The sequence below is a fragment of the Herbaspirillum sp. AP02 genome, from assembly GCF_015767275.1.
In the GTDB taxonomy this organism is placed as follows: domain Bacteria; phylum Pseudomonadota; class Gammaproteobacteria; order Burkholderiales; family Burkholderiaceae_D; genus Herbaspirillum.
The window spans coordinates 228,989-285,471 of the sequence record NZ_JADWMY010000002.1 but is presented as its reverse complement, the minus strand read 5'-3'; the positions used below and the strand labels follow the sequence as shown (position 1 = coordinate 285,471).

Annotated in this window: 56 protein-coding genes (1 of these 56 cut by a window edge); 33 read left to right on the top strand and 23 right to left on the bottom strand. The window is 63.0% G+C overall.

Annotated elements, in window-relative coordinates:
* Positions 1 to 54 carry the 5' end (the start) of a cysteine hydrolase family protein gene (locus I5R65_RS07240; RefSeq protein WP_180665828.1) on the bottom strand. It extends 555 nt beyond the left edge of the window, so 54 of the gene's 609 nt are visible here — the first part of the coding sequence; its start codon is at positions 52 to 54; its stop codon lies off the left edge, out of view.
* A 121-nt stretch (positions 55 to 175) separates the two neighbouring features.
* Between I5R65_RS07240 and I5R65_RS07235 the strand changes: the two genes are divergently transcribed.
* The 12 genes from I5R65_RS07235 (at position 176) to I5R65_RS07180 (ending at position 14,707) form a co-directional block, all read left to right on the top strand.
* Positions 176 to 1,078 carry a LysR family transcriptional regulator gene (locus tag I5R65_RS07235; RefSeq protein WP_370460907.1) on the top strand — a complete coding sequence of 301 codons (903 nt, stop codon included), beginning with the start codon at positions 176 to 178 and terminating at the stop codon, positions 1,076 to 1,078.
* Between the two features lie 195 nt (positions 1,079 to 1,273).
* Complete coding sequence (miaB, locus tag I5R65_RS07230; protein ID WP_180665826.1) at positions 1,274 to 2,614, top strand: tRNA (N6-isopentenyl adenosine(37)-C2)-methylthiotransferase MiaB; 1,341 nt, start codon at positions 1,274 to 1,276, stop codon at positions 2,612 to 2,614.
* Positions 2,615 to 2,644: 30 nt separating this feature from the next.
* Positions 2,645 to 3,781, top strand: a complete 1,137-nt coding sequence (locus tag I5R65_RS07225) for a PhoH family protein (protein WP_180665824.1) — start codon at positions 2,645 to 2,647, stop codon at positions 3,779 to 3,781.
* The gene (ybeY, locus tag I5R65_RS07220; RefSeq protein WP_180665822.1) at positions 3,768 to 4,223 is read left to right on the top strand and encodes an rRNA maturation RNase YbeY; all 456 of its coding nucleotides are present in this window, start codon (positions 3,768 to 3,770) and stop codon (positions 4,221 to 4,223) included. Before I5R65_RS07225 ends, ybeY begins: the two co-directional genes overlap by 14 nt.
* Before the next feature lie 224 nt (positions 4,224 to 4,447).
* On the top strand, positions 4,448 to 6,172 hold the full coding sequence (locus tag I5R65_RS07215) for a methyl-accepting chemotaxis protein (RefSeq protein ID WP_180665820.1): 1,725 nt from the start codon (positions 4,448 to 4,450) through the stop codon (positions 6,170 to 6,172).
* A 237-nt stretch (positions 6,173 to 6,409) separates the two neighbouring features.
* Entirely contained in the window at positions 6,410 to 7,288 is an 879-nt protein-coding gene (locus tag I5R65_RS07210) for an HlyC/CorC family transporter (protein WP_180665818.1), read from the top strand.
* 95 nt (positions 7,289 to 7,383) lie between these two features.
* Positions 7,384 to 8,940, top strand: coding sequence for an apolipoprotein N-acyltransferase (gene lnt / locus I5R65_RS07205; RefSeq protein WP_370546259.1), 1,557 nt, complete (start codon positions 7,384 to 7,386; stop codon positions 8,938 to 8,940).
* A 121-nt stretch (positions 8,941 to 9,061) separates the two neighbouring features.
* Positions 9,062 to 9,973: a glycine--tRNA ligase subunit alpha gene (gene glyQ, locus I5R65_RS07200; RefSeq protein WP_180665814.1), complete on the top strand. Its 912-nt coding sequence runs from the start codon at positions 9,062 to 9,064 to the stop codon at positions 9,971 to 9,973.
* Positions 9,974 to 10,055: 82 nt separating this feature from the next.
* Positions 10,056 to 12,176, top strand: a complete 2,121-nt coding sequence (gene glyS / locus I5R65_RS07195) for a glycine--tRNA ligase subunit beta (protein ID WP_180665812.1) — start codon at positions 10,056 to 10,058, stop codon at positions 12,174 to 12,176.
* A gap of 87 nt (positions 12,177 to 12,263) precedes the next feature.
* Complete coding sequence (gmhB, locus tag I5R65_RS07190; protein ID WP_180665810.1) at positions 12,264 to 12,821, top strand: D-glycero-beta-D-manno-heptose 1,7-bisphosphate 7-phosphatase; 558 nt, start codon at positions 12,264 to 12,266, stop codon at positions 12,819 to 12,821.
* Positions 12,822 to 12,879: 58 nt separating this feature from the next.
* Entirely contained in the window at positions 12,880 to 13,665 is a 786-nt protein-coding gene (locus tag I5R65_RS07185; protein ID WP_180665808.1) for a 1-acyl-sn-glycerol-3-phosphate acyltransferase, read from the top strand.
* A gap of 52 nt (positions 13,666 to 13,717) precedes the next feature.
* Entirely contained in the window at positions 13,718 to 14,707 is a 990-nt protein-coding gene (locus tag I5R65_RS07180) for a M48 family metallopeptidase (RefSeq protein WP_180665806.1), read from the top strand.
* 19 nt (positions 14,708 to 14,726) lie between these two features.
* On the opposite strand, the gene I5R65_RS07175 is transcribed toward I5R65_RS07180, so the two are convergent.
* From I5R65_RS07175 to I5R65_RS07140, 8 genes are all read right to left on the bottom strand, one after another.
* A complete protein-coding gene (locus I5R65_RS07175) occupies positions 14,727 to 16,859 on the bottom strand; it encodes a TonB-dependent receptor (protein ID WP_180665804.1) in 2,133 nt (710 codons plus the stop codon).
* A 182-nt stretch (positions 16,860 to 17,041) separates the two neighbouring features.
* Entirely contained in the window at positions 17,042 to 18,295 is a 1,254-nt protein-coding gene (locus I5R65_RS07170; protein WP_231395113.1) for a chloride channel protein, read from the bottom strand.
* Between the two features lie 159 nt (positions 18,296 to 18,454).
* On the bottom strand, positions 18,455 to 18,859 hold the full coding sequence (gene gloA, locus I5R65_RS07165) for a lactoylglutathione lyase (protein WP_196872159.1): 405 nt from the start codon (positions 18,857 to 18,859) through the stop codon (positions 18,455 to 18,457).
* A 214-nt stretch (positions 18,860 to 19,073) separates the two neighbouring features.
* Positions 19,074 to 19,460: a hypothetical protein gene (locus I5R65_RS07160; RefSeq protein ID WP_180665798.1), complete on the bottom strand. Its 387-nt coding sequence runs from the start codon at positions 19,458 to 19,460 to the stop codon at positions 19,074 to 19,076.
* Positions 19,461 to 19,637: 177 nt separating this feature from the next.
* A complete protein-coding gene (rsmA, locus tag I5R65_RS07155; RefSeq protein WP_180665796.1) occupies positions 19,638 to 20,420 on the bottom strand; it encodes a 16S rRNA (adenine(1518)-N(6)/adenine(1519)-N(6))-dimethyltransferase RsmA in 783 nt (260 codons plus the stop codon).
* 31 nt (positions 20,421 to 20,451) lie between these two features.
* The gene (gene pdxA / locus I5R65_RS07150) at positions 20,452 to 21,480 is read right to left on the bottom strand and encodes a 4-hydroxythreonine-4-phosphate dehydrogenase PdxA (RefSeq protein ID WP_180665794.1); all 1,029 of its coding nucleotides are present in this window, start codon (positions 21,478 to 21,480) and stop codon (positions 20,452 to 20,454) included.
* Between the two features lie 107 nt (positions 21,481 to 21,587).
* Positions 21,588 to 23,096: a peptidylprolyl isomerase gene (locus tag I5R65_RS07145; protein WP_180665792.1), complete on the bottom strand. Its 1,509-nt coding sequence runs from the start codon at positions 23,094 to 23,096 to the stop codon at positions 21,588 to 21,590.
* 25 nt (positions 23,097 to 23,121) lie between these two features.
* On the bottom strand, positions 23,122 to 25,401 hold the full coding sequence (locus I5R65_RS07140; RefSeq protein WP_180665790.1) for an LPS-assembly protein LptD: 2,280 nt from the start codon (positions 25,399 to 25,401) through the stop codon (positions 23,122 to 23,124).
* 97 nt (positions 25,402 to 25,498) lie between these two features.
* Here I5R65_RS07140 and I5R65_RS07135 point away from each other — a divergent pair, with 97 nt between their 5' ends.
* The 5 genes from I5R65_RS07135 (at position 25,499) to upp (ending at position 30,636) form a co-directional block, all read left to right on the top strand.
* Positions 25,499 to 26,530, top strand: coding sequence for an aminoglycoside phosphotransferase family protein (locus tag I5R65_RS07135; protein ID WP_180665788.1), 1,032 nt, complete (start codon positions 25,499 to 25,501; stop codon positions 26,528 to 26,530).
* A 10-nt stretch (positions 26,531 to 26,540) separates the two neighbouring features.
* On the top strand, positions 26,541 to 27,257 hold the full coding sequence (murU, locus tag I5R65_RS07130; protein WP_180665786.1) for an N-acetylmuramate alpha-1-phosphate uridylyltransferase MurU: 717 nt from the start codon (positions 26,541 to 26,543) through the stop codon (positions 27,255 to 27,257).
* On the top strand, positions 27,254 to 28,600 hold the full coding sequence (locus I5R65_RS07125; RefSeq protein ID WP_180665784.1) for an aminopeptidase P N-terminal domain-containing protein: 1,347 nt from the start codon (positions 27,254 to 27,256) through the stop codon (positions 28,598 to 28,600). The genes murU and I5R65_RS07125 overlap by 4 nt, the downstream gene beginning before the upstream one ends.
* Positions 28,601 to 28,728: 128 nt before the next feature.
* Positions 28,729 to 29,877: an FAD-dependent monooxygenase gene (locus I5R65_RS07120; RefSeq protein ID WP_180665782.1), complete on the top strand. Its 1,149-nt coding sequence runs from the start codon at positions 28,729 to 28,731 to the stop codon at positions 29,875 to 29,877.
* 111 nt (positions 29,878 to 29,988) lie between these two features.
* Positions 29,989 to 30,636 carry a uracil phosphoribosyltransferase gene (gene upp / locus I5R65_RS07115; RefSeq protein ID WP_180665780.1) on the top strand — a complete coding sequence of 216 codons (648 nt, stop codon included), beginning with the start codon at positions 29,989 to 29,991 and terminating at the stop codon, positions 30,634 to 30,636.
* Positions 30,637 to 30,715: 79 nt separating this feature from the next.
* On the opposite strand, the gene I5R65_RS07110 is transcribed toward upp, so the two are convergent.
* The 4 genes from I5R65_RS07110 to I5R65_RS07095 form a co-directional block, all read right to left on the bottom strand.
* Positions 30,716 to 32,155 (bottom strand): NAD(P)(+) transhydrogenase (Re/Si-specific) subunit beta, encoded by a 1,440-nt coding sequence (locus I5R65_RS07110; RefSeq protein ID WP_180665778.1) that lies wholly within the window; start codon positions 32,153 to 32,155, stop codon positions 30,716 to 30,718.
* The gene (locus I5R65_RS07105; protein WP_006461707.1) at positions 32,152 to 32,466 is read right to left on the bottom strand and encodes an NAD(P) transhydrogenase subunit alpha; all 315 of its coding nucleotides are present in this window, start codon (positions 32,464 to 32,466) and stop codon (positions 32,152 to 32,154) included. The genes I5R65_RS07110 and I5R65_RS07105 overlap by 4 nt, the downstream gene beginning before the upstream one ends.
* Before the next feature lie 62 nt (positions 32,467 to 32,528).
* On the bottom strand, positions 32,529 to 32,891 hold the full coding sequence (gene panD, locus I5R65_RS07100; RefSeq protein ID WP_006461708.1) for an aspartate 1-decarboxylase: 363 nt from the start codon (positions 32,889 to 32,891) through the stop codon (positions 32,529 to 32,531).
* Positions 32,892 to 32,981: 90 nt separating this feature from the next.
* Positions 32,982 to 34,097, bottom strand: a complete 1,116-nt coding sequence (locus tag I5R65_RS07095; protein ID WP_180665776.1) for a Re/Si-specific NAD(P)(+) transhydrogenase subunit alpha — start codon at positions 34,095 to 34,097, stop codon at positions 32,982 to 32,984.
* Positions 34,098 to 34,263: 166 nt separating this feature from the next.
* Here I5R65_RS07095 and I5R65_RS07090 point away from each other — a divergent pair, with 166 nt between their 5' ends.
* The 9 genes from I5R65_RS07090 (at position 34,264) to bfr (ending at position 39,693) form a co-directional block, all read left to right on the top strand.
* A complete protein-coding gene (locus I5R65_RS07090; protein ID WP_180665774.1) occupies positions 34,264 to 34,755 on the top strand; it encodes an NUDIX hydrolase in 492 nt (163 codons plus the stop codon).
* Between the two features lie 39 nt (positions 34,756 to 34,794).
* Complete coding sequence (mnmA, locus tag I5R65_RS07085; protein WP_180665772.1) at positions 34,795 to 35,901, top strand: tRNA 2-thiouridine(34) synthase MnmA; 1,107 nt, start codon at positions 34,795 to 34,797, stop codon at positions 35,899 to 35,901.
* Between the two features lie 220 nt (positions 35,902 to 36,121).
* Complete coding sequence (gene hemP, locus I5R65_RS07080; RefSeq protein WP_006461712.1) at positions 36,122 to 36,310, top strand: hemin uptake protein HemP; 189 nt, start codon at positions 36,122 to 36,124, stop codon at positions 36,308 to 36,310.
* Between the two features lie 95 nt (positions 36,311 to 36,405).
* Positions 36,406 to 36,729, top strand: coding sequence for a hypothetical protein (locus I5R65_RS07075; protein ID WP_180665770.1), 324 nt, complete (start codon positions 36,406 to 36,408; stop codon positions 36,727 to 36,729).
* A 30-nt stretch (positions 36,730 to 36,759) separates the two neighbouring features.
* Positions 36,760 to 36,987, top strand: a complete 228-nt coding sequence (locus I5R65_RS07070; protein WP_180666285.1) for a bacterioferritin-associated ferredoxin — start codon at positions 36,760 to 36,762, stop codon at positions 36,985 to 36,987.
* A 9-nt stretch (positions 36,988 to 36,996) separates the two neighbouring features.
* The gene (locus tag I5R65_RS07065) at positions 36,997 to 37,695 is read left to right on the top strand and encodes an energy transducer TonB (RefSeq protein ID WP_180665768.1); all 699 of its coding nucleotides are present in this window, start codon (positions 36,997 to 36,999) and stop codon (positions 37,693 to 37,695) included.
* 112 nt (positions 37,696 to 37,807) lie between these two features.
* Positions 37,808 to 38,539 carry a MotA/TolQ/ExbB proton channel family protein gene (locus I5R65_RS07060; RefSeq protein WP_180665766.1) on the top strand — a complete coding sequence of 244 codons (732 nt, stop codon included), beginning with the start codon at positions 37,808 to 37,810 and terminating at the stop codon, positions 38,537 to 38,539.
* A complete protein-coding gene (locus I5R65_RS07055; protein WP_180665764.1) occupies positions 38,539 to 38,955 on the top strand; it encodes a biopolymer transporter ExbD in 417 nt (138 codons plus the stop codon). Before I5R65_RS07060 ends, I5R65_RS07055 begins: the two co-directional genes overlap by 1 nt.
* A 258-nt stretch (positions 38,956 to 39,213) precedes the next feature.
* Entirely contained in the window at positions 39,214 to 39,693 is a 480-nt protein-coding gene (bfr, locus tag I5R65_RS07050) for a bacterioferritin (protein ID WP_180665762.1), read from the top strand.
* Positions 39,694 to 39,780: 87 nt separating this feature from the next.
* Here bfr and I5R65_RS07045 read toward each other — a convergent pair whose 3' ends face one another.
* The gene (locus I5R65_RS07045; RefSeq protein ID WP_180665760.1) at positions 39,781 to 40,395 is read right to left on the bottom strand and encodes a glutathione S-transferase family protein; all 615 of its coding nucleotides are present in this window, start codon (positions 40,393 to 40,395) and stop codon (positions 39,781 to 39,783) included.
* A 233-nt stretch (positions 40,396 to 40,628) separates the two neighbouring features.
* On the opposite strand from I5R65_RS07045, the gene purB reads away from it, so the two are divergent.
* From purB to I5R65_RS07015, 6 genes are all read left to right on the top strand, one after another.
* The gene (gene purB / locus I5R65_RS07040) at positions 40,629 to 41,996 is read left to right on the top strand and encodes an adenylosuccinate lyase (protein ID WP_180665758.1); all 1,368 of its coding nucleotides are present in this window, start codon (positions 40,629 to 40,631) and stop codon (positions 41,994 to 41,996) included.
* Positions 41,997 to 42,313: 317 nt separating this feature from the next.
* Positions 42,314 to 42,838 (top strand): cytochrome b, encoded by a 525-nt coding sequence (locus tag I5R65_RS07035; protein ID WP_180665756.1) that lies wholly within the window; start codon positions 42,314 to 42,316, stop codon positions 42,836 to 42,838.
* Between the two features lie 59 nt (positions 42,839 to 42,897).
* Positions 42,898 to 43,461, top strand: coding sequence for a YceI family protein (locus I5R65_RS07030; RefSeq protein ID WP_180665754.1), 564 nt, complete (start codon positions 42,898 to 42,900; stop codon positions 43,459 to 43,461).
* A 94-nt stretch (positions 43,462 to 43,555) separates the two neighbouring features.
* Positions 43,556 to 44,128, top strand: a complete 573-nt coding sequence (locus I5R65_RS07025; protein ID WP_180665752.1) for a YceI family protein — start codon at positions 43,556 to 43,558, stop codon at positions 44,126 to 44,128.
* 213 nt (positions 44,129 to 44,341) lie between these two features.
* Positions 44,342 to 44,977: a pyridoxamine 5'-phosphate oxidase gene (gene pdxH / locus I5R65_RS07020; protein ID WP_180665750.1), complete on the top strand. Its 636-nt coding sequence runs from the start codon at positions 44,342 to 44,344 to the stop codon at positions 44,975 to 44,977.
* A 57-nt stretch (positions 44,978 to 45,034) separates the two neighbouring features.
* On the top strand, positions 45,035 to 46,240 hold the full coding sequence (locus tag I5R65_RS07015; RefSeq protein WP_180665748.1) for a cyclopropane-fatty-acyl-phospholipid synthase family protein: 1,206 nt from the start codon (positions 45,035 to 45,037) through the stop codon (positions 46,238 to 46,240).
* 94 nt (positions 46,241 to 46,334) lie between these two features.
* On the opposite strand, the gene msrA is transcribed toward I5R65_RS07015, so the two are convergent.
* Positions 46,335 to 46,868 carry a peptide-methionine (S)-S-oxide reductase MsrA gene (gene msrA / locus I5R65_RS07010; RefSeq protein ID WP_180665746.1) on the bottom strand — a complete coding sequence of 178 codons (534 nt, stop codon included), beginning with the start codon at positions 46,866 to 46,868 and terminating at the stop codon, positions 46,335 to 46,337.
* Positions 46,869 to 47,071: 203 nt separating this feature from the next.
* On the opposite strand from msrA, the gene I5R65_RS07005 reads away from it, so the two are divergent.
* Positions 47,072 to 47,581 (top strand): flavin reductase family protein, encoded by a 510-nt coding sequence (locus I5R65_RS07005; RefSeq protein ID WP_180665744.1) that lies wholly within the window; start codon positions 47,072 to 47,074, stop codon positions 47,579 to 47,581.
* 61 nt (positions 47,582 to 47,642) lie between these two features.
* On the opposite strand, the gene I5R65_RS07000 is transcribed toward I5R65_RS07005, so the two are convergent.
* From I5R65_RS07000 to I5R65_RS06965, 8 genes are all read right to left on the bottom strand, one after another.
* Positions 47,643 to 48,380 (bottom strand): OmpW family protein, encoded by a 738-nt coding sequence (locus I5R65_RS07000; RefSeq protein WP_180665742.1) that lies wholly within the window; start codon positions 48,378 to 48,380, stop codon positions 47,643 to 47,645.
* A 349-nt stretch (positions 48,381 to 48,729) separates the two neighbouring features.
* The gene (locus I5R65_RS06995; RefSeq protein WP_180665740.1) at positions 48,730 to 49,782 is read right to left on the bottom strand and encodes an L-threonylcarbamoyladenylate synthase; all 1,053 of its coding nucleotides are present in this window, start codon (positions 49,780 to 49,782) and stop codon (positions 48,730 to 48,732) included.
* A 16-nt stretch (positions 49,783 to 49,798) separates the two neighbouring features.
* Entirely contained in the window at positions 49,799 to 51,016 is a 1,218-nt protein-coding gene (locus I5R65_RS06990; RefSeq protein WP_180665738.1) for a 5-(carboxyamino)imidazole ribonucleotide synthase, read from the bottom strand.
* Complete coding sequence (gene purE, locus I5R65_RS06985) at positions 51,013 to 51,510, bottom strand: 5-(carboxyamino)imidazole ribonucleotide mutase (protein ID WP_180665736.1); 498 nt, start codon at positions 51,508 to 51,510, stop codon at positions 51,013 to 51,015. The genes I5R65_RS06990 and purE overlap by 4 nt, the downstream gene beginning before the upstream one ends.
* Positions 51,511 to 51,514: 4 nt before the next feature.
* Entirely contained in the window at positions 51,515 to 52,411 is an 897-nt protein-coding gene (locus tag I5R65_RS06980) for a phosphoribosylaminoimidazolesuccinocarboxamide synthase (protein ID WP_180665734.1), read from the bottom strand.
* Between the two features lie 97 nt (positions 52,412 to 52,508).
* Positions 52,509 to 53,573, bottom strand: a complete 1,065-nt coding sequence (gene fba / locus I5R65_RS06975; protein WP_180665732.1) for a class II fructose-bisphosphate aldolase — start codon at positions 53,571 to 53,573, stop codon at positions 52,509 to 52,511.
* A 26-nt stretch (positions 53,574 to 53,599) separates the two neighbouring features.
* Positions 53,600 to 55,033, bottom strand: coding sequence for a pyruvate kinase (gene pyk / locus I5R65_RS06970; RefSeq protein ID WP_180665730.1), 1,434 nt, complete (start codon positions 55,031 to 55,033; stop codon positions 53,600 to 53,602).
* A gap of 198 nt (positions 55,034 to 55,231) precedes the next feature.
* Entirely contained in the window at positions 55,232 to 56,422 is a 1,191-nt protein-coding gene (locus tag I5R65_RS06965) for a phosphoglycerate kinase (protein WP_180665728.1), read from the bottom strand.
* Between the last annotated feature and the right edge of the window lie 61 nt (positions 56,423 to 56,483).

Here is a 56,483-nt window from a genome sequence, read left to right as displayed (position 1 = left end):
GGCGGCGCGGGAGGTACCGCCGGCGATCTGGATCAGGGTCTGTGGCTGGGACATGCGTGACTCCTTGTCTGAAAAAGGGAAGAGGAAATTTGAGAAGGCAATGCAGGAAGATGACGACGAGCCATCTTAGTCCGATAAAATTCGCACCACCATTCCCCGTCACCGATAGCCACCTGTGAAAAAATTGACAGCCATGCCGACCACCCCGCAATCGGCCCATGCAGCCTTGCAGGCCGACTGGGAAAGCCTGCGCAGCTTTGCCGCCTTCATCGATGCGGGCAGCTTTTCCGGCGCGGCACGCACGCTGGGTGTGACGCACGCCACCATCAGCCGCCGCCTGCAGCAACTGGAAGCGGCGATGCAGGCGCCGCTGTTCATCCGGCGCGCCGACGATGTCGAACTCACCCGCTTCGGCGAAAGTGTGCTGACGGCCGCCCGCGCCATGCAGGAACAGACCCGGCAACTGGCCCGCACCCTGGCCGGTGAAGACCTGCGACTGGAAGGCAAGCTGCGCCTGGCCTGCACCGATGCCATCGGCACCCTGTTCCTGGCGCCGCGCCTGCCGGCGCTGTTGCAGCAATGGCCGGCGCTGGACGTGGAGCTGGCACTGGGCCACCAGACGCTCAGCCTGGCCCGGCGCGAGGCCGACCTGGCGCTGCGCTTCGCCCGGCCGCAGGATGGCGAACTGATCGCGCGCCGGCTGGGGGCGGTGCGCTTCTACCTGTGCGGCACGCCGCCCAATGTCGCCCTGTGGCGTCGCGCCCGCAAGACGGCGCCCTTCGTCGGCTATGACGATGGCGTGCCTGACATTCCCGAGACGCACTGGATTGCCACCCATGCCGCCGGCAATCCGGTGCGCTTTCGCAGCACCAGCCTGGTGGCGCAGTGCATGGCGGCCCGCGCCGGGGTCGGACTGGCGCTGCTGCCCAGCTACCTACTGGCGCCGGAATTGCAGACTGTGGACGCCGCGCCACAGCTGGAGCGCGAGCTGTGGGCGGTCTTCCACCGCGACCTCAAGGCCCTGCCGCGCCTGCGTGCGGTACTGGACTGGCTTCTGGACTGCTGCGGCGAACTCTGAGCCGATTCCCGGCAATGCGCCGCCCGCAGGCCACGCCCGGCCTGGCGCGGCCTGCGGTGATATAATCGCGAACCTTCGAGGACGGGCTCCTCCACCGCTGCAGCAGCAGATTCCAGCGGCCCGCCGCCCTCCTCCTTGCCGGCGCCCGCATGGGTCCATGCGGCCTCTCCAGCGCTCTACGCCTGAAACAGATTTATGCAGAAAAAAGTATTCATCAAAACCTTCGGCTGCCAGATGAACGAGTACGACTCGGACAAGATGGCCGACGTGCTCAATGCCTCCGACGGTCTCATCAAGACCGACCGTCCGGAAGAGGCGGACGTGATCTTGCTCAACACCTGTTCCATCCGCGAAAAGGCGCAGGAAAAGGTGTTTTCCGACCTGGGCCGGCTGCGCGCGCTGAAGAAGGACAACCCCGACCTGCTCATCGGTGTGGGCGGCTGCGTGGCCTCGCAGGAGGGCGACGCCATCATCAAGCGCGCCCCCTTCGTGGACATGGTGTTCGGCCCGCAGACCCTGCACCGCTTGCCACAGATGATCAGCGAGCGACGCTACAGCGGTCGCCCGCAGGTGGACATCAGCTTCCCAGAGATCGAGAAGTTCGACCACCTGCCACCGGCGCGGGTAGAGGGCGCCAGCGCCTATGTCTCCATCATGGAAGGCTGCAGCAAGTATTGCAGCTATTGCGTGGTGCCCTATACCCGTGGCGAAGAAGTCTCGCGCCGCTTCGAGGATGTGCTCACCGAGGTGGCCGGGCTGGCGGACCAGGGCGTCAGGGAAATCATGCTGCTGGGCCAGAACGTGAATGCCTATCGCGGCGTGATGGAAGATGGCGAGATCGCCGACTTCGCACTGTTGATCGAGTACATCGCCGAGCTGCCCGGCATCGAGCGCATCCGCTTCGTGACCAGCCATCCCAAGGAATTCTCACAGCGCCTGATCGATACCTATGCCAAGGTACCCAAGCTGTGCAACCACCTCTACCTGCCGGCACAGCATGGCTCGGACCGCATCCTGGCGGCCATGAAGCGCGGCTACACGGCGCTGGAATACAAGTCGGTGATCCGCCGCATGCGCAAGGTGCGCCCGGACATCACGGTGCAGTCGGACTTCATCGTCGGCTTCCCCGGCGAGACCGAAGAAGATTTCGAAGCGCTGATGAAGCTGGTGGCCGACGTCGGCTTCGACAACAGTTTCTCCTTCATCTTCAGCGCCCGCCCCGGCACGCCGGCGGCCAACCTGCCCGACGATACGCCGGCCGAAGTCAAGCTGGCGCGCCTGCAACGCCTGCAGGCCGCATTGAATGACAACGCGGCCAAGATCAGCGCGGCCCAGGTCGGCACGGTGCAGCGCATCCTGGTGGAGGGTGTTTCCAAGCGTCGCGAGCATGAATTGCAGGGCCGCACCGAGAGCAACCGCGTGGTCAACTTTGATGGCGGGCCGAACGGTCAGCGCCTGATCGGGCAGATTCTCGAGGTCAGCATCACCGAGGCCTTCCCGTTCTCGCTGCGTGGCGCGCTCCTTACCCAGCATTGATGATTCAATCCCCCTAACCGGAATCGAGCATTGAAAAAAATCCCCAACCAGCCTCACCACTTCACCCCCCAGCCGCTGGACAACAAGCGCCTGGCGAACCTGTGCGGCGCCCTCGATGAAAACCTGCGCCAGATTTCGGCCGCGCTGGATGTGACCATCTTCCGTCGCGGCGACCGCTTCGTGGTGACCGGCACCAATGCCGAGCATGCCGTGGAAGTGCTGGAACGCTTCTATGAAAAGGCGGATCGTCCGGTCGCCGTGGACGATATCCAGCTGGCCCTGGTCGAACAACGCGCCAATGCCGCTGCCGATGAAGAGGCCGGCCTGCCGCCCTTGTCGGCGCGCCGCAGGAAGGCCACCGCAGCAGCAGCAGTGGCTGCCGCTGCTGCCGCCGCCGAGCAGGAAAGCCAGGACCCGCTGCCCGACAGCCCGGCATTGAAGACCCGCAAGCACGACCTGCGCGGCCGCACGCCCCACCAGAGCCAATACCTCAACGCCATCCTGGAGCACGACATCACCTTCGGCGTCGGTCCGGCCGGCACCGGCAAGACCTACCTGGCGGTGGCCTGCGCGGTCGATGCGCTCGAACGCGATGCCGTGCAGCGCATCGTGCTTACACGTCCGGCGGTGGAAGCTGGCGAGCGCCTGGGTTTCCTGCCGGGCGACCTGGCGCAGAAGGTCGACCCCTACCTGCGGCCACTGTATGACGCGCTGTATGACCTGCTGGGTTTCGACCGTACCCAGAAGCTGTTCGAGAAGCAGGCCATCGAAATCGCCCCGCTGGCCTACATGCGCGGCCGCACGCTGAACCATGCCTTCATCATCCTCGACGAGGCCCAGAACACCACGCCGGAACAGATGAAGATGTTTCTCACCCGCATCGGCTTCGGCAGCAAGGCCGTCATCACCGGCGACGTCACCCAGGTCGACCTGCACCACGGCCAGAAGAGCGGCCTGGTCGATGCCATCTCGGTACTGCACGATGTGCGCGGCATCGCCTTCTCGCGCTTCACCAGCGCCGACGTGGTACGCCACCCGCTGGTGGCACGCATCGTCGACGCTTACGATGCTGCCGGCAACAGCCGACCCGATACCGCGCGTGCCACCGCCCGCACCGCCACCAATCTCTTGACCAAGTCCGCCAGGCCCCGCAATGCCAAAACCTAAACTCACGCTGTCGGTGCAATACGCCGACGACCGCCTCAAAGAGGCCATCACCCGTCCCCTGCTGCGCCGCTGGGTGCAGGCCGCGCTGTTCGCCCCGGCCGAGCTGACACTGCGCTTCGTGGGCAGCGAGGAAGGCCGCGACCTGAACCGCGACTATCGCGGCAAGGACTACGCCACCAACGTGCTCACCTTCGCCTATACCGAAGACGAGGACAGCGAAGTGACCGAGGCTGACATCATCTTCTGCACTGACGTGCTGGAGAAGGAAGCGGCCGAGCAGAAGAAGAGCGTGGAAGAACACACCGCCCACCTGGTCGTGCATGGTGTATTGCATGCGCAGGGTTACGACCACGAGGACGATGAAGAGGCCAACGAGATGGAAACGCTGGAAACCGAGATCCTGGCCGGGTTGGGCTATGGCAATCCTTATGCCGCGCGTTGACGCGATGCGCTGAGGGCGACGTCCTTGCCTCGATTCATGAACGGTCTGCCGCGGCAGGCCGTTTTTTTCGTGTGCTTGCCGGACATCAAGCAGTTGCCAACCTGGCTACGACAAATCTGATCGATGGGAGCACATCGATATTCAAACCCGCGATGGTGATGACGGTAGAGCAACGAAGCCCGTCTTTTACATCGGTTTTTCTGCAAACTTTAAGGAAAAACCTGATGGGAATTTGGCTCCTGCTGGACAAGAATGAAAGCACACAATTATTCATCGGGGAGAATGTCATGAAGAACTGGAAGATCGGCCATCGTCTCGGCCTGGGTTTCGCCGCAGTCCTGGTATTGCTGGTGGCAGTGGCCGCATTCGGCCTGCAGCAGGTGTCGCGCCTGAACGATCGCATCGTCTTCCTGACTTCCATTGACGAGGGCAAGCTGGAAGCCTTGTCCAAGGTGCAATTCGCCATCGGACTGCGTGCCATCGCAGCCCGCAACCTGACCCTGGTGGCCGATGCCGCCGAGCAAAAGAACGATCTGGCTCTGGTCGGCTCCTCGCAACAGGATATCGATGCCGGCATGGCCGCTCTGACCAAGCTGATGCAAGACCCCGCCACCACCCAGCAAGAGCGCGACATGCTGGAACAGTTGCGCAAGCTGGAAGCGCAGTATCTGCCGGTGGCCGTCAACATCGTCAAGCTGGCCACCTCACAGCAGACCGACGCCGCGCGGGCTTCGCTGGTCAAGGATTGCATGCCTATCCTGAACGGCGTCATCGCCCATGTCGCGCAATTCAACAAAATGCTGCGCAGCAATTCGGAAGCCAACGTGGAACAGGCCGAAGCCGCCTATGACCTCGCAAAATGGACCATGCTGGGCGCCAGCCTGGCCGCCCTGATGCTGGGAGGCCTGATCGCCTGGCTGCTGACCCGTTCGATCTCCCGTCCGCTGGCCCAGGCCGTGAGCGTGGCGCAGAGCGTGCAGGCCGGTGACCTGGGCAGCCACATCGAGGTGACCAGCAAGGATGAACTCGGCCAGTTGATGACTGCGCTCAAGGGCATGAATGACAGCCTGGTGTCCATCGTCGGCGAAGTGCGCCATGGCACCGACACCATCGCCGTGGCTTCCGACGAAATCAAGCGCGGCAACATGGACCTGTCCAATCGCACCGAACAGCAGGCCAGCTCGCTGCAGGAAACTGCCTCGGCCATGGAGCAGCTGACCGCCACCGTCAAGCAGACCAGCGACAATGCCCGTGAAGCCCGCCGCCTGGCCGACAACGCCTCGCAAGTCGCGGCCAAGGGCGGCGCTGCAGTGGGTCGGGTGGTCGAGACCATGCATTCCATCAGCGCGTCGTCGCACAAGATCGTGGACATCATCAGCGTCATCGATGGCATCGCCTTCCAGACCAATATCCTGGCGCTGAACGCCGCCGTGGAAGCGGCCCGTGCCGGCGAGCAAGGTCGTGGCTTCGCCGTGGTGGCCTCCGAAGTGCGCACCCTGGCGCAACGCTCGGCCGTCGCTGCCAAGGAAATCGAGGCACTCATCAACGAGTCGGTGTCCAAGGTGGCGGCCGGTGAGCAGCAGGTCGGCGAAGCCGGTACGACCATGCAGGAAGTGGTCAAGAGCATCGGCAGCGTGACCCAGATCGTGCAGGACATCAGTGCCGCCAGCAGCGAGCAGACCACCGGTCTGGAACAGATCAACAGCGCCGTCGCCCTGATCGACGAAGCCACCCAGCAGAACGCCGCACTGGTAGAGGAAGCCGCCGCCGCCGCTGCGTCCATGCAACAGCAGACCGAAGTCCTGATCGACGTGGTGAGCGTGTTCAAGCTCTCCCCCACCCAAGCTCAGGCAACATCGGTTGCGGTCTTTGCCAACCCGCAGCGCAGCCCGCAGTTGCGCGCCGAGGTCCACGGCGGGGTGCAGATGGACGCGCTCAGCTACGCATAAGCACGCAAAAGCGGGCGCCACCGATACGATTTCCCTGAAGTAGTTCTTGCCGGCATCGCTGATGCCGGCTTTTTTTCGTCCGCGCGCGACACCAGTGCCGGCCTGCATTTCCGGCCGGCAAGCGCAGACGCAAGGATGAGCTGCAGACCCTCTTGGACAGGTCCCTTTAGTGGACTTGTCACATAATTGTTGTATCCTATGGCTCTTCGAAACTACGTCGGGCTCGCGCCTAACGCCATGCAAGATCACCCTAGTAGCGTCAAATCTGACGCTAAACCCCATCGTTCCCTGTTTGAACGACTCACCGCACTGATTTCCCCCGAGCCCGAGAACCGGGCAGAACTGCTCGAAGTGTTGCATGACGCCCACGAGCGCAACCTGATCGATGCCGACGCGCTGTCGATGATCGAAGGCGTGTTCCAGGTCTCCGACCTGGCCGTGCGCGACATCATGGTCCCGCGCTCGCAGATGGACACCATCGATATCTCCAAACCCATCGAAACCTGGATGCCGGAAGTGCTGGCGACCTCGCATTCCCGTTTCCCCGCCGTCGATGGCGAACGCGACAAGGTCATCGGCGTCCTGTTGGCCAAGGACCTGCTGCGCTACTACGCGGAGGAATCCTTCGACGTGCGCGACATGCTGCGCCCGGCCATCTTCATCCCCGAATCCAAACGCCTCAATGTGCTGCTGCGCGACTTCCGCGCCAATCGCAACCACATGGCCGTGGTGGTCGACGAATACGGCGGCGTGGCCGGCCTGATCACCATCGAGGACGTGCTGGAACAGATCGTCGGCGACATCGAGGACGAATACGATTTCGACGAAGCCGAGGACAATGTGCTGGCCCTGAAAGACGGCCCGCACGGTCCGCGCTGGCGCGTCAAGGCGCTCACCGAGATCGACCAGTTCAACGAGGAGGTGGGCAGCCGCTTCTCCGAGGACGAGGCCGATACCATCGGCGGACTGGTTGCCAACCATGTGGGCCGCGTGCCACGCAAGGGCGATGAGTTCGATATCGATGGCCTGCATTTCGAAGTACTGCGCGCCGATGCACGCCAGGTACATGTACTGCTGGTGTCCAAACTACCGCCGGCACCGGTGGACGACGAGTGATTGACTGATCTGCAAGCCTTTCCAGCGTGACTTCCCCAGCCTCCCCTGAATTGAACTCCCCACGCGGGGAGGCCGCCGTACGCGGCGGCTTTGCTGTGGTCGTCAGCCTGCTGCTGCCGGTGGCCGCGGGGGCATTGAATGTCTTCGCCTTCGCCCCATTCAAGTGGTGGCCACTGCAGATCCTGGCGCTGGCCTGGCTGTTCCATGGTGTGCTGGCGCGGCCGCAGACCGGTGTGCGCAGTCACTTCCTGCGTGGCTGGCTGTATGGCTTCGGCTGGTCGGCAGCGGGCGTGCACTGGCTCTACATCAGCATGCACGACTACGGTGGCATGCCAGGCTGGATGGCGGCGCTGGCGGTCGGCCTGCTGGCGCTGTACCTGGGCCTCTATGCCGGCGCGGCCACAGCCCTGGCGGGCTGGCTGCGCAATCGCTGGTCGTCGTCCCCCCTGCTGCTGGCGCTGTTCATGCTGCCGGCCCTGTGGGCCTTGTCGGAATGGCTGCGGGGCTGGGTGTTCACCGGTTTTCCCTGGCTGACCTCGGGCTATGCCCATACGGTGGGTCCGCTGGCCGGCTTCGCTGCGGTCGGCGGGGTGTATCTGGTGGGCTGGGTCGCGGCGCTGATCGCCGGCAGTCTTGCCCTGCTGTGGATGGGGCTGCGCCGCAAGGGCGTGGCCGGTACCGGCCAGCGCATCGTGCTGCCACTGTGCGCGGCGGCCCTGCTCTGTGCGGGTGGCGTGGCGCTACGTCTGGTGCAATGGACTGCGCCGCAGGGCCAGCCGATCACGGTGCGGCTCCTGCAGGGCAATATTCCGCAGGAAATGAAGTTCTCCAACGATGCCCTGGTGGCCACGCTGGGCATGTATGAGCAGATGATCAGCGCGGCCCCGGCCGACCTGATCGCCACGCCGGAAACCGCCATCCCGCTGCTGCCCCAGCAGTTGCCGCCGGATTACCTGGAGCGCATCGCCCGCTTTGCACAGCTCAGCGGCAGTCATCTGGCGCTGGGCATTCCACTTTCCGATGGTCCGCAGCAGTATGCCAATTCGGTGCTCGGCTTCGGCCCTGGCGTCGGGTCGGTACTGATGCCTTACCGTTATGACAAGCACCACCTGGTCCCCTTCGGCGAGTTCATCCCGCCCGGTTTCCGCTGGTTCGTCGACCTGATGCATATCCCGCTGGGCGACATGACCCGCGGTACGCCGGTGCAATCGCCCTTTGGCGTGAAGGACCAGTGGGTCCTGCCCAACATCTGCTACGAAGACCTGTTCGGCGAGGAAATCGCCGGCCAGTTGCGCGATGCCTACCGCGCTGGCCAGCCCCAAGCCAGCGTGCTGCTGAACCTGTCCAACATCGCCTGGTTCGGCAACTCCATCGCCCTGCCCCAGCACTTGCAGATTTCGCAGATGCGTACCCTGGAAACTGGCCGTCCGATGCTGCGTGCCACCAACACCGGGGCGACCGCCGTGATCCTGCCGGGCGGCGCCACCAGTGAACTGCCGCCCTTCACCCGCGGCGTACTGGCCGGCCAGGTACAGGGCTATGGCGGCCAGACGCCCTACATACTGCTGGGCAACAAGCTCATCGTCGGCATAGCGCTGCTGATGCTGCTGCTGGCCTGGGGACGCAACAAGGCCGCCCGTATCCGCCACTGAATTCCCGCGCCGGCCGCGACGCGCCGGCGGTCCCCGCCAAAACCGGGTCAAACGCCCCAAAAGACGCTAAAATCCAAGGTTTTCGCAATTCCTCCGCCGGTTCGCCAGGCAACCACACACGATGCTGACATTTCAACAAATCATCCTCAAGTTGCAAGAATATTGGGACGCCCAGGGCTGCGCGCTACTGCAACCCTATGACATGGAAGTCGGCGCAGGTACCTCGCATACCGCGACCTTCCTGCGCGCGATCGGCCCCGAGCCGTGGCGCGCCGCCTATGTCCAGCCTTCGCGCCGCCCCAAGGATGGCCGCTACGGCGAAAACCCCAACCGCATGCAGCATTACTACCAGTACCAGGTGGTCTTGAAGCCGGCCCCGGAAAACATCCTCGACCTCTACCTAGGTTCGCTGGAAGCGCTGGGCCTGGACCTGCAGCAGAATGATGTGCGCTTCGTCGAGGATGACTGGGAAAACCCGACCCTGGGCGCCTGGGGCCTGGGCTGGGAAGTCTGGCTCAACGGCATGGAAGTGACCCAGTTCACCTACTTCCAGCAGGTCGGCGGCCTGGACTGCAAGCCGGTGCTGGGCGAGATCACCTATGGCATCGAACGCCTGGCGATGTACCTGCAGGGCGTGGAAAACGTCTATGACCTGGTCTGGACGGAGTGGATCGAGAACGGCGTCAAGAAACATCTGACCTATGGCGACGTGTTCCACCAGAACGAGGTGGAGCAATCGACCTTCAACTTCGAGTATTCCAACACCGAGTTCCTGTTCTCGCTGTTCTCCAACTATGAAGCCGAAGCCAAGCGCCTGATGGAAGTCCCGCTGGCCCTGCCGGCCTACGAGCAGGTCCTGAAGGCGGCGCACACCTTCAACATGCTCGATGCCCGTGGCGCCATCTCGGTGACCGAGCGCGCCGCCTATATCGGCCGCATCCGCAACCTCTCGCGTTCGGTGGCGCAGGCCTACTTCGAATCGCGCGAACGCCTGGGCTTCCCGATGCTGGGTGACACCCGGGTTGCAGCCTGAAGAGCGGGCTGAATACGGCCAATGACATCATGCGGCGTCGGCCAAGAGCCGGCGTCCCGAGCAAGACAGCAAGACAGACAACATGAACCAGACACTCCTCGTAGAACTCGTCACCGAAGAATTGCCGCCCAAGGCCCTGGCCAAGCTGGGCGATGCCTTTGCCGCCGGCATATTCAACGGTCTGCAAAGCCGCGGCTATCTCGAATCCGACGCTGCTGCCACCGCCTATGCGACCCCACGCCGGCTGGCCGTGTCCATCACCGGCGTACGTGCCGCCTCGCCGGACAAGTCCATCCGTGAAAAGGTCTTGCCGGTGACCGTGGCGCTGGATGCCGAAGGCCGTCCGGCCGCACCGCTGGTGAAAAAACTGGCTGCGCTGGCCGCCGCCACCGGGGCCACCGTGATCACTCCGGACCAGCTCGAACGCGCCCAGGACGGCAAGGCCGAAAGCTTCTTCTACACCTATACCGCCAAGGGCTCGGCCCTGGCCGTGGGCCTGCAGACGGCGCTGGAAGAGAGCCTGACCAAGCTGCCCATCCCCAAGCTGATGAGCTATCAGCGCCAGTTCGGCCGCGCTGCCGGCGAGACGGTGCACTTCGTGCGCCCGGCGCACTATCTGGTGGCATTGCTGGGCAATGATGTGGTGCCGATCAACATCCTGGGCCTGGATGCCGGCCGCACCACGCTGGGCCATCGCTTCCTGTCCTCCGGCGCACTGCAGATCGCCTCGCCGCAGACCTACGTGGAAACGCTGGCCGCGCAAGGCAAGGTCATCGCCAGCTTTACGGAGCGCCGCGAAAAGATTCGCGCCGCGCTGCTGGCCAAGGCTGGCGCCGACCAGGTGCTGATGCCCGATTCACTGCTGGACGAAGTGACGGCCCTGGTCGAATGGCCGGTGGTCTATGAATGCAGGTTCGAGGACGAATTCCTGGCCGTGCCACAGGAATGCCTGATCCTGACCATGCAGACCAACCAGAAGTATTTCGCGCTGACCGACAACGCCGGCAAGCTGCGTTCGCGCTTCCTGATCGTCTCCAACCTGGAGACCGCCCGTCCGGAACACATCATCGGCGGCAACGAGCGCGTGGTGCGTCCGCGCCTGTCGGATGCCAAGTTCTTCTTCGAGCAGGACAAGAAGAAGACCCTGGCCGAGCGTGTCCCGCAACTGGCCAACGTGGTCTACCACAACAAGCTGGGCAATCAGCTGCAGCGCACCGAACGCGTGCAGACGCTGGCCGGCAAGATCGCCGCGCTGATGGGGGGCGATGTGGCGCTGGCCGAACGCGGCGCGCTGCTGGCCAAGGCCGACCTGTTGACCGACATGGTGGGTGAATTCCCCGAGCTGCAAGGCATCATGGGCACTTACTATGCGCGCCATGACGGCGAACCGGATGAAGTCGCCCTGGCCGCTTCCGAACACTACCAGCCGCGCTTTGCCGGCGACGCACTGCCCGCCAGCGCGACCGGCACCGCCGTGGCGCTGGCCGACAAGCTGGAAACCCTGGTCGGCATCTGGGGCATCGGTCTGCAACCGACCGGCGACAAGGACCCGTTCGCATTACGTCGTCATGCGCTGGGCGTGCTGCGCATGCTGGTGGAAAAGCGCCTGCCGCTGTCGTTGACCGCGCTGCTGGACGCCGCTGCGGCACTGTTCGCCGGCAATGCCAATTTCAAGGACCCGCGCGCCGACGTGCGTGCCTTCATCTACGACCGCCTGCGCGGCCTGCTGCGCGAGCGCGGCTTTGCGCAGAATGAAGTGGAAGCGGTAGTGGCGCAGCAGCCAGAGGTGCTGGACAACGTGGTGGAACGCCTGCAGGCCGTGCAGGCCTTCGCCGCCCTGCCCGAAGCCGAGGCCCTGGCTGCAGCCAACAAGCGCATCACCAACATCCTGAAGAAGATCGAAGGCGTGGCCATCGATGCCCACGGCGCGGTGCAGGAAAGCCTGCTGCAGGAAGCCGCCGAGCAAGGTCTGTTCGCGGCCATGCAGACCACCCGTCCGCAGGTGGAGGCGGCCTACGCCAAGGGCGACTTCGCCGGCGCCCTGAAGGCGCTGGCGCAACTGCGCCAGAACGTCGATGCCTTCTTCAACGATGTCATGGTCAACGCCGAGGACGAGCAACTGCGCAAGAATCGCCAGGCCCTCCTGGCGGCGCTGCACGCCATGCTCAACCAGGTGGCCGATATTTCCAAGCTGGCAGCCTAAGCAGCACGCCACGCCCGACCGTCGTACCGATCCGCCGCGCATGGGCCTGTTCCTGCGCGGCGGTGTTCATGAAGGGAAGCAGCAGGCATGAAACTGATCATCCTCGATCGCGATGGCGTCATCAATCACGACTCCGACGCCTACATCAAGTCCCCGGACGAGTGGATCCCCATCAAGGGGTCACTGGAAGCGATTGCGCGCCTGAACCAGGCCGGCTATCGCGTGGTGGTGGCCACCAACCAGTCCGGCGTGGCACGTGGTCTGTACGACATCAAGACCCTCAACGCCATCCACCAGAAGATGCACACGGCCGCCCAGCAGGTCGGTGCGGATATCGATGCGGTGTTCTTCTGCCCGCACTCGGACGCCGATAACTGCGACTGTCGCAAGCCCAAGCCGGGCATGTTCCACGAGATCGCCAGGCGCTTCAACATCAGCCTGCGCGGCGGCGTGACCACCGTCGGCGATTCGCTGCGCGACCTGCAGGCCGGCTATGTGGCCGGGTGCGCGCCGTTCCTGGTGCTGACCGGCAAGGGGGAGAAGACCCAGGCCAAGGGCGGCTTGCCGCCCGGCACGCTGGTCTTCCCGGATTTATCGGCTGTGGTTGATTTCATCCTGAAGTCGCCGGTCGGGGTTTCGGTATAGTGCTGGCAGCCTGCCGCATGGCGGGCAGCACCCCCTTACAACATCAACATGCCTCGGCATGGGAGAAACGATTTTGCGCCTTGTACTGATCCTGCGTTCGGTGGTCTTCATGGTCCTGATGGCCGTGGCCACCATCATCTGGTCCTTCGCCTGCCTGCTGTCGGCCCCCTTCCCTTACGCCCAGCGTTACTGGTGGACGTCGCGCTGGAACGTCTTCGTGATCTGGACTGCCCGCGTGATCTGTGGCATCCGCTATGAGATACGCGGCAAGGAGAACCTGCCCGACGCGCCGGCAATCCTGCTTTCCAAGCACCAGTCGGCCTGGGAAACCATCTTCTACGTCATCAACAGCCCGCGTCCGCTGGTGTTCGTGTTCAAGAAGGAGCTGACCTACGTGCCTTTCTTCGGCTGGGGCATCGCCCTGCTGCGCATGATCCCCATCGATCGCAAGAAGGGCCGCGATGCCTTCTCCCAGGTGTTGGAACATGGTCGTCGTCGCCTGCAGGATGGCCAGTGGATCATGATGTTCCCCGAGGGAACACGCACGGCCGTCGGTTCACAGGGCAAGTACAAGGCGGGGGGGTCACGCCTGGCAGTGGAGACCAATACGCTGGTGGTTCCGGTGGCGATGAACTCCGGCGAATGCTGGCCCAAGGGCAGCTTCATCAAGAAGCCGGGCCTGATCACGGTGTCCATCGGCAAGCCGATCTCACCCGAAGGCCTCAATCCCCAGCAGTTGAACGAGCGCGTCGAAAATTGGATAGAATCCGAGATGCGCGTGATTTCGCCGGACGTCTACAAGAACAGCGCGCCCCGGCCGGCCGCCCAAGCTGCTTCCCAGTAATGCTGCGCGGCCTCCATCCTTAGCCCATTGCACCCAGGACGCCGCGACCGCCTTGATACTTCTGCGCAAACCCAAGCCCAATCCCGACCAGCTCTCGCTGCAACTGGACTTGTTTGCGGCGCCCGCCACCGCGACTGCGCCACCGGCCGAACTCGGCCCGGCGCTGCCTTCGCCGACGGTGCAGCCACCGCTGATCGTCACACCCAATCCGGTGGTGCACGCCGCGCCCTTGCCAACCCCACTACCCACCTTGCTGACCCCACTGCCAGCGACACCGGCCAGCCCCCTGCCGGCCCCGCCCAGCGGACGGCCGGCCGACGGCAAGCGGCGCATCCATCTGGGCGAGCACACCATCGATTTCGCCTTGTTGCGTTCCAAGCGCCGCACCATCGGCTTCCTGGTCAGCGATGAAGGCTTGCGCGTGACTGCACCCAAGTGGGTGACGCTGGCCGAGATCGACAATGCCATTCGCGAAAAGCAACGCTGGATCCTCGCCAAGCTCAGCGAGCGCCGCGAACGTTCGGCGCGGCGCCTGCAACCGCAGATGCAATGGCGCGATGGCGCCACCCTGCCCTACCTGGGCAAGGACATCACCCTGCGCATCTGCACCGGCCAGCGGCAGGCAGTGATCCTCGATGAAGTGACGCGCGAACTGAACATCAGCCTGCCGGCCGACGCTGGCGAGCAGCAGTTGAAGGATCGCGTGCAGGGCTGGCTGCAGGCCCGTGCCGAAGAACTGTTCGGCAAGCGCCTGATGATCTATGCCGAAAAACTGGGCGTGACCTACCGCTCCTATGCGCTGTCCTCGGCCACCACGCAGTGGGGCTCCTGCACCTCGGATGCGCGCATCCGCCTGAACTGGCGTCTGATGCATTTCGCCCTGCCCCTGATCGACTACGTGATCGCCCACGAGCTGGCACATCTGCGAGAGATGAACCACAGCCCGCGCTTCTGGGCCACGGTGCAATCGATCTTTCCCGAGTTCGAGTCGGCCAAGAAGGCCTTGCGCGACAGCGCGCCGGAAACCCTGCCGATCTTCTGACCGGCGCGCCTTGGCGTGCTCAGAAACTCACATTCACGCCCACATCCAGCGAACGTCCATAGCCGGGCAAGGCTTGCAGGCTGCCGCTCCTGGCATTGGCCAGTCCCGACAGATAGACCCCGCCCAGCGGGTCGGCGTAGTTGCGGTTGAAGAGATTGGTGATGCCCGCATTGACGCTGATGGCCTGGTTGAAGCGATAAGCGGTCCTGAGATTGACGACGGTGTAGCTGGCCGTGACCGGTTCCAGTCGATTGCTGTCCACCAGCGTCTTGCGCGCCACATAGTTCAATTCGGCGCGGTTGGTCCAGGCACCGCGTTTCTGTTCCAGCGCAGCCAGCACGTTGAAAGGCATCATGTGATAGAGGTTGCCGCCGTCGACTCGCTTGCCGCGCGTGAGACCGGCCTTGCCGGTGAAGGCAATGTCACCCAGGCCAGCCGTGCGCCACAACGGCCATTTCCACGAGGCATTGATGCCGTATAGCCGGGCGTCGTGATTGGCGAACTGCAGTAGTTTGCCGGAGGCACTGCTCACGCTGTAGGGATTGAAGCTGCCGATCACATCCGCATCGATGTAGTTCTCGACGTAGCTGAAGTAGGGCGTGAGCCTGAAGAACCAGCGCGGCCCGCCACCATCGCTACCCTCACTGTCTTCGCTGTGCCAGTCCGCCGTGGCCGACAGCGTATGCGCCACCTCCGGCTTGAGGTCGATATTACCGACGTAGCCGTTGCCATCGCCGAACCAGTTGGTCATGGTCATGGCCATGGTGCCGCGGCCCCAGGTGTAGCGCTCGTACAGGTTGGGAGAGCGGGTCTTGCGGGCATAGCCGAACTCGTAGGTGTGACCGGCATCGGCTTCCAGGCGCGCCAGGGCAGTGACATCGAGGTTGTTGTCGCGCCGTGCGTGATCCCGTGCATTGAAGGCGTTGGCCGCCATCAGGTCGGTCATGTTCATCATGCCGGTACCGTAAGGCTGCACGTTGCCGGCATCGGTCCTGACCAGTTCGTCGCGTACGCCGACCAGGGTGGTCCAGCGCGCATCGAGCTTGTGCTCCCATTCCGCGAACAGTGCCATGCGCTCGCGACTGCCATCGTTGATGTTCACATAGGTGCTTGGCCCCATCATCATCGAGCCAGGTACCGGTGGCCAGAAATCGTCGAGGTGGAAGCTGTGGTATTCGTTGCCCAGACGCAGCACGCTGGCACCGTCCTGGCCCAGATCGATGTCCGCGCGCACGCTGTAGCCCATGTCGCGGCCGCGCGTATCCATGGGCATGGTACCGCTGCGTTCCGCGCTGAAGAAGCCCATTTCGTGTTCGGTACGCTGCCAATACAATTTGGTCAACAGCTTGCCCCAGCCAAAGCGACGGTCGTAGCCCAGGTTGGCGAAGGTGGAACGGTTTCCCGTCATGTCCATGTACTGGTTCGGAAAGCCTTGATAGGGAATGTATTGCTGGCCGACCTTGAGCACCAGCTGCTGGCCCTCTCCCCGCGCCGCCAGGGTCAATGCGTGGTTGTTGCTCTCGAACTGGCTGCCGAGGACCTTGTCGCCCTTGCCGTTGACATAGCTCTCGGCACGCGACTGGCTCCCCACGTAGCTGACCGACAGGCTATCGCTGGCCACCGTGGCATTGACCGAAGCCGATACTTCGGAATTGACGCTGCGTGCCGAGACCGAGAAACCGCCCTTGCTCAACAACTGCCCCGCCTGCTGCGCAAATTGCGGCGCTGGAGAAGACAGTTCGATGCTGCCGCCGATGCTGTCGCCGCCAATGCTGACCGGCGTGATGCCAGCCACCACCCGCGTCATGCCAACCTGCGAAGGCGGCATGTAGGACATGGGGGCGTTCATTTGGTTACCGCAGGCCGCCGTGACTTCCATGCCATCCAGGCGGATCTTGAGGCGGTCGGCCGCAAAGCCGTTGAGCACCGGCAGCGCCGAGACGCCACCGGCGGCAGCGGCATAAAAACCGGGCTGGTCGAGCAGCTGCGCGGTGCTGTCAGCGCTTGCCGCGTTGGTTACGGTGGTTGGAGGCGACGGCTCGCCATGGACCGTGACGGTGGGTAGACGGGTGTCGTCGGTGCTCTGCGCCAGCGCATGGCCGCACGCAGCGAAGGCCAGCGCAATGGCGCAGGCGCAAGGTGTCAATTGCATGGGATTCCCCTGTGATTGTCGTTATCGGTAGGCTGACAATTATCAGGAAGAGCGGCGGCGCAGGGCTGCGACATATTGTCGCGACCCTCCCCACAAAGCGACGACGATGACGGTGATGCAGAGAGGGCAAGGGGATGGGCGGCTGCGTCAAATTGACGCAGCCGCCGGACGATTCACCGGAATCACTGCTTCATATAACGCTCTGCCAGAGTTTCATACAGCGGCGGCGCGAAGACCTTGGAGACGGCCGAGGCGATCAGGGCGGTGGCCATCAGGGAGATCACCAGTGCGTGACCATCGACCATTTCCATCACGATCACGAAGGCGGTGATTGGCGACTGCGTCACTGCCGCCAGGTAGCCGACCATCGCCAGGGCCACCAGCATGGGCAGCGAAGTCCCACCGAAGACCAGGTGCAGCAGGTTGCCGAAGCCGGCGCCGATGGACAGTGAGGGCGCGAAAATCCCGCCCGGCAGGCCCGGCAGGTAGGAGCCGATCATTGAGGCAAACTTCAGGAAGGGATAGAACACCGACAGGCCCTGACCATCATTGAGCAAGCCATGCGCCTGCTCGTAACCGCTGCCGAAGGTGGCGCCGCCGGCCGCCACGCCAATGATGGCGACGATGAAACCGCAACCAGCGGCGAAGGCCACGGGGCGCTCGGCGCGCAGGCTCACTACGCGGGCGGGAATCCAGCGGGTCGGATTGAGGATCAACCAGCAGAACACGCCGCCGGCCACGCCGGTCAGCACGGCCGTGACCAGCACCGCCAGGATCAGCCGGCCGCTGGTCTCGCCGGGAAAGGCGATGGAACCGAAATAGGTGTAGTTGCCATTGATGGACAGGGCCACCAGACCGGCGAAGATGATGGTGGTGATGACCACCCCGCTGGCGCGCTGCTCGAAGCTGCGCGAGAGTTCTTCGATGGCGAAGACAATCCCGGCCAGCGGGGTGTTGAACGCGGCAGCCAGACCGGCCGCCGCACCGGCCAGGATCAGGCGGCGCTCCATGTGTTCGTATCCGGCCGGATACAGGCGACGCAGGTTGTACATGATGGCCGCACCGATCTGCACCGTCGGCCCTTCCCGGCCAATTGTCATGCCACCAGCGATGGCCACCACCGAGAGCACGATCTTGCCGACCATGACGCGAATGGAAAGCAGCGCATTGCCGCGCTCGGCAGTATCGCCGTGCAAGGTGGCAATGGCCTGGGGAATGCCGCTGCCTTCAGAACCGGGGAAGTAGCGCCGCGTGATCCAGACGCAGGCGGCACAGACGGCCGGCGTCAAGAGCAATGGCAGCCAGGGCGAGCGGTGTTCGATGCTGCGAAAGACACCGAAACCGATCTCGATGGCCTGCGCATACAGGACTGCCACCAGGCCGACGATGATGGCGCCGCTCCAGAGGATGCCGTATTCGACCCACAGGCGACGCATGTGGCTTTTGGAAAGTTGGTAGAGGCTCAATTGACGTTCCTGCTGTGGTTTTTGATGGAGTGATCCAACCTGCCCGGTGGGTGCGGAAGTATCGACCAGCCGACCTTTGCAATGAAAAAAGCCCGCAGGAGCGGGCTGGCAGGCTGGCAGGCGCGCGCCTCAGTCGGCGGCGCTGTACTGCTCTTTCTTCTGGATGAACTCGATCTTGTAGCCATCCGGGTCGGTGACGAAGGCGATCACGGTCTTGCCGTGCTTCATCGGGCCGGCTTCGCGGGTGACCGCGCCGCCCTTGGCCTTGACCGCATCGCAGGCGGCATAGGCGTCATCGACCTCGATGGCGATATGGCCGTAGGCGTCGCCCAGGTCATAGGACTCGGTGTCCCAGTTATGGGTCAGTTCGAGCACGGTGTGATCACGTTCTTCGCCATAGCCGACGAAGGCCAGTGTGAACTTGCCGTCAGGGTAGTCATTCCTGCGCAGCAGCTTCATGCCCAGCACCTGGGTATAGAAATCGATGGAACGATCCAGATTTCCCACGCGCAGCATCGTATGCAACATTCTCACTTGGCGACTCCTTTTGATTCATGGCTAATGTGACGCAATCCGACATTATCCCCGATTTGGCGTCCTCGCGCCCAGCCCAGGCCGGTGCAGGCGGTCGGCGGCCGACAGTGAGAGACGAAAAAACGGGCAATCCGTGGATTGCCCGTTTTTCCTCAAGATGGCTTGCGCCGTGGATGTCCTGGACCGCTACCGGGGGACCGGTCCCGTGTCTGCCTCAACGGCCGTAGTAAGCGGAGCGGTCATCGTAGCGATAACGGTCGTCGTAACGATAGGTGCGCACTTCGGTCCGCTCGACGTAACGCACCGGGCGTGGCGGCGGGGGCGCGTAATAACGCGGTTGTTCATACACCACTTGTTGCGGCGGCTGGTAATACACCGGCTGTGGCGCCTGGTAGTAGACCTGCTGCGGCGGGGCCTGATATACCGGTGCGGAGTTGGCGTTGGCGATCAGCGATCCGATGGCGACGGCGCCGATGATGCCGGCAGCGATGGCCACTCCGTTACCGCCCCGGTCATGCGCCATGGCGGGCGCGCTGACGACGGCAGCGGATGCAAGAAGAGTGGTGGCGATCAGTACCGATGCGATTTTTTTGCTGGCCATGATTGGCTCCTGTCTAAAAAGTCCGCGATCTGTCGCGGCACGATTCCAATATAAGACAGCTTCAGCTCAAATCCATCGAATATGAAACTTCGTTACAGTTCTTACGGATGGAGCGCGCAGCTGTAATAAAGTCCAACAGACGCCCCTGTACTCTCCTGCGCCGCTGACAGGGATCGATCACGCCTGGCGCGCCGCCAGCAGGTTGGCCAGTGCCACGAACTGTTCCACCGGCACGGCTTCCGGGCGGTCCTGGGGATCGACGCCAGCCTGGCGCAGTTCGTCTTCGCTGAACAGGCCGGCCACGCAGTTGCGGATCACCTTGCGACGTTGCGAGAAGGCCTTGGTCACCACCTGCTCCAGCAGGGCCTGCTGGCAGGCCATGGGCTGGGCCAGCGGAATCATGCGCACGATGGCTGAATCAACCTTTGGCGGCGGGTCGAAGGCGGTGGGGGGCACCACGAACAACAACTCCATGTGATAACGCCATTGCAGCATCACCGACAGACGGCCGTAGGCCTTGCCGCAGGGCTCGGCCACCATGCGTTCGACCACTTCCTTTTGCAGCATGAAATGCTGGTCCTGAACCTGCGGGGCAATCTCGGCCAGGTGGAACAACAGCGGGCTGGAAATGTTGTAGGGCAGGTTGCCGACCACGCGCAGCTTGCGTCCTTCCGGTACCGGGAGACTGGCGAAATCGAACTTGAGCGCATCGGCCGAATGCACGGTCAGGCGAGCGGCGTCGAAACGTTTCTTGAGGCGCTCCACCAGATCACGATCCAGTTCCACCACATGCAGGTGACGCAATTCTGCCAGCAGCAAGGCCGTCATCGCCGCCAGGCCGGGGCCGATTTCGACCATGGCATCGTCGGCGGCGGGGGCAATCGAACGGATGATGTCGTGCAGCACCAAGTCGTCGGTGAGGAAGTTCTGGCCGAAGCGCTTGCGCGGGATATGTTTCATGGTCTTGTCTTGTGTTTTGTTGCGGCGGGCCTCAGCGGCCCGTGTTCTGTTGCCGGCGCGCCATGTCGGCAGCGGCGCGGATGGCCACCAGCATGCTGCCATGGTCGGCATGACCCAGCCCGGCCGCCGCCAGGTCCAGGGCGGTACCATGGTCGACCGAGGTGCGGATCAGCGGCAGGCCGAGCGTGATGTTGATGCCATGGCCGAAACTGGCGAACTTGAGCACCGGCAGGCCCTGGTCATGGTACATGGCCAGCACGCAATCGGCCTCTTCCAGGTACTTGGGCTGGAACAGGGTATCGGCCGGATACGGGCCCCGGGCATCGATGCCGCGGGCGCGGGCGGCATCCAGTGCCGGGGTGATGACCTCGATCTCCTCGCGACCCAGGTAGCCGCTTTCGCCCGCATGCGGATTGAGGCCGGTGACCAGGATGCGTGGGCTGGCAATGCCAAACTTGCCGCGCAGGTCGGCCTGCAGGATGTCCAGCGTGCGCGCCAGGCTGGCGGCGGTGATGGCAGCCGGCACATCCTTCAAGGCCAGGTGCGTGGTGGCCAGGGCGACGCGCAGATGGGGGGCATCGCCACCGGCCAACATCATCACGACCTGCGGGGTGTGGGTCACTTCGGCCAGGTATTCGGTATGGCCGGTGAAGGCCACGCCGGCATCGTTGATGCTGCTCTTCTGCAGCGGAGCAGTGACGATGGCGGCGAAGGCGCCGGCCAGTGCACCCTGCACGGCCAGGTCAAGGGTCTGCAGCACGGCGCGGCCATTGCGCGCATCCAGTACGCCCGGGCGCACCGGTTCGGCCACCGGGCAGTCAATGACGGTGAGGCAGTCCTGTGGGAAATGCGGCAGGCCGCTGTTGCGCCAGGCCTGGATCGAGATGGCCGCCACGCGCATGGACGGATCGATGTCATGGGCAGTCTGGGCCAGCAGCGCGGCGTCCCCCAGCAGGATGCAACGCACTTGCTCGCGCAGCTCCCAGGCAGCACGCAGGGAAATCTCCGGACCGATGCCTGCCGGTTCGCCGCAGGTCAGGGCAAGAATGGGTCGGTTCATGGCGTCTTCAGGACTCACGATGGCGGGTTTCAAAAATGCAAGAGCCGGCAACGGAGCCGGCCTCTTGTGCGGATGAAAGGACGCCGGGTGCGCCCTCTTGCCACGACTTACTCGTCGTTGCGGTACTCGACGTAGGCGCGGTCGCGGATCTGGCGCATCCAGTCCTCGGTGGCTTCCTCGATCTTGCGATCACGGATGGCCTGGCGCGCCGCCTGGCGGGTACGTTCCCTGGAGGCGTCATCGGTCTTGCGCTCGACCACCTGGATCAGATGGTAACCAAACGGACTTTCGATGGGCTGGCTGACTTCGCCGGGCTTCAACTGGTCCATGGCGCGTTCGAACTCGGGGACGGTGTCGCCCGGGTAGATCCAGCCCAGATCACCGCCCTTGGAGGCAGACAGGTCGTTCGAATACAGCTTGGCCAACTCCTCGAAAGAGGCACCGTGGTCCAGGCGCTCCTTGAGTTCGGTCAGCTTGCGCTTGGCTTCGGCGGCGGTGACGACCTGGTTGACCTTGATCAGGATGTGGCGCACGTGGGTCTGCTGCACGGCCGGCGCGGCGGCCTGGGTACCGCCGGCGTCGCGGCGGCCGACCAGCTTGAGGATGTGGAAGCCATTGCCGCTCTTCAACAGGCCGCTGACCTGGCCATCCTGCAGCTTGGCCACGCCATCCAGGAACAGCTGCGGCAGGCGATCCGAGGGACGCCAGCCGAGGTCGCCACCCGTGAGGGCGTCGGCGGCATCGGAATAGGCAGCCGCGGTCTTGGCGAAATCGGCACCGGTCTTCAGTTGACGCAGCACATCCTCGGCGCGTTCACGACGGGTGGCCAGTTGCTCGGGGGAGGCGTTTTCCGGCACGCGGATCAGGATCTGGGCGATGTCGAGTTCCTGACGCTGGCCGCCGGCATTGGCTTCGGCGGCGAGGTAGTTGTCGATCTCGGATTCGGTGACCACCACCTTGTTGTCGACCTCACGCTCGCGCAGGCGCTGGCTGAGGATTTCACGGCGGATCTCTTCGCGGAAGCTGGCGTAGTTCATGCCTTCGGATTCCAGACGGGTGCGGAATTCGGGCATGGACAGCTTGTTCTGTTCGGCGATGCGTTGCATGGCGCGGTCCAGCATCACGTCGTCCACCACAATGCCGTTTTCCTTGGCCATCTGGGCCTGGGCGCGTTCGACGATCATGCGTTCGACCAGTTGGCGCACCAGTTGCGCACGCGGCGGCAGCTGGACGTTCTGCGAGGTCATGCGCTTTTCCACGCTGGCCAGACGGTCGGCCACTTCCTGGCGGGTGATGACTTCGTTGTTGACCACCACCAGGATGGAGTCCACCGGACGCGGGTCGACGCGACCGCCGGCGGCGGCGACCGGTGCCGCAACCGGCGGCGTGGCAGCTACTGCAGGCGCTGCGGGCTTGGCCGCTGCCGGCTTGGCGGCGGCCTTGGGCGTAGCCTTGGCTGGCGCTGCCTGCTGTGTACTGGCAGCGGTTTCAGGCGGTGTGACGGGGATGATGGTCGTAGCGAACTGCGCATGCGCATTGCTGATCACGCCCAGCATGCACAGCAGCGCGGTCACTGTTTTGGTTGTTGCGAGGTGTGGTGTACGCATATTACGCATGGACTAATCGTTGGTTCGTAAAAGGTTAGAAGTTGTTGTTGCCGGTCATGGAGTCCGGCAAGTTCACGTTCTGGTAACCGGGCACGCTGCTCTTGATCGCATCCATGGGATTGGAGCCGATCTTTGAGAAGCCATTGAGTTCGAGCTGGATGAAGAAGCCCGTGGACGCCTTGGTGGAAGACGTCGGAATACGCTGCGCGACCACCCGGAAGACCCAGCAATCGGCTTTGTATTCGAACCCGGCCAGGCCTTCGGCCACGGTGCGGTCGGGAATGGAATAGTTCATGCGACCGACGGCGTAGATACGCTGGGTCAGCGGCCATTGGCCGGAAATATCGACCTGCTTGAGCGGATCGAGCACGCCGGTGTAAGGGTTGATGTAGGTGCGATCGAGGCGATATTGCAGGTTCAGCACCCGCTTGGGGGCCGGTTGCCAGCGGATGCCGAAGGTCGAGCGCACCATCTGCCGCAGGGTCTCGCTGTACTGCACCGTGTTGTCGGTGGAGAATTCGCGCGTGATCTGGCCGCCCAGCGCCAGCAGCAGGTCAGACTTGCTGCCCAGCGTGGTGGTGGTGGTGCCGCTGATGCCGACCTTGGGATCGGCGAAATAATAACGCTGGCCGACGGCAGCGCGCAGGCGCTCCAGGCCGTTTTCCTCGATCAGGCGGGAGGTCACGGCGGCAGTCAGCTGGTTGGCATCGCTGATGCGGTCATGGCCGACAAAGCGGTTCTCGGTGAAGATCTGGGCGAAGTTGAAGTCGGCCAGGCCGGAATCGAAGACCGGGAATTGCGACTGGTCGCGATAGGGGGTGCGCACGTAGAACAGGCGCGGCTCCAGCGTTTGCGTCATGCTGCGACCAAGCAGGTTGGACTCGCGCTCGAAGATCATGCCCGAGTCCAGCGACAGGGTCGGCAAGGTACGCGAGAAGGTGGTCGGCTGGCCGGACGAGGTGTTGTTCAGGCTGTATTGCGTAGCATCCAGGATTACCTTGGGCGTGATGAAATAGCCGGGACGGATGATCGGATACGACACGGTCTGCGTCACATAGCTGCGATCGCCTCCGACCAGGTCACCACTGCTGAAACGGGTGAATTCCGCTACCGTGTTGAAATCGAAGCCACCGACATCGTAGCGCGTGCCGTTGAAAGTCAGCTGCGGTACGCGGTCGTAGGGCTTGCTGATCGGCGCATTGACATCCTGCAGCAACTGATACTTGGACACCAGGCCAGTCACGCTCCAATACGTGCTGCTGTAGCTGAGGCTGACATTACGCGCCAACAGGCGTTGCGTGCTGCCGGTGATGGAATGCGAGAAATCGGAGGGATAGTCGTTGTCGGACGCCTTGTTCAGGTTCCACGCCAGCTGCAGGCCGGGAGCCAGGGTCTGGTTGTGGATCGAGGACAGCGAATAACGCCCGGTGCCGGTGACCCGGTCCTGGATGCCCTCGACATAGGTGACGCCATTGTAGCTATCGCCCATGTAACGGGTTTCAGCGCCCATTTGCAGACCGCGCCGTGCGATGTACTTCGGCACCAGCGTCAGATCATAGTTAGGCGCCAGGTTGAAGTAGTACGGCACCGCCAGTTCGGCGCCGCCAGTGCTGGTGATCCCGATGGTGGGCGGCAGTACGCCGGACTTGCGCTCGCCCGACAGCGGGAACGACATCCAGGGCGCGCCCAGGATGGGCACATCCTTGAAGTACACCAGACCACCATGCATGGTGCCTTCGTTCAGGCCGCTGTCCAGATCCATGGTATTGGCACGCAGGTACCAATCCGGATCCGGTGCCTCGCAGGTGCTATAGGTTCCCTGGGTGACCTTGGCCTGATCCTCGGAGATGAAATCGATGCGTTCGGCCTTGCCGCGTCCGCCATTCTTGCCCAGCAAATAAGTCGGCTTGGTCACGTAGCCGGCGCCGGTACCCATGTTCATCTCGGCATAGTCGCCGGTGTACTGGTCCTGCAGGCGCTGCATCCAGACGTGGCCGGTCGCTTCGACCTCATCCTGGATGATGCGGTATTCGGCCTTGTCGGACTTGATGGTGGTGGCGCCCTTGACCAGTTCCACGTCGCGATCGAGGTTGACCTGACGGTCAGGACGGCCGGTCATCTGCTCGGCACTGACGTTGACCGGGGCGTCCTGATCCTGCGCAGGCACGGGTGAGGCCGAGGGCAGGCTCATCTGCGCATGCACGGAAAGCGGCAACAGGGCCGAGGCCGAAGCCACCACCATTGCCGATGAGAACAGCCGCGCCAGCCGCCAGTTGACAGTACGTTCAGTTAAAGACTTGGAAAACCGGATCATGAAAAGAGTGGCTAGATACCGAGCAGGCGGATTTTTTGGAATGAATCCCTTATTATATGGGAACTCAACCACGTCCAACGATTTCCTCAGATAGTTCATGTCTTCACCCGGTTCCACCCCTGATCCCCGCCTGTCCGAACTGCAAGCCTGGCTAGCTACCCTGGCCGCCACTCCCGTGCTGCCCTCTTCCCTGCGTCCAGCCTCGGCCGACGCCAGTTTCCGGCGGTATTTCCGCGTGGACACACCGGACGGCGGCACGGCCATCGTCATGGATGCCCCGCCACCGCAGGAAGACGTGCGCCCCTTCGTCAAGGTCGCGGGCCTCTTCGCAGAAACCGGTGTGACCGTACCCAAGGTGCTGGCGCAGGATACGGAACGCGGCTTCCTGCTGCTTTCCGACCTGGGTTCGACCACCTACCTGTCGCAACTGTCGGCCGATAGCGCGCACGCACTATACATGGAGGCGATCGAGGCGCTGGTACTTTTACAAGCGCAAAGCAAGCCCGAAGCCCTGCCCGAGTATGACCGGCCGCTGCTGCGCCGCGAGCTGGAACTGTTTCGCGAGTGGTACATCGGCAAGCACCTGGGCGTGACGCTGACCGACGAGCAGAACGCGGTGCTGGACAAGACCTTCGACGCCATCCTGGCCAACAACCTGGCGCAACCGCAGGTCTACGTGCATCGGGACTACCATTCCCGCAACCTGATGGTGCTGCCCAAGGGCAATCCGGGCATCCTGGATTTCCAGGACGCGGTCTATGGCCCCATTACCTATGACCTGGTCTCGCTGCTGCGCGACGCCTACATCCAGTGGGATGAGGAGATGGTGCTGGATTGGGCCATCCGCTACTGGGAAAAGGCGCGTCGCGCCGGCCTGCCGGTGACGCCTGACATCGACAGCTTCTACCGCGACTTCGAATGGATGGGCCTGCAGCGCCACCTGAAGGTGTTGGGCATCTTCGCCCGCCTGTTCCACCGCGATGGCAAGGATGGCTACCTGAAGGACATCCCGCTGGTGATGGAATACACCCTCAAGACCGCGCGCCGCTATGTCGCCTTCACTCCGCTGGTGCGCCTGATCGAGAAACTGGAGCAGGAACACGCGCCCAAGTTCGGCTACACCTTCTGAGGCGCCGCCCATGAAAGCCATGATCTTCGCAGCCGGTCGCGGCGAGCGCATGCGTCCGCTGACCGATACCTGCCCCAAGCCGCTGCTGAAGGTGCGCGGCCGGCCGTTGATCGTCTGGCAGATCCTGTCGCTGGTGCGTGCCGGCATTACCGAAATCGTCATCAACCATGCCCACCTGGGGCAGATGATCGAAGACACGCTGGGTGACGGCAATCGCTACGGTGCGCAATTGCGCTACTCGGCCGAAGGCACGGCGCTGGAAACGGCCGGCGGCATCGCCCGGGCGCGCCCCCTGCTGGGCGAGGATCCCTTCATTGCGGTTTCCGGCGACATCTGGTGCCCTCACTTCGACTACGCCGAGCTACTGACCGTGCTGGAAGACGAAGACCCGTGGGGCAATCCGCTGCCGGAAGACAAGCGCGACATGGCCTGGCTCTACCTGGTCAAGAATCCGCCCTTCCATCCCGCAGGCGACTTCGCACTGAACAACTTTGCCCTCTCCAATGAAGGCGAACCCAAGCTGACCTTCGCCAACATCGGTGTCTATCGTCCGCAGATGTTCGATGGCATCGCGCCCGGCGCACACGCCAAGCTCGGCCCGCTGCTGCGCGAGCTTGCCGCACAAGGCCGCATCGGCGGTGACGTCTACCGCGGCGTGTGGCACAACGTCGGCACCATCGAACAACTGGAAGCACTGAACCAGCCGCCCCAAGGAAACCAGCCATGAGCTTCGACGCCACTCCCTTCGCGGCCCGCCGCGCACGACTGATCGCCAGCCTGCAACAAGCCGGAGGGGGCGTGGCCATCATCCCGACCGCGCCCGAGGTGATGCGCAATCGCGATGCCGACTATCCGTATCGCCATGACAGCTACTTCTACTACCTGACCGGTTTCACCGAACCGGAGGCAGTGCTGGTGCTGGTGGCGGGCAAGGAAAACCGTAGCATCCTGTTCTGCCGCGACAAGAATCTGGAGCGCGAGATCTGGGACGGCTACCGTCACGGCCCGCAAGCCGCACAGCAGTTGTTCGCCCTGGACGCCGCCCATCCCATCGAGGAACTGGACAAGAGCATGCCCGCGCTGCTGGCCGACGCCCGCGCGGTCTACTTTGCACTAGGCCAGGACGAGAAGCGTGACGCGCAATTGCAGCGCTGGCTGCAAGGCGTGCGTGCCCTGGCGCGCAGCGGTGTGTCGGCTCCGGGTGCAGTGGTCGATGTGAATGTGCTGCTGGACGACATGCGTCTGTTCAAGGACGCCTACGAGATCGACCTCATGAAGCGCGCTGGCGTCATTTCCGCCGAGGCGCATTGCCGCGCCATGCGCATCTGCCGCCCCGGTCTGCGTGAATACCACCTGGAAGCCGAGCTGCTGCACGAATTCCGTCGCAACGGTTCGCAATACCCGGCCTATGGCTCCATCGTCGCCACCGGCGCCAACAGTTGCGTGCTGCACTATCGCGCCGGCGACGCCGAGATCAAGGACGGCGATCTGGTACTTATCGACGCCGGCTGCGAACTGGACAGCTACGCCGCCGACATCACCCGCACCTTCCCGGCCAACGGCCGCTTCAGCGGCCCGCAGAAGGCGCTCTATGAAATCGTGCTGGCCGCGCAGGCGGCCGCCATTGCCGAGACCGCACCGGGCAAGCGCTTCATGGACGGGCATGATGCCGCCGTGCGCGTATTGGCACAGGGCATGCTGGATACCGGCCTGCTGGACAAGAGCAAGGTCGGCTCGCTGGAGGATGTCATCGAAAAGGGCGACTACCGCCAGTTCTACATGCACCGCACCGGTCATTGGCTGGGCATGGATGTGCATGACGTGGGCGACTATCGCGATCCGGCTGCTGCCGACGGCAGCAAACCCTGGCGTACGCTACAGGCGGGCATGGTGCTGACCATTGAACCGGGCATCTACGTGCGTCCGGGCGAAGGCGTACCGGAGCAGTTCTGGAACATCGGCATCCGCATCGAAGATGACGCCCATGTCACCCCTGCCGGCTGCGAGCTGCTGACCACCGGCGTACCCACCCGTGTCGACGATATCGAAGCCCTGATGCGCCAGGGCTGACCGGTCGGTAGCGGGATGGCCGATGCCAGACTGAGCACCCCGCGCATGCGCCGGATCAAGCCCGGCCAGCGCGGCTCCGCTACAATGTTGCCTTCCCGATTTTTTTGCCCAAGGCATCCTCCGGCATCATGCAATCCGTCGATTTCGATCTGATCATCTGTGGCGGCGGCCCCGTCGGCCAAAGCGCGGCCGGCCTCCTGGCGCGTCGCCAAATACCCGCGGCACGCATCGCCGTGATCGACATGAAGACGCCCGAACAGGCCGCCGTCGATCCGCGCACCATCGCCCTCTCCTATGGCAGCCGCCAGATCCTCGAGGAACTGGGCGCCTGGAACGACATCGGTCGCAGCGCCACTGCCATCGAACAGATCCACGTCTCGCGCCGCGGCCATTTCGGCCGCACACTGCTGGACCGCAAGGACTACGACCTGCCAGCGCTGGGCTATGTGGCCCGCTACGGCGAAGTCAACCGGGCGCTGGCGAGCGCCGTCGCGCCATTGGGATTGACGCTGAGGCGACCGGCCGAGGCGCAGGACATCAGCGAAGAGGACGAACACGTTGCCGTCACCCTCAAGGACGGCCAGGTGCTGCGCGCAGCACTGGTGATCCAGGCCGAGGGCGGTGTCTTCGGTGAGCAACAGCAAAAGACCCTGCAGCGCGACTACCAGCAACTGGGCGTGATCGCCCATGTGCATGCCGACCAGCCCGTCGCGCACCGCGCCTTCGAGCGCTTTACCGATGAAGGCCCGCTGGCGCTGCTGCCGCAGGACGATGGCTATGCCCTGGTCTGGTGTGTCCGTCCGGCCACCGGCGAACAGCTGCTGGCGCTAGAGGACACCGCCTTCCTGGCCGCCTTGCAGCGCACCTTCGGCGAGCGGGTCGGGCGCTTCACCCGCATCAGCCCGCGCCACGCCTTCCCGCTGGGCCTGAACGCCCGCCCCGGCCAGGGCCGGCGCGTTGTGGCCATCGGCAATGCCGCGCAGACGCTGCATCCCGTCGCCGGCCAGGGCCTGAACCTGGGCCTGCGCGACGCCCGTGTACTGGCCGATGTGCTGGCCCGTGACCTCACGCCGCAAGCGCTGCAGGCCTTCGACCGCCAACGTGACCAGGACCGGGGCCTGACCATCCGCCTGACCGACCTGATGGCGCGCATCTTCGCTGGCTCACCCCAGGACTCGCCGCTGCAGGCCGCGCTGGGCCTGTCGCTGGGGGCCATCGACCTGCTGCCCGGTGCACGCGCCCTGCTAGCCGGGCAGATGATGTTCGGTCGTCGCTGATGTGAATAAAGCTGCATGCGCGCGGTAGCAGTCCGTCGCGCACGCGGTCAGGAAATGCGACAATGCTGACTCGCGGCGCCAGCCGCCCCACCTAGCAGACACGCATTTGCCATGAAACAAGACCCGCGCTTCAAGAACCTCTTCATCCTCGACCATCCGCTGATCCAGCACAAGCTGTCGCACATGCGGGACAAGCGCACCTCCACGCGCACCTTCCGCGACCTGCTGCGCGAAATCACGCTGCTGATGGGTTACGAAATCACGCGCGACCTGCCACTGACCACCGAGACCATCGAAACCCCGCTGGTGAGTTATGAAGCGCCGGTGATCGCCGGCAAGAAGCTGGCCGTGGTGCCGGTGCTGCGCGCTGGCGTGGGCATGAGCGATGGCCTGCTGGAACTGATTCCTTCGGCCCGTGTAGGCCATATCGGCGTCTACCGTGACGAGAACCACCTGCCGGTGGAATACCTGGTGCGCCTGCCGGACCTGCAGGACCGCATCATGATCCTGTGCGACCCGATGGTGGCCACCGGCAACTCCGCCGTCTATGCAGTCGATGCGCTGAAGAAGCGCGGCGTACCGGCTTCGCACATTGTCTTCGTGGCGCTGGTCGCCGCCCCGGAAGGCGTGCAGGTGTTCACCGATGCGCACCCGGACGTGAAGCTGTATGTCGCCTCGCTGGATTCGCACCTGAACGAGGACGCCTACATCGTGCCGGGCCTGGGCGATGCAGGGGACCGTATCTTCGGCACCAAGTAAGCGACGTAGCGGTCACCAAGGAAAACGGGTTGCGCATCGCGCAACCCGTTTTTTCATGCCTGTCCTGCGCAGGGGGAAGTCAGTCCACCGCCTTGACCATATCCTCGATGACCTTCTTGGCATCGCCAAAGACCATCATGGTCTTGTCCATGTAGAACAGTTCGTTGTCCAGCCCGGCATAACCGGCGGCCATGGAGCGCTTGTTCACGATCACGGTCTTGGCCTTGTAGGCTTCCAGGATGGGCATGCCGGCGATCGGGGACTTCGGGTCCTTGGCGGCCGGGTTGACCACGTCGTTGGCGCCCAGCACCAGCACCACATCGGCCTGGCCGAATTCGCTGTTGATGTCTTCCATCTCGAAGACCTGGTCATAGGGGACCTCGGCCTCGGCCAGCAGCACGTTCATGTGGCCCGGCATGCGACCGGCCACCGGGTGGATCGCATACTTCACGGTCACGCCGTTGTGGGTGAGCTTTTCGGTCAATTCCTTCAGGGCATGCTGGGCGCGCGCCACTGCCAGGCCGTAGCCGGGCACGATGATGACGGTTTCGGCATTGCCCATCAGGAAGGCTGCATCATCGGCCGAACCGGACTTGACGTTGCGCTGCTGCTGCACACCACCACCCACGGCAGCCGCCTCGCCGCCAAAGCCGCCCAGGATCACGTTGAAGAAGGAGCGGTTCATCGCCTTGCACATGATGTAGGACAGGATCGCGCCAGACGAGCCGACCAGCGAACCGGCGATGATGAGCATGGAATTGTTGAGCGAAAAGCCGATGCCGGCCGCCGCCCAGCCGGAATAGCTGTTGAGCATCGAGACCACCACCGGCATGTCGGCGCCGCCGATGGGGATGATGATCAGCACGCCCAGGGCAAAGGCAATCGCCGCCATGATGATGAAGGGCAACCAGTTCTGCGTGAGCACGAAGATGATGCCGAAGCCGATCATCGCCACCGCGAGCAGGAGGTTCAGGAAGTGCTGGCCGGAGAAGTTGACCGGGGCCCCCTGGAACAGGCGGAACTTGTACTTGCCCGAGAGCTTCCCGAAGGCAATCACCGAGCCCGAGAACGTGATGGCGCCCACGAAGGTACCGATGAACAGTTCCACCCGGTTGCCCACCGGGATGGCTTGCCCATGGCCGGAAATACCCAGCGCCCATGGTTCGGCCACGGCCGCGACGGCGATGCAGACCGCCGCCAGGCCAATCAGCGAGTGCATCGCCGCGACCAGTTCGGGCATCTTGGTCATTTCGACGCTGCGCGCCAGGTAGGCACCGATGCCGCCACCCACAATCACGCCCGCCGCCACCAGCAGGTAGCCAATGTCGCCGGAGGCGTTGCCGCCCTCGCTCTTGATCTTGATGATCAGCGCCAGCGTGGTCAGCACTGCGATCAGCATGCCGGCGATGCCGAAGCTGTTGCCGCGCCGCGCGGTAGCCGGATGCGACAGGCCTTTGAGCGCCTGGATGAAGCAGATCGATGCGATCAGGTACAACAGGGTCCCCACGTTCATGCTCATGCTTGTTCTCCCGACTTGGCCTTGGGCTCTTTCTTCTTGAACATTTCCAGCATGCGCTGGGTCACCATGAAGCCACCGAATACGTTGACCGCCGCCAGCGCCACGGCCAGCGTGCCGGCAATGCGGCCCACCGTGCCTTCGGTCAGACCGGCGGCCAGCATGGCGCCGATGATGATGATGGCCGAGATGGCATTGGTCACCGCCATGAGCGGTGTGTGCAGAGCGGGAGTGACGGTCCAGACCACGTGGTAGCCGACATAGATGGCCAGCACGAAGATGATCAGGTTGATGATGGTGTGGCTGACTTCCATGTTGTTCCTCCTTGTGGCACGACCGGCCGAAGCGGCTGGCCGTGCGGATTATTGGTGAGGGGTCAGATCGCTTTGAGGCTGGTGATGCGGTTCTTGTCGTCCACGAAGACGACCTTGGGCTTGTAGGTGGCGACTTCTTCATCGCTCATCGGCGCATAGGTGCAGATGATCAGCAGGTCACCCAGGTGGGCCAGGCGGGCTGCCGCACCATTGAGCGAAATCTCGCCGCTGCCGCGCTTGCCGCGGATGGCGTAGGTGGAGAAGCGTTCGCCGTTGTTGACGTTGTAGAGCTCGATTTTCTCGAACTCGCGGATGTCAGCCGCTTCCAGCAGGTCTTCGTCGATCCCGCAGGAGCCTTCGTAGTTCAGGTCGCACTGGGTGACCGAGGCGCGATGGATTTTCGCGCGCAGCATGATGCGTTGCATGTACTTCTTCCTTCTTTGTTTCCGTGGGTGATGGAGTGCAGCTTAAGGGCCAGGATTGCCCGGGTTTTCCACCGAGCCGGGCCGGCAGGTTCATTTGCGCAGGATCTCTCCGCCCTGACAGAGCAGCGTGGCCGCGACGATGTCGTCTTCCCGGTTGATGACCAGCTTGCCCTCGGCATCGATGACCAGTTTCAGGAAGTCCAGCACGTTGCGTGCATACAGAGCGGAGGCGTCGGCCGCCACCAGGGCCGCCAGGTTGCCTTCGCCGATGATGTGTACCCCGTGCTTGATGACAGTCTTGCCGGGTTCCGACAAGGGGCAGTTGCCGCCCTGGTCGACCGCCATGTCCAGAATCACCGAACCGGGCTTCATGGCCTTGACGGTCTCTTCGCTGATCAGCACCGGCGCCTTGCGGCCGGGGATCAGGGCGGTCGTGATGATGATATCGGCCTGCCTGGCGCGCTCGTGGACCAGCTCGGCCTGGCGCTTCATCCAGTCCGGCGGCATGGGGCGGGCATAGCCGCCCACGCCCTGGGCGATTTCCTTTTCTTCATCGGTCAGGAAGGGAACGTCCAGGAACTTGGCGCCCAGCGACTCGATCTGCTCCTTCACGGCCGGACGCACGTCGGACGCCTCGATCACCGCACCCAGGCGCTTGGCGGTGGCAATGGCCTGCAGGCCGGCCACGCCAGCGCCCATGATCAGCATGCGGGCGGCCTTGACGGTACCGGCGGCGGTCATGAGCATGGGCATGAAGCGCTGGTAGGTGTTGGCCGCCATCAGCACGGCCTTGTAGCCGGCGATGTTGGCCTGTGAAGACAGCACGTCCATGGATTGCGCCCGCGTGGTACGCGGCGCGGCCTCCAGGGCGAAGGCGGTGAGCCCGGCGGCGGCCATGGCGGCGATGTTGTCGGCATCGAAGGGGTTGAGCATGCCGATGACCACTGTGCCTGGCGTGATGCGGGCCCGCTCGCTCTGGCTGGGGGCGCGCACCTTGAGCAGGATTTCGGCGCTGTAGACGGCATCGGCACTGCCGATGCTGGCACCGACGGCCACATAGGCCTCGTCAGGAATGCTGGACCTGATCCCGGCCCCGGATTCGACCATCACCTCGTGCCTGGCGGCCACCAGTTTCTTGACGGTTTCGGGGGTGGCGGCGACACGCGTTTCTCCGTCCCGGCTTTCGGCGGGGATCGCTATCCTCATTCCTGGCTCCTTTTTTTGTGGATTCTTACCCCAATCTTACACGACTGCACTTGTCGGCCAAGTAATTTACCGATGTGTGAGAACCGCCGTGGCCGCTTGTGTGGCGAGGGCTGGCGCTGAAGAGTCGGCCCCGACAGGGTAGAATGCCGGATTCACGAGGTCATCAATGTCTGAAGTCTGGAAACCCTCTGTCACCGTCGCCGCCGTCATCGAGCGCGACGGTCGCTTCCTGATGGTGGAAGAACACAGCGCCGGCGGGCTGCGCATCAACCAGCCGGCCGGGCACCTGGAACCAGGCGAGTCGCTCATCACGGCGGCAGTGCGCGAGGCGCTGGAAGAGTCGGCCCATGTGTTCAGCCCTACCGCCCTGGTCGGCACCTACCTGTCGCGCAATGTGTCGTCCTCCCGCGGCGGGATGTCGGTCACCTACCTGCGCTTCGCCTTTGCCGGGACGGTCGGTGATGCACTCGATCGACCGCTGGATGAAGGCATCGTGCGCGCCCTCTGGATGACACGCGACGAACTGGCGGCCTGTGCCCAGCGCCACCGCAGCCCCCTGGTACTGCGCTGCGTGGACGACTACCTGCGCGGCCAGCGGGCGCCGCTGGAGCTGGTGCATACCGATCCCAGCGCGATCGGGAACCTGCCGGACCATTGAGCGACAGCAGCGCTGCCTGTCGCATAGAACGGAAACAACATGAGCAAGAAAAAAGTAGTCATCGGCATGTCGGGCGGCGTGGATTCGTCGGTTTCGGCATGGCTGCTGAAGGAGCAGGGTTATGAAGTCATCGGCCTGTTCATGAAGAACTGGGAAGATGACGACGATTCGGAATACTGCTCCACCCGCGAAGACTGGATCGACGCGGTCAGCGTGGCCGATGTGGTCGGGGTGGACATCGAAGCGGTCAACTTCGCCTCCGAATACAAGGATCGCGTCTTTGCCGAATTCCTGCGCGAGTACCAGGCCGGCCGCACGCCCAATCCGGACGTGCTGTGCAATGCCGAGATCAAGTTCAAGGCCTTCCTGGACCACGCCATGAAGCTGGGGGCCGACCTGATCGCCACCGGTCACTATGCACGCGTACGCCAGGGTCCGCAGGGTGATTTCCAGCTGCTCAAGGCAATGGACGCCAGCAAGGACCAGAGCTACTTCCTGCATCGCCTGAACCAGGAGCAGCTCTCGCGCACCGTCTTCCCGTTGGGAGAGATCCACAAGACCGAAGTGCGCAAGATCGCCGAGCAGCTGCAACTGCCCAATGCGAAGAAGAAGGATTCGACCGGCATCTGCTTCATCGGCGAGCGGCCCTTCCGCGAATTCCTCAACCGCTACCTCTCCTACAAGCCGGGGCCGATCAAGACCGCCGATGGCCAGACGGTGGGCGAGCATGTGGGCCTGTCGTTCTATACGCTGGGCCAGCGCAAGGGGATCGGCATCGGTGGCCTGAAGGCGCACCAGAATGCCGACGGCCATGGCGACGCCTGGTACGTGGCGCGCAAGGATGTGGACAACAACACCCTCTACATCGTGCAGGGCCATGACCACCCCTGGCTGCTGTCGCCCACGCTCTCGGCCGGCCAGGTCAGCTGGGTGGCCGGCCGTGCGCCGCAACTGCCGGCGCTGTCGGCCAAGACGCGCTATCGCCAGGCCGACGTACCCTGCGGCTTCAGCGACGCCGGCGCCAGCTTTTCGCTGGCCTTCGACAATGCGCAGTGGGCCGTCACGCCGGGCCAGTCTGCCGTGTTGTACGACGGCGACGTCTGCCTGGGTGGCGGCATCATCGAAACCGGCGCCTTGCCCGACTAGATATTCCACTCAAGCAAGCTCCAGGCGCCCCGATGGTGATTTCACCTCGGGGCGTTTTCTTTTTGGCAACATCCCGACGTCTTGCTGGCCTTGAACTGTCACCTTGATGACTCCAGATGATAAAAATTATCAATCACACCGATAAAAGGGCTTGCAATCCGGACGCAAATGACAAATAATCTAAATAAGAATTGTTCGCATTTAATAGGAGGTGATTGTAATGAGCCAACTGAACGACAACAGCATGGAACGTCGCAACAAGCCGGGCACGACCGCCAACGGAACTCCGATCACACGCATCAAGAGCACGGACCTGTTCCGTCAGATGCGCGAACTGGAGATCGACCACGGCGGTCGCATCTACAAGCTGCGACTGACGCAATTGAACAAGCTGATCCTGACGGCCTGATCCGGCCTTCTTCAGGAATAGGTGGATAAACAGGCCAGCCAGCGTCGTTCGTCATGACGCGTCGCCAGCCAAGCTAGCCCAGCGAGGAGAGTTTGATGGTTACCCAGAACATGACGTCCGCATTCGTGGAACCCAACAACGCACCGGCCCAACCTGAACTTCTGGTGTCGGCCGTGTTGCATCTGATGTCGCACTACACCGCCAACAACAGCCAGGAAACGCAAAGCTGCGTGAAGCTGGCTTCGGTGATCGAAAGACACCTGAAAGCGCTGGCGGAATTGCCCAACCTGGCACCGGTACTGCGAGCGACCTGCCAGCAGTTGTCGGAACAATGGGCACATGTGGTGGAACGGACGATGCCGCCGCCCGAAAAATTCAATTTCTTCTCGCGCATGGTGGCAGGAGCGAGATCTGCATAGAGCCTGATGAAGCAGGCAGCAAGGCGTACAATGATCGTATGTGTTTGTAACAACATCTCCGAAGGCAAGATCCATCAGGCGGTCGATGCAGGCATGACGTCCATGGCCGAGTTGCGCAAGCAGCTCGGCGTTGGCACCTGCTGCGGCAAGTGTCATTCCTGCGCCAAGAGTGTCCTGCGCGAGTGTCTCAGCCAAACCCGTCAAACACAGCAAGGCGCCCGACCGGTGGTGTTTCATCGCGCACTGGCGGCCGCCTGAACAAGATCAATGAACGCCATTTCACCGTCTCTCATGAGTGTCAGCCCACCCAGCGCCCTGATGCGCCAGGTACGCAAGATCGGTCCGCTGGGACTGATCATCCTGTTGCACATCGCATTCTTCTGGGCGCTGCAAAGCGGCCTGGTCAAGCAGGTCGTCAACGCCGTACCCAAGGAAGTCATCGCCACCTTCATCGTGCCGGAAAAGGCGCCCGTACCTGCACCGCCCAAAGCCGAGCCCGCTCCGCCCAAGGAGGTGAAGATCGTCAAGAAGGTCGTAGCCCCGCCCAAACCGGTACCCGTCACGGAAACGCCAGCGCCCACGGCCATCACCGCGCCGCCGCAGCCACCACAGCCGGCCACGCCCGCGCCGCAGGCAGCCGCCGAGCCGACGCCGGCACCGGCCGCACCGCCGGGTCCGGTCCTGCCCAAGCAGATCACTTCGGGCATCGAATACATCGAGAAACCGAACCCGGCCTACCCCAGCGTTTCGCGTCGCATGGGTGAAGAAGGCGTGGTCGAGTTCCGCGTGACGGTCAACACCAGCGGGCGTGCGGAAAAGGTGGAAATCACCAAGTCCTCCGGCTACTCCCGTCTGGACGATGCAGCGCGTACGGCCATCATGCGTGCCGTGTTCAAGCCCTACATCGAGAATGGCAAGGCCATCACCGTCAGCACGGTCGGCAGCCTGGCTTTCCGCCTGAACTGAGGCCGGACGACGCCACACTGGACAGCATTGACAGCATTTTGCCGGGCCTGGCCCGGCATCCTACTCGTTTCATCATCCCCTCATCTGATAGACACAAATAGAAGGAAATATCATGGAAGTTAGTCCCTACGGATTGGAAAGCCTCTGGGCGCAAGGCGATTTCGTGACCAAGGGCGTCGCCGTCCTGTTGCTGGCGATGTCGATCGCGTCCTGGTACGTGATCGTCACCAAGGCGCTGCAGCTGCTGCGCTTCCGCAAGGCCTCGGCGGCCGCCGGCCACCAGTTCTGGGATACCACCAGCCTGCCCGAAGGCGTGGCCACGCTGGGCCAGGAAAATCCCTTCGCCGAAGTCGCCCGCGCCGGCGTCACCGCCATGAGCCACCACACCGCCCACAAGGGCCACCTGCATGACCAGCTGTCGGTGAGCGACTGGGTCACCCTCTCGCTGCGCCAGGCCATCGACGAAGCCTCGGGCAAGCTGCAGACCGGCATGGCCGTGCTGGCATCGGTCGGCTCCACTGCCCCCTTCGTGGGCCTGTTCGGCACCGTCTGGGGCATCTATCACGCACTGGTCTCCATCGGCACCACCGGCCAGGCCAGCATCGACAAGGTCGCAGGTCCCGTCGGCGAAGCCCTGATCATGACCGCACTCGGCCTGGCCGTGGCCATTCCCGCCACCTTTGGCTACAACGCACTGGTACGCGGCAACAAGACCACCATCGCCAAGCTCAACAAGTTCGGTTTCGACCTGCACGCCCTGTTCGTCACCGGCGCCCGCGCTGCCGGTGAAGATGGCCAGCCCAATGGCGGCAAGGCCAAGCTGAGCGCCGTCGGGAGGGCATGATGGCAATGGGTTCCCTGTCCGATTCGGACGACGACTTCAACCCGGAGATCAACACCACGCCGCTGGTGGACGTGATGCTGGTGCTGCTGATCATCTTCATCATCACCATCCCGGTGATGAACCATGCGGTCAAGATCGATCTGCCCAAGGCCAGCAGTCAGCCCGATCAGGTCAAGCCGGAAAGCATCAACCTGTCCATCGACGCGACCGGAAATGTCTTCTGGAACGAAGAGAAGATCGACAGCAGCGAGCTGAGCGCACGCATCGCCGTGGCAGCCCAGAAGCAACCGCAACCCGAACTGCACCTGCGCGCCGAACGCACCACGCAATACGAAAAGGTGGCGCAGGTGATGTCGGCTGCACAATCGGGCGGCCTCGCCAAGATCGGTTTTGTGACGGATCCTGACAAGAAATAAAACCTGGCGCGACCAATCGTCCGGTCGCACAGGCCCGTCCCGCAAGGGCGGCAAGAAAAACCTCTCTCGCTCGTCGACAGAGGTTTTTTTGTATTCATTCATTTGCGGCAACAAAGGCAAGAATGATTCGCGCTAATTAATGATGAAGATTGGAAACGCCTGCGTTATGATCCGTCCGTCAACGCCGTGGCCAGGCAGCCATCCGCCCCCCAGCAAACGCGGCTCCCCCTTCAATTCCCCCATTTATTCGAGGTGCCCATGAAAGGCGATCCCGCAGTCATCAAGTTGCTCAATGCCCAGTTGACCAACGAACTTACCGCCATCAACCAGTATTTCCTGCATGCCCGCATGTACAAGCACTGGGGTCTGGACAAGATCGGCGCCAAGGAATACGCCGAATCCATCGGCGAAATGAAGCATGCCGACAAGCTGATCGACCGCATCCTGATGCTTGATGGCCTGCCCAACCTGCAGGCGCTGCACAAGCTGATGATCGGCGAAAACACCCCCGAGATGCTGCAATGTGACCTGAAGCTGGAACAGGCAGCGCACAAGACCGTCAAGGAAGGCATCGCCACCTGCGAACAGCACGGCGACTATGTTTCCCGCGAACTGTTCCAGATGATCCTGGACGACACCGAAGAACATATCGACTGGCTGGAAACCCAGCTGGACCTGATCGACAAGGTCGGCCTCCAGAACTACCTGCAAAGCCAGATGTCGCCCGCCAGCGAGTGAACCTGGGCTGCCCAGGCAGACAAATAAAAAGCGCGCCCGGATGAGCGCGCTTTTTTATTGCCCAGCTCCCCGGCAAGCGGGGCCGGTTTAGATGTGTGGCACCGTATCCTTGAACGACACCCGTTCCGACACCTTGTCGAACAGTCGCGCCAGTTGTGGAGAGTCATCGCGCCAGGTCTGATCCGGGAAGCGGAAGCTCAGCCAGCCCAGCGCACAGCACACCGCCACGTCGGCCAGGGTGTAGTGGTTACCCACGCAGAAAGGCTTTTCGCCCAAACCATCGGCCATGGCCTTGAGCGAGGCCTCGACCTTGCTCCACTGACGCTTGATCCATTCCGGGCTCTGCTGCTTGGTGGGACGCATGGTCTTTTCAAGCCGCACCAGCACGGCCGCATCCAGCATGCCGTCCGCCAGCGCTTCCCAGCACTTGATCTCGGCGCGTTCACGACCATTGGGGGGCAGCAGCTTGCCTACCGGCGTCAGGGTGTCCAGATACTCGACGATCACGCGGGAGTCGAACATGGCACCACCGTCATCCATCAGCAGGCAAGGCACCTTGCCCAGCGGATTGCTCTCTTGGATGGTGGTCGATGCGCTCCAGACATCTTCCAGAATGAATTCGTAATCGATCTTTTTTTCAGCCATCACGACGCGCACCTTGCGCACGAAGGGACTGGCATTGGAGCCGATGAGTTTTAGCATAGCAAGTGGAGTAATTATATGAGTCGATTATAACATTCGCATTTCCGGGCAAAATCGTGAAGAGTAATGCCAGGGACGGAAAGCAACGGTCGGCCAACAACGCATGCTGGCCGGAAAACTGGGCTGTCCCGCGCACGGATGGTAAAATGCCGGCCTCGGGCGATTCGGGTTTTTAGGCAAATGCCTCTGAAAACTCGCCAATCTTCAGTCAACGCATCTCATCCGTTTCCATCATGTCCCTCTCTGCTCTCTCGGCCCTGTCCCCGCTGGACGGCCGCTACGCCTCCAAGACCGATAAACTGCGTCCGCTGCTCTCTGAAGCGGGCTTCATGCATCATCGCGTGAAGGTCGAGATTGCCTGGCTGCAAGCCCTGTCCGAAGCCGGCTTCACCGAGATCAAGCCGTTCTCCGCCGATGCGCGCGCCCTGCTGGACAAGCTGGCCGCCGACTTCACCGAAGCCGACGCCGCCCGCATCAAGGAGATCGAAGCCGTCACCAACCATGACGTGAAGGCGGTCGAATACTGGCTCAAGGAAAAAGTGAAGGATGTGCCGGAACTGGTGGCCGCCTCCGAATTCATCCACTTCGCCTGCACCTCCGAAGACATCAACAACACCTCGCACGGCATGATGTTGAAGGCCGCCCGCGACACCGTCGTGCTGCCCTCGCTGCAGGCCGTCATCGCCCGCCTGACCGACCTGGCCCACGAACACGCCGCCGTGCCAATGCTCTCGCGCACCCACGGCCAGCCGGCCAGCCCGACCACCCTGGGCAAGGAAGTGGCCAACGTCGTGGCGCGCCTGCAACGCGCCGCCAAGCGCATCGCCGCCGTCGAGATCCTGGGCAAGATGAACGGCGCCGTGGGTAACTACAACGCCCACTTGTCGGCCTACCCGCAGACCGACTGGGCTGCCTTCTCCAAGGAAGTAGTGGAACAGCGCCTGGGCCTGACCTTCAATCCCTACACCATCCAGATCGAGCCGCACGACTACATGGCCGAGCTGTTCGATGCCGTGGCCCGTACCAATACCATCCTGCTGGACCTGAACCGCGATATCTGGGGCTACATCTCCCTGGGCTACTTCAAGCAGCGCACCAAGGCTGGCGAAATCGGTTCCTCGACCATGCCGCACAAGGTCAACCCGATCGACTTCGAGAACTCCGAAGGCAACCTGGGCATGGCCAACGCCGTGTTGAAGCACCTCGCCGAAAAACTCCCGGTGTCGCGCTGGCAGCGTGACCTGACCGACTCCACCGTGCTGCGCAACATCGGCGTGGGCTTCGGTTACACCGTGCTGGCCTACGACAGCTGCCTGCGCGGCCTGAACAAGCTGGAAGTGAACCCGCAGCGCCTGGCCGACGACCTCGACGCCACCTGGGAAGTGCTGGCCGAGCCGGTGCAAACCGTGATGCGCCGCTATGGCATCGAGAATCCGTATGAGCAGCTGAAGGAACTGACCCGCGGCAAGGGCATTTCCAGGGAGGCCCTGCGCGACTTCATCAATGGTCTGGCGATCCCCCAGGAAGCCCGTGACCACCTGCTGGCCATGACCCCGGCCAACTACATCGGCACCGCGGTGGAACTGGCCAGGAAGATCTGATCCGGCCGGCACCGATTTGCCGGTATCGCTACCGAAATGGCGCACAGCAATGTGCGCCATTTTTCATTGCTGCGACTCGTACGGGAAATAAGCTGAGCCAATCAGCATTACTCGCAAAAGCGGATGGCTGAAGTACCATTTCAAGCAGTAATGCGAGTAGCCAAAGCTCTTTATACTCATCAACGTCAGAAAGAGTGGCATCATCCCTTGCCGTCGGGAATGCCGAGCACTTCCCCGACGCAAGTCCGGCCTGCCCGCGCTGCAGAACCATTGCTGAGCCAGCCGCTCCAACCGCCACCAACCCTGCCTGCCCCTCTATGGAACGCTATACCAAACCCGCCGTGCTGCTGCACTGGTTGATTGCCCTTCTGATCATCGCCGCCTTTGGCCTGGGCCTGACCATGGTCGACATTCCCGGCCTGACGCCCACCAAACTGAAGTATTTTTCCTGGCACAAGTGGCTAGGCGTGACCGTGCTGGCGCTGGTCTGCGTGCGCCTGCTATGGCGCCTCACGCACCAGGCGCCGGCCTACCCGCGCAACATGCCGCAATGGCAGCAATCCGCCGCCCATGGCCTGCACCTGGGCCTGTACATCCTGATGTTTGCCATTCCGGTTTCCGGCTATCTCTACAGCCTGGCCGCCGGCGTGCCGGTGGTCTACCTGGGCGTGGTGCCGCTGCCGGTGCTGATCGCCCCCAATCCCGAACTCAAGCCGCTGCTCAAGGCCACCCATTACTGGCTCAATATGACCCTGCTGGCGGCATTCGCCCTGCACGTGTTGGCCGCACTGAAGCACCAGTTCATCGATCGTGACAATATCTTCAAGCGCATGCTGCCCTGAGCCTGAACCCGGCACTGCCTGATTCTTCATCTCTTGCTCGTTTTTACACGGAACCCGACATGACCCTCTCCCGCTTCATTCGCCCCTCCCTGCTGGCCCTGGCCGCAGCATCCTTCACATTGGCTGCCCAGGCGGCCCCGCTGAAGGTCGATGCCGCCAAAAGCGCCGTGACCGCCACCTTCAAGCAGCTCAACGTCCCGGTGGATGCCAAGTTCAAGAAGTTCACCGCCACCATCGATTTCGATGCCGCCAAGCCGGCCGAAGGCAAGGCCACGGTCGAGATCGACGTCGCCAGCTTCGACCTGGGCGAACCTGAATACAACAAGGAAGTGCTGAAGAAGGAATGGTTCAACGCCGCCCAGTTCCCCAAGGCCACCTTCGTCACCAGCAGCATCAAGCCGGCCGGCACCGGCAAGTTCGACGTGGCCGGCAAGCTGACCATCAAGGGCAAGAGCACCGACGTCTCCTTCCCCCTGACGGTGAAGAAGGACGGCGCCGCCCAGGTCTTCGACGGCACCCTGCCCATCAAGCGCCTGACCTACAACATCGGTGAAGGCGAATGGAAGGACACCGGCATGGTGGCCGATGAAGTCACGATCAAGTTCCACATCGTCGCCCAGTAATCCAACACTAAAACAGCAGTCCCGCGCCATGTCGCACCGCCTTGCGGCGGGCTTCCCCCTAGCGCTTTTTTCTCTCAACAAGGAATCGAATCACATGAAACTGAACCACATCCTGCTCGCCCTGGTCGCCGCTGGCGCCGCCATGTCCGCCAATGCTGCCGACACCTACAGCATCGACCCCAGTCACACCTACCCCAGCTTCGAGGCTGACCACATGGGCGTGTCGATCTGGCGCGGCAAGTTCGACAAGACCAGCGGCACCGTGACCCTGGATCGCGCCGCCAAGACCGGCACCGTCGACATCATCGTGGACACCGCCTCCATCGACTTCGGCATGAGCAAGATGAACGACCATGCCAAGAGCGCCGAAATGTTCGACGTCGCCAAGTTCCCGACCGCCGAATACAAAGGCACGATCAAGTTCAACGGCGACAAGCCGGCCACCGTGGAAGGCAACCTGACCCTGCACGGCGTCACCAAGCCCGTCACCCTGACCCTGAACAAGTTCACCTGCATCCAGCACCCGATGCTCAAGCGTGAAGTCTGCGGCGGCGACGCCTCGGCCACCTTCAACCGTGCCGACTTCGGTATCGACTACGGCGCCAAGTACGGCTTCTCCACCGAGACCAAGCTGGCCATCCAGGTCGAAGCGATCAAGACCAACTGATTCGCTTTTCCAGCGCAGAGGTGAAACTCTGCAGCAGGAAACAAATAAAAGCCGATGCGATAATGCATCGGCTTTTTTGTTTGTACGCTTTGCTTGCGATCATGGAGCAATTCGCCGCAACGCCGCACAATGGCTCGCATTCGCCGTTTTGCTGCCCTGCAAAACTTTTTAAAACGCGCTAATCTAAGCGCCGTTCCCCAAGGAGCAAGTAGCATGTCGTTAGCAGACCTACGTAAAGACTACAGCCGCGCCAGCTTGTCCGAGCTCGATACCGCCACCGACCCGGTCGACCAGTTTGCGATCTGGTTCGACGAAGCGACCCGAGCGCAGATCCCCGAACCCAACGCTATGAGCGTGGCCACTGTCGGGGCCGATGGACGCCCCTCGTCGCGCATCGTGCTGATCAAGCAGTTCGATCAGCAGGGCTTTACCTGGTTTACCAACTACGACAGCCGCAAGGGCGTCGACGTCGCCGCCCAGCCTTACGTGGCCCTGCTGTTCCACTGGGTAGAACTGGAACGCCAGGTGCGTATCGAAGGAAAAATCGAGCGCGTTACCAAGGAAGAAAGTGACGCCTACTTCTACAGTCGCCCCCTGGCCAGTCAACTGGGTGCGATTGCGTCGCAGCAGAGCCACACCGTGACCGACCGCGAGACGCTGGAACAGCAATACGAAACGACCAAGCAGCAATTCGGGGAACATCCGCCCCGTCCCGAGCATTGGGGCGGCTACCGCGTCATTCCCGATCGCATTGAATTTTGGCAAGGCCGCCCCTCCCGCATGCACGACCGCGTACTCTACACGCGTGATACCAACGGGCAATGGCAGCGGCAACGCCTGCAGCCCTGAGGGAAGCAGCATGCCTGGCGGGGCTCAAAGCATTCATCACTGACGCGGAGGAAAATCGTGTTTTGGGAAAAGAAGCTTGACGCCTGGGTGGAAAACATCCGCAACGTATCCGCCCTGCCCCTGCGGCTGGTGCTGTGGAACGGACAGCAGTACGACTTCGGCACTGGCGCGCCGGAAGTCACCTTGAAAGTCCCGCATGCATCGGCCATCACTTCACTGCTGACGCCCTCCCTTTCCAACCTCGGCGAAGCCTACGTCGAGGGCAAGATCGACGTCGAGGGCAAGGTCAAGAACATCATCAACGTGGCCAATGCCCTGGCCTCCAACAGCCTCAAGGCCGAAGGCCGTCTGGGCCGCATGGTGCGCAGCGTGACGCACACCAAGAAGCGCGACGCCGAAGCCATCCAGTATCACTACGACGTCTCCAACGACTTCTACAAGCTGTTCCTGGACGAGAACATGGTCTACTCCTGCGCCTATTTCGAGAACGGCGATGAAGACCTGGCCAGCGCCCAGTTGAAGAAGATCGACCATATCCTGGAAAAGATCCAGCTCAAACCCGGCCAGACCCTGCTCGACATCGGCTGTGGCTGGGGTGCGCTGGTGCTGCGAGCGGCCCAGAAATACGGCGCGCGCTGCGTGGGCGTGACACTGTCGAAGAACCAGTATGCGCTGGCGCGCGAACGGGTCGAGGCCGCCGGACTCTCGGACCGCATCGACATCCGCCTGCAGGACTATCGCGATGTCACCGGCAGCTTCGACCGCATTACCTCGGTGGGCATGTTCGAGCACGTCGGCATCAAGAACCTGCCGGGCTACTTCGCCCAGATCCGCAAGTTGCTGGCCGATGGCGGCATGGCGATGAACCACGGCATCACCAGTACCGATATCGAAAACGGCGAGTCACCCTATGGTGCCGGCGAATTCATCGACAAGTACGTCTTCCCCGCCGGCGAACTGCCGCATATCGGTACCGTGCTCAAGACCATGCAGGAAGGCGGCCTGGAAGCCTTCGACGTTGAAAACCTGCGCCGGCACTACGCCCGTACCTGCGGCATCTGGGCCGACAACTTCGAAGCCAATACCGAGGCCATCCACAAGGTCACCGACGAGAAGCATTACCGTATCTGGCGCGTCTACCTGGCTGGCAGTTCCTATGGCTTCGAACGCGACTGGATTTCGCTCTATCAGGTCATCTGCACCAAGGCCGGCAGCAGCGCACAGACGCTGCCATGGTCACGCAAGTACATTTATCAAAAATAAGATTTCGCCTACTCCATCAAGCAAAACGGGCACGCTGCGGCATGCCCGTTCTGCTTTCTGCCCCATACACCGGGACGGCTCCCGTCACGAGTGACTATGCCGGCTTGCTCTTCTCGGCAAACACCTCGCGCAGCTTGGCCACCTTGGGCGCAACCACGAAGGCGCAATATCCCTGGAAAGGATGTTGCACGAAATAGTTCTGGTGATAATCCTCGGCCCGGTAGTAAGTCTGGGGCGCCGAGAGCTCGGTCACGACGGGCGCGTCCCACACCAGCGCCATCTCGGCGATGATGTGCTTGGCCGTATCGTGCTGGACCTCGTCCTGGTAATAGATCACCGAGCGGTACTGGGTGCCGACATCATTGCCCTGGCGGTTCAGCGTGGTCGGATCGTGGATGGTGAAGAAGATCTCCAGGAGCTCCCGATAGCTGATCTGCTGCGGATCGAAGACCAGCTTGACCACCTCCGCATGCCCGGTCTGCCCGCCGCACACCTGTTCATAACTGGGATCGACGACGCTGCCGCCGGTATAGCCGGACTCCACCGACTGCACGCCCCTGACCTGCTGGTAAACCGCTTCCAGACACCAGAAGCAGCCGCCGCCCAGTACTGCGATTTCCGTGGCCATGCTGTTCTCCCGTTGAGTTGCTTGTGATAAAACTTTACTCCAATTCAGCACTCCATGTATGGCTGAAGTGAAGGATTGTCAAGACTGCGCCGCAGCATGACGGCGGCAGAGCCAGGCGGTATCCGCTATCATGTACACATCTGCGCCATGCCGGCTGACCGCAGCAATGCGGCCCGGGCGCCCCGACCCAAACCAGACTCCCGATGCACACACGTTTCCCCCGCGCCGACGCGCGTCAGTTCGACGCCGCGCATTTCCGCCAGGCCCTGTCCCAGTTCGCCACCGGTGTCACCGTCATCACCACCCGCCTGGCCGATGGCACCCTGCTGGGCCTGACCGCCAGTTCCTTCAATTCGGTGTCGCTGGACCCGCCACTGGTGCTCTGGAGCCTGGGCACGCGTGCCACCAGCATGCCGGTCTTCTCCGGCAATTCGCATTACGTCGTCAACATCCTCGGCGCCGAGCAGGCGCACCTGGCGCAACAGTTCGCCAGCAAGATGGAAAACCGCTTCGATGGCGTGCCCTATACGCTCTCGCGTACCGGACAGCCAGTGCTGGAGGGCGTATCGGCCTGGTTCGAGTGCCACAACCGCAGCCAGTATCCGGAAGGCGACCACGTCATCTTCGTGGGCGAAGTGGAACATTGCGAAGTCCAGCCGCAATCGGCGCTGGTCTTCCATAACGGCCGCTTCAGCAAGACCGAGGACATCTGAACGCCACGGGGATGGACGAAAAAAAAGCGCCCGCAGGCGCTTTTTTTCGTCCTGGACCGGCTTAGAACTTGTAGCCCACCGACAGGAAGGTCACGATCGGGTCCAGCGTGATGGTGGTCTTGTAGCGCTGGGTACCCAGCGCTGCCGCCGCACCTGCCGGCTGCGCAGTGATGTCGGCATCGGTCTTGAGCGGAATGTAGGATACCGACAGGCTGGCCGACCAGCGGTCATTGAAGGCATAGGTCGCACCACCGGTCAGCACCGGCGACCAGGAGGAGCTCAGCGATGCGCTGGCGGTACCACCGGTGTTCAGCGATGCCGAATTCTGGAAATTGCGCGACAGCGACACGTCCGAATACCACACATAGGTCACGCCAGCGCCCACGAAGGGACGGAAGGCGTCATTGGCACCGCCGAAGTAATACTTGGCGACGATGGCCGGGCTCCACTGCTTGGCCTTGCCCAGTTCGCCCAGGGCTTGCAGGTCACCGGTGCCTTTGAGCTTGAACTCGGGCGGAATGCCCAGGTCGGCGGTCAGCGCGAAGTTGTCGGTGAAGAAGTGGGTGAACGCGATACCCACAGTATCAGCGTTGCTGACAGAGGAAGTGCGGTTGGGATAGCTGCCGGCACCCGGACCATTGAGCTTGTTCAGGCCGCCGCTGGAATCCTGAGGCGCCAGGTGGAACCAGCCCAGGTTGACCACGTTGCTGCCCGCAGTCTGCGCCATGGCCGGCGCAGCAAAGGCTGCCATCACGGACAACGCGGCGAGTTTGGGCAAGAAGGAAAATTGTTTTTGCATTGCTGTCTCCAAGAGTTTGCGGGCGTGGCCCGGATTTTTTATTCCCGACAACTGGCGTCTGACGGGATTATGTGCACGGCTGGTTACCGTTTTTCATTATTCAGCGTAAGTTCATGTCACTGCTGATTACCCTGCTTTTACACTGATGAAACAAAAAGAACGCGCGTGCTATTCTTTGGAGATACTATGCCAGCTTTGTCATATTTTGTATAGAAGTTGTGAAGCGTCCATCCGGCCCTGTCTGCTTTTGACAACCGGCTACTGACCGCAGAGTCAGTACCGGCGGGGACGACAGCACGACAGTCAGTATGGGGCGGGAGAAAACAGGAAGGGAAAAGGCGAACTCAGCTCAGGCGTTGAGCAGTCTTTCCAGCACGCCTTGCGAATCAAAGGCGGCACGTCGCAGCCTGTCATTGACACCTTGCCATGCCGGCGTCACCGGCAGTGACTCGACCACGATCAGGTCGGCACCGGTATGGTCCATGTCGCGCAGTGCTGCATAGAGATCGTGCGCATAGGCGTCCACCGAGGCCGGCATCGCACGCACGATCGCCGCACTCGCCTTGCCTTCATGGTGCTGTGCGCCGATCAAGGCCACCTTCTTGCCGATGGCAGCCAATTGCGCCAATACATCCTGCAGCCGGGCCGGTTCAACCTGCACCACCGGCGTGTGCGGCGCGTAGTGGGCATCAAGGGTCCCGGAGGCACGGGGCGCAGTCGCATCGGGCGTGGCCAGCGGCACGCCCAATACCGCCTCGATGCGGTCCGCGCTGATCTGGCCGGGGCGCAGCAGCACCGGGCCATGGGTCGCCACCCGTGAGAGATCGACGATGGTCGACTCGATGCCGACTTCGCTCTGCCCACCATCGAGCACGTAATCCACCAGGCTATCGGCATCGCTGCCGAATTCCTCGCGCACATGGTCCGCCGTGGTCGGGCTGACGTGACCGAATTTGTTGGCAGAGGGGCCGGCGATACCGCCCTTGCCGCCACGGAATTCACGCAGCAGCGCCTGCGCCACCGGATGCGCGGGGCAACGCAGACCCACCGAATCCTGGCCGCCGGCCACGGCATCGGGAATATGCGCGGCGCGCTTCAGAATCAGCGTCAGCGGCCCCGGCCAGAACGAGGCGATCAGGCGTCGTGCCTCCACCGGTACCGATGCCGCCCAGTAGCCGATGTCGGCCTCGGGCGAGACATGCACGATCACCGGATGATTGGCCGGCCGCCCCTTGGCCGCATAGATGGCGGCAATCGCAGCCGGGTTCTCGGCATCGCCACCGAGGCCGTAGACGGTCTCGGTCGGAAATGCCACCAGCCCGCCCTGCTCCAGCGTGCGGGCGGCATGCATGACGGCTGCCGCATCGATATACGGGACGGGGGAAGTGCTCTTGTCGTTCATCGCCTGATCCTGCCGCTTACAGTGGGATGCCCAGGATGCCGCAGGCGGCAGCCAGTTGCCGCTGCGCGCCTTCCAGGGTGGCACCGGTGAAGGTGACGTGACCCATCTTGCGACCGCGACGGGCTTCGGCCTTGCCGTACAAATGCAGGTGCGCACCGGGCAGCGCCAGGACCTGGTCCCAGGCCGGTTCGCGCTGGCTGTCGCCATCGCCTTCATACCAGACGTCGCCCAGGATGTTGAGCATGACCGAGGGCGAATGCTGGCGCGTATCGCCCAGCGGCAATTGCGCCATGGCACGGGCTTGCTGTTCGAACTGGCTGGTGACGCAGGCGTCGATGGTGTAGTGACCGCTGTTGTGCGGACGCGGCGCCATTTCGTTGACCACCAGCGCGCCATCCTCCAGCACGAAGAATTCGATGCACAACACGCCCACATACTGCATCGCGCCGATGATCTGCAAGGCCGCCTGCTGCGCGCGCTCGGCGGCATCGGGCTTGATATTGGGACCGGGTACGGTGGTGGTGAAGAGGATGCCGTCGCGATGCACGTTCTCGGCAATCGGATAGACCACCGCCTGGCCATCCTGTCCACGCACCACCAGCACCGAAACCTCATAGGCCAGCGGCAGCATCTTTTCCAGCACGCAGGTCACCCCCTTCATGGCGGCGAAAGCGCTGCGCACTTCCTCGATGCTGCGCACGCGTACCTGGCCCTTGCCGTCATAGCCCATGCGAGCGGTCTTGAGGATGCCCGGCAGCAGGTTCACATCGAGCCCGTCGATGTCGGCCTCGGTGTTGATCACCAGATGGGGGGCCGGCAGCACGCCGGAATGCGATCCGCATTCGGTGAAGAAGGCTTTCTCGGCCGTGCGGTCCTGGGCTATCGACACGCCAGAGGCGGCCGGTGCCACGAAGGTCTGGGCCGCCAGCGTGGCGAGGCTCTTGGCCGAGACATTCTCGAACTCGGTCGTGACCGCAGCGCACAGCGCACCCAGCTCGGCCAGCGCCGGGCCATCGTCGTAGGCGGCATTGATCAGGCGGTCCGCCACCTGGCCGGCCGGACAATCGGCATCGGCTTCCAGCACGGCGACCTTGAAGCCCATGCTCTGCGCGGCATGCGCGAACATACGGCCCAACTGACCGCCTCCCATCACGCCCAGCCAGGTGGCCGGGGTGGTCGAGGGAACGGCAGGACGCAGCGATGGTGCGAAGGAGGATGCGGACTGCTGGGTCATACAGGCAACTTCATATCGAGAGCGACTTGCGTCTGGGTCTTGCGGAAGGCTTCCAGCTTGTCAGCCAAAGCGGCATCGGTGCAGGCCAGCATGGCGATGGCCGACAGCGCCGCATTGGCGGCACCGGCTTCACCGATGGCATAGGTCGCCACCGGGATACCCTTGGGCATCTGCACGATGGACAACAGCGAGTCCTCGCCGCGCAGATACTTGGACGGCACCGGCACACCCAGCACCGGCACGATGGTCTTGGCCGCGATCATGCCCGGCAGGTGGGCAGCACCACCGGCACCGGCGATGATGGCGCGCAGGCCGCGCGCGCGGGCGCTCTCGGCGTAGGCGAACATCTGGTCCGGCATGCGGTGTGCGGAAATCACCTGGGCTTCGAAAGGCACGCCGAAGTCCTTCAGGATGGCGACCGCGTTCTGCATCACCTCCCAGTCCGAGGACGAACCCATGACCACGCCCACGACGGGCTTGACGGTATCGCTCATGATCTCAGTCCTTCAGCTGGTTGCCGGTCAGGCGTTCCAGCGCTTCGCGGTACTTGGCGCCGGTCTTGTCGATGACGTCGGCCGGCAGCGGCGGCGCCGGCGGGGTCTTTTGCCAGCCGTCGACGGTTTCCAGGTAGTCGCGCACGAACTGCTTGTCGAAGGACGGCGGCGAGATACCGACCTGGTAGCTGTCGGCCGGCCAGAAGCGCGAGGAATCGGCAGTCAGCACTTCATCCATCAGGTGCAGCACGTCGTTGTCATCCAGGCCGAACTCGAACTTGGTGTCGGCGATGATGATGCCGCGGGTCGCAGCATAACCGGCGGCTTCCTTGTAGAGCTGGATGGCGACGTCGCGAATCTTGTGGGCCAGTTCGGTGCCGATGCGTTTCTCGGTTTCTTCGAAGCTGATGTTTTCGTCATGTTCACCCAGGTCGGCCTTGGCGGCCGGGGTGAAGATCGGCTGTTCCAGCTTGGAGGCCTGCTGCAGGCCGGCCGGCAGCTGGATGCCGCAGATCGCGCCGGTGGCCTGGTAATCCTTCCAGCCGGAACCGATGATGTAGCCGCGCACCACGGCTTCCACCAGGATGGGTTTCAGGCGCTTGGCCACCACGGCGCGTCCACGCACCTGTTCCACTTCGGCCGGGCTCACCACGGATTCCGGATCGACACCGGTCAGGTGGTTGGGCACGATGTGGCCGAGTTTCTCGAACCAGAAATCGCTCATCTGGTTCAAGACCTTGCCCTTGCCGGGGATCGGTTCGTTCATGATGACATCGAAGGCCGACAGGCGATCGGTGGTCACGATCAACAGCTTGTCGTCGCCGACGGCGTAGTTTTCGCGGACCTTGCCGGTGCCCAGCAGTGGCAGGGAAGTGATCGAGGATTTGTACAGACTGCTCATGATGGTCTTTTCGTAAAGTCAAAAACCGGAACCGCCATGTTCAGGGCGATTCCGGTCGGTTAGTGCCGGCGCTTAACTGCTCAGCGCTGCTCAGCGCTTACTGGACGATCTGTGCCAGTTCGCCGCTCTTGTACTTCTCGGCGATCTTTTCCAGCGAGACCGGCTTGATCTTGCCAGCCTGGCCTTCGCAACCGAACGACAGGAAGCGTGCCTTGCAGACCAGCTTGGCGGCTTCGCGGGCAGGCTTCAGGTAGTCGCGCGGGTCGAACTTGGACGGGTTCTCGGCCAGATAGCGACGGATCGCACCGGTCATGGCCAGACGGATGTCGGTGTCGATGTTGATCTTGCGTACGCCGTGCTTGATGCCTTCCTGGATCTCTTCGACCGGCACACCATAGGTTTCCTTCATGTCGCCGCCGAATTCGCGGATCTCGGCCAGCAGTTCCTGCGGCACGGAAGAGGAACCGTGCATCACCAGGTGGGTGTTGGGGATGCGGGCGTGGATTTCCTTGATGCGGTCGATGGCCAGGATGTCGCCGGTGGGCTTGCGCGAGAACTTGTAGGCGCCGTGCGAGGTACCGATGGCGATGGCCAGCGCGTCGCACTGGGTCTGCTTGACGAAGTCGGCCGCCTGGCTGACATCGGTGAGCAGTTGTTCGCGGGTCATGGTGCCGTCGGCGCCGTGGCCATCTTCCTTGTCACCCTTCATGGTTTCCAGCGAACCCAGTACGCCCAGTTCGGCTTCGACCGTCACGCCGATGGCGTGCGAAAACTCGACCACCTTGCGCGAGACTTCGACGTTGTACTCGTAGCTGGCCACCGTCTTGCCGTCGGCTTCCAGCGAGCCATCCATCATCACGGAAGAGAAACCGGACTTGATGGCGGCCATGCACACGGCCGGGGACTGGCCGTGATCCTGGTGCATCACCACGGGGATATGCGGATAGGCTTCCACGGCCGCCGAGATCAGGTGGCGCAGGAAGGCTTCGCCAGCATATTTGCGGGCACCGGCCGAGGCTTGCATGATCACGGGGGAGCCGACTTCATGGGCGGCTTCCATGATGGCAGTAACCTGCTCCAGGTTGTTGACGTTGAATGCCGGCAGACCGTAACCGTTTTCGGCGGCGTGGTCCAGCAGTTGACGCATGGATACGAGAGGCATGATGAAAACTCCAGAACGATGAAAAATCAGTACTCGCCAACGCGCAGGATCTTCAGCGCATTGGTGCCGCCAACCTGGCCGATGGGCTCGCCCCAGGTCACGACGATCAGGTCACCCTTCTGCACCACGCCTTGCGCCAGCAGCAGATCCTGGGCGCCCTTCAACATGGCTTCGGTGTCGGGCGCCTGGGCCAGTTCCAGCGTATGAACGTTGCGGAACAACGAAGCCTTGCGGCGCGTGGCGACGTTGGGGGTGATCGCGAAGATCGGAATATCGATGTTGTGGCGGCTCATCCACAGGGCGGTCGAGCCGGATTCGGTGAGCGCTGCAATCGCCTTCACGCGCAGGTGGTGCGCGGTGAACAGCGCGCCATAGGCGATCGACTGGTCCACGCGGGTGAAGCGCAGGTTCAGGAAATCCGCATCCAGCTGCACATTGTCGGAGCGCTCGGCTTCCAGACAGATGGCGTGCATGGCTTCCACGGTTTCCACCGGATACTTGCCGGAGGCGGTCTCGGCCGAGGTCATCACGGCGTCGGTGCCATCCAGCACGGCGTTGGCGACGTCGGAGACTTCCGCGCGGGTCGGCACGGCATTGACGATCATGGACTCCATCATCTGGGTCGCGGTGATGGTCAACTTGTTGGAGGCACGCGCCATCTTGATCATGCGCTTCTGCAAACCCGGCACGGCGGCATTGCCCACTTCCACGGCCAGGTCGCCACGGGCCACCATGATGCCGTCGGAGGCGTCGAGGATTTCCTGCAGCAGCGGGATCGCTTCGGCGCGTTCGATCTTGGCGATCATCATCGGCTTGTGGCCGAAGGGTTCACCGGCCACGTTGCAGAGCTGGCGCGCCATTTCCATGTCGGTAGCGTTCTTGGGGAAGGACACGGCCACGTAGTCGGACTGGAAGCTCATGGCGGTCTTGATATCGTCCATGTCCTTGGCGGTCAGTGCGGGCGCGGACAGGCCGCCACCCTGGCGGTTGATGCCCTTGTTGTTGGACAGCTCGCCACCGATCTTGACCACGGTGTGGATTTCATTGCCCATCACGCGCTCGACCTTCAAGACGATCAGGCCGTCGTTCAACAACAGCACGTCATTGCCCTTGAGGTCGCGCGGCAGTGCCTTGTAGTCCAGACCCACGCGCTCCTGGTTGCCCATCTGGCAATCGGAATCGAGGATGAACTTGTCGCCGTTGACCAGCATGATCTTGCCGTTCTCGAACTTGCCCACGCGGATCTTGGGGCCTTGCAGGTCGGCCATGATGGCGACCTTCTTGCCGCATTCGTCGGCCACTTCGCGCACCAGGGTGGCGCGGTCGATGTGATCCTGCGGTTTGCCGTGGGAAAAGTTCAGGCGCACGACGTCCACGCCGGCGCGGATCATGCGGGTCAGGGTCTCGCGGTCGCTCGAGGCGGGGCCGATGGTGGCGACGATTTTTGTTGCTCTGGACATGAATACTTTCTGGTTGCGACTTGGTGATAGAAGCCCGCTGCCCGGCCCGATGCGGGGCCGATCCGGCGGAGAGCTTCCGCCCCGGACGCGCGTCTCGGACGCGTCCCTGTTGGTGATGCTACAGACTCAGAATTCGGATGGAACCGGATGGAACCACGAGGTGCCGCGCCCGGCAGCGGGGCGCGGCGCCGGCCTTGCTTACTGCGCGCGTTGCAGCAGGATCTCGACCGCAGGCAGGGTCTTGCCTTCCAGGAATTCCAGGAAGGCGCCACCACCGGTGGAGATGTAGCCGACCTTGTCGGCGATGTGGTACTTGGCAATGGCCGCCAGGGTGTCGCCACCACCGGCAATCGAGAAGCCCGGCGAGGCGGCGATGGCGCGCGCCAGGGTTTCGGTGCCACCGCCGAACTGGTCGAACTCGAACACGCCCACCGGGCCGTTCCAGACGATGGTGCCGGCACGGCCCAATTGCTCGGCCAGCAGGGCAGCGGTCTGGGGACCGATGTCGAAGATCATGTCATCGTCGGCCACGTCTTCGGCGGCCTTCACGGTAGCCGCTGCGGTCGGCGAGAATTCCTTGCCCACCACGACGTCGGTGGGGATGGGCACCGAAGCGCCACGCTTGGCCATCAGCTCGATGATGGCCTTGGCGTCCTCGACCAGGTCCGGCTCGGCCAGCGACTTGCCGATCTTCAGGCCGGCGGCCAGCATGAAGGTATTGGCGATGCCGCCACCGACGATCAGATTATCGACCTTCGCCGCCAGCGTCTTCAGGATGGTCAGCTTGGTGGAGACCTTGGAACCGGCCACGATGGCCACCAGCGGACGGGCCGGCTGGTTCAGGGCCTTGCCCAGGGCGTCCAGCTCGGCCGCCAGCAGCGGGCCGGCACAGGCCACCGGCGCGAACTTGGCCACGCCGTGGGTGGTGGCTTCGGCGCGGTGGGCGGTGCCGAAGGCATCGTTGACGTAGACATCGCAGAGCTTGGCAATCTTTTGCGCCAGCTCGTCACTGTTCTTCTTTTCGCCCTTGTTCAGGCGGCAATTTTCCAGCAGCACCACCTGACCCGGCTGCACCTCCACGCCGTCGACCCAGTTGGCGACCAGCTTGACCTCGCTGCCCAGCAGTTCGGAGAGGCGCTTGGCCACCGGGGCCAGCGAATCTTCGGGCTTGAACTCGCCTTCGGTGGGGCGTCCCAGGTGGGACGTCACCATCACTGCAGCGCCTGCCTTCTGGGCCTCGCGGATGGCCGGCACCGAAGCGCGGATGCGAGTATCTTCGGTGATATTGCCGGCATCATCCTGCGGCACGTTCAGATCGGCACGGATGAAGACGCGTTTGCCTTGCAGTTGATTGGCAGAAACCAGATCGCTCAGTCGGTTGAATTTCATAGGTAGGAATTCGAAGAAGGGGGCGAAAAACGTCGTATTTTACTCCAGCCTGACCCGCCCC

Excerpts from the sequence above, each read along its gene's own strand:
- miaB (WP_180665826.1), top strand. The coding sequence starts at position 1,274 with ATGCAGAAAAAAGTATTCATCAAAACCTTCGGCTGCCAGATGAACGAG.
- ybeY (WP_180665822.1), top strand. The coding sequence starts at position 3,768 with ATGCCAAAACCTAAACTCACGCTGTCGGTGCAATACGCCGACGACCGC.
- I5R65_RS07215 (WP_180665820.1), top strand. The coding sequence starts at position 4,448 with ATGGGAATTTGGCTCCTGCTGGACAAGAATGAAAGCACACAATTATTC.
- I5R65_RS07210 (WP_180665818.1), top strand. The coding sequence starts at position 6,410 with ATGCAAGATCACCCTAGTAGCGTCAAATCTGACGCTAAACCCCATCGT.
- glyQ (WP_180665814.1), top strand. The coding sequence starts at position 9,062 with ATGCTGACATTTCAACAAATCATCCTCAAGTTGCAAGAATATTGGGAC.
- glyS (WP_180665812.1), top strand. The coding sequence starts at position 10,056 with ATGAACCAGACACTCCTCGTAGAACTCGTCACCGAAGAATTGCCGCCC.
- gmhB (WP_180665810.1), top strand. The coding sequence starts at position 12,264 with ATGAAACTGATCATCCTCGATCGCGATGGCGTCATCAATCACGACTCC.
- I5R65_RS07185 (WP_180665808.1), top strand. The coding sequence starts at position 12,880 with ATGGGAGAAACGATTTTGCGCCTTGTACTGATCCTGCGTTCGGTGGTC.
- I5R65_RS07175 (WP_180665804.1), bottom strand. The coding sequence starts at position 16,859 with ATGCAATTGACACCTTGCGCCTGCGCCATTGCGCTGGCCTTCGCTGCG.
- I5R65_RS07170 (WP_231395113.1), bottom strand. The coding sequence starts at position 18,295 with ATGCGTCGCCTGTGGGTCGAATACGGCATCCTCTGGAGCGGCGCCATC.
- I5R65_RS07160 (WP_180665798.1), bottom strand. The coding sequence starts at position 19,460 with ATGGCCAGCAAAAAAATCGCATCGGTACTGATCGCCACCACTCTTCTT.
- rsmA (WP_180665796.1), bottom strand. The coding sequence starts at position 20,420 with ATGAAACATATCCCGCGCAAGCGCTTCGGCCAGAACTTCCTCACCGAC.
- pdxA (WP_180665794.1), bottom strand. The coding sequence starts at position 21,480 with ATGAACCGACCCATTCTTGCCCTGACCTGCGGCGAACCGGCAGGCATC.
- I5R65_RS07145 (WP_180665792.1), bottom strand. The coding sequence starts at position 23,096 with ATGCGTAATATGCGTACACCACACCTCGCAACAACCAAAACAGTGACC.
- I5R65_RS07140 (WP_180665790.1), bottom strand. The coding sequence starts at position 25,401 with ATGATCCGGTTTTCCAAGTCTTTAACTGAACGTACTGTCAACTGGCGG.
- I5R65_RS07135 (WP_180665788.1), top strand. The coding sequence starts at position 25,499 with ATGTCTTCACCCGGTTCCACCCCTGATCCCCGCCTGTCCGAACTGCAA.
- murU (WP_180665786.1), top strand. The coding sequence starts at position 26,541 with ATGAAAGCCATGATCTTCGCAGCCGGTCGCGGCGAGCGCATGCGTCCG.
- I5R65_RS07125 (WP_180665784.1), top strand. The coding sequence starts at position 27,254 with ATGAGCTTCGACGCCACTCCCTTCGCGGCCCGCCGCGCACGACTGATC.
- I5R65_RS07120 (WP_180665782.1), top strand. The coding sequence starts at position 28,729 with ATGCAATCCGTCGATTTCGATCTGATCATCTGTGGCGGCGGCCCCGTC.
- upp (WP_180665780.1), top strand. The coding sequence starts at position 29,989 with ATGAAACAAGACCCGCGCTTCAAGAACCTCTTCATCCTCGACCATCCG.
- I5R65_RS07110 (WP_180665778.1), bottom strand. The coding sequence starts at position 32,155 with ATGAGCATGAACGTGGGGACCCTGTTGTACCTGATCGCATCGATCTGC.
- I5R65_RS07105 (WP_006461707.1), bottom strand. The coding sequence starts at position 32,466 with ATGGAAGTCAGCCACACCATCATCAACCTGATCATCTTCGTGCTGGCC.
- panD (WP_006461708.1), bottom strand. The coding sequence starts at position 32,891 with ATGCAACGCATCATGCTGCGCGCGAAAATCCATCGCGCCTCGGTCACC.
- I5R65_RS07095 (WP_180665776.1), bottom strand. The coding sequence starts at position 34,097 with ATGAGGATAGCGATCCCCGCCGAAAGCCGGGACGGAGAAACGCGTGTC.
- I5R65_RS07090 (WP_180665774.1), top strand. The coding sequence starts at position 34,264 with ATGTCTGAAGTCTGGAAACCCTCTGTCACCGTCGCCGCCGTCATCGAG.
- mnmA (WP_180665772.1), top strand. The coding sequence starts at position 34,795 with ATGAGCAAGAAAAAAGTAGTCATCGGCATGTCGGGCGGCGTGGATTCG.
- hemP (WP_006461712.1), top strand. The coding sequence starts at position 36,122 with ATGAGCCAACTGAACGACAACAGCATGGAACGTCGCAACAAGCCGGGC.
- I5R65_RS07075 (WP_180665770.1), top strand. The coding sequence starts at position 36,406 with ATGGTTACCCAGAACATGACGTCCGCATTCGTGGAACCCAACAACGCA.
- I5R65_RS07070 (WP_180666285.1), top strand. The coding sequence starts at position 36,760 with ATGATCGTATGTGTTTGTAACAACATCTCCGAAGGCAAGATCCATCAG.
- I5R65_RS07065 (WP_180665768.1), top strand. The coding sequence starts at position 36,997 with ATGAACGCCATTTCACCGTCTCTCATGAGTGTCAGCCCACCCAGCGCC.
- I5R65_RS07060 (WP_180665766.1), top strand. The coding sequence starts at position 37,808 with ATGGAAGTTAGTCCCTACGGATTGGAAAGCCTCTGGGCGCAAGGCGAT.
- I5R65_RS07055 (WP_180665764.1), top strand. The coding sequence starts at position 38,539 with ATGGCAATGGGTTCCCTGTCCGATTCGGACGACGACTTCAACCCGGAG.
- bfr (WP_180665762.1), top strand. The coding sequence starts at position 39,214 with ATGAAAGGCGATCCCGCAGTCATCAAGTTGCTCAATGCCCAGTTGACC.
- I5R65_RS07045 (WP_180665760.1), bottom strand. The coding sequence starts at position 40,395 with ATGCTAAAACTCATCGGCTCCAATGCCAGTCCCTTCGTGCGCAAGGTG.
- purB (WP_180665758.1), top strand. The coding sequence starts at position 40,629 with ATGTCCCTCTCTGCTCTCTCGGCCCTGTCCCCGCTGGACGGCCGCTAC.
- I5R65_RS07035 (WP_180665756.1), top strand. The coding sequence starts at position 42,314 with ATGGAACGCTATACCAAACCCGCCGTGCTGCTGCACTGGTTGATTGCC.
- I5R65_RS07030 (WP_180665754.1), top strand. The coding sequence starts at position 42,898 with ATGACCCTCTCCCGCTTCATTCGCCCCTCCCTGCTGGCCCTGGCCGCA.
- I5R65_RS07025 (WP_180665752.1), top strand. The coding sequence starts at position 43,556 with ATGAAACTGAACCACATCCTGCTCGCCCTGGTCGCCGCTGGCGCCGCC.
- pdxH (WP_180665750.1), top strand. The coding sequence starts at position 44,342 with ATGTCGTTAGCAGACCTACGTAAAGACTACAGCCGCGCCAGCTTGTCC.
- msrA (WP_180665746.1), bottom strand. The coding sequence starts at position 46,868 with ATGGCCACGGAAATCGCAGTACTGGGCGGCGGCTGCTTCTGGTGTCTG.
- I5R65_RS07005 (WP_180665744.1), top strand. The coding sequence starts at position 47,072 with ATGCACACACGTTTCCCCCGCGCCGACGCGCGTCAGTTCGACGCCGCG.
- I5R65_RS07000 (WP_180665742.1), bottom strand. The coding sequence starts at position 48,380 with ATGCAAAAACAATTTTCCTTCTTGCCCAAACTCGCCGCGTTGTCCGTG.
- I5R65_RS06995 (WP_180665740.1), bottom strand. The coding sequence starts at position 49,782 with ATGAACGACAAGAGCACTTCCCCCGTCCCGTATATCGATGCGGCAGCC.
- I5R65_RS06990 (WP_180665738.1), bottom strand. The coding sequence starts at position 51,016 with ATGACCCAGCAGTCCGCATCCTCCTTCGCACCATCGCTGCGTCCTGCC.
- purE (WP_180665736.1), bottom strand. The coding sequence starts at position 51,510 with ATGAGCGATACCGTCAAGCCCGTCGTGGGCGTGGTCATGGGTTCGTCC.
- I5R65_RS06980 (WP_180665734.1), bottom strand. The coding sequence starts at position 52,411 with ATGAGCAGTCTGTACAAATCCTCGATCACTTCCCTGCCACTGCTGGGC.
- fba (WP_180665732.1), bottom strand. The coding sequence starts at position 53,573 with ATGCCTCTCGTATCCATGCGTCAACTGCTGGACCACGCCGCCGAAAAC.
- pyk (WP_180665730.1), bottom strand. The coding sequence starts at position 55,033 with ATGTCCAGAGCAACAAAAATCGTCGCCACCATCGGCCCCGCCTCGAGC.
- I5R65_RS06965 (WP_180665728.1), bottom strand. The coding sequence starts at position 56,422 with ATGAAATTCAACCGACTGAGCGATCTGGTTTCTGCCAATCAACTGCAA.